Source organism: Bacillus sp. FSL R5-0416 (genome assembly GCF_037975425.1).
In the GTDB taxonomy this organism is placed as follows: domain Bacteria; phylum Bacillota; class Bacilli; order Bacillales; family Bacillaceae; genus Bacillus; species Bacillus subtilis.
On record NZ_CP150252.1, the window covers coordinates 2,586,574 to 2,643,701 of the forward strand.

The window sequence follows — 57,128 nt, forward strand, 5'->3', positions numbered from 1 at the left end:
TCCATTCCTCTTGTTGTTGACATACATTTCGATTATAAACTTGCGTTGAAAGCCATTGAAGGCGGCGCAGATAAAATCCGAATCAACCCCGGCAACATCGGCCGACGCGAAAAAGTTGAAGCGGTTGTTAAAGCGGCCAAAGACAAAGGCATTCCGATCAGAATCGGAGTAAACGCCGGTTCATTGGAAAAACGTATTTTAGAAAAATACGGTTATCCGACTGCCGATGGAATGGTAGAAAGCGCACTTCATCACATTAAAATTCTTGAGGATCTTGATTTTCACGATATTATTGTCAGCATGAAGGCCTCTGACGTGAACCTTGCAATCGAGGCTTATGAAAAAGCGGCGAAAGCGTTTGACTACCCGCTTCACCTCGGGATCACCGAGTCAGGAACGCTGTTTGCCGGCACAGTAAAGAGCGCAGCAGGACTCGGCGCCATTTTAAGCAAAGGCATCGGGAACACCATGCGCATTTCACTAAGCGCAGACCCTGTAGAAGAGGTAAAAGTAGCAAGGGAGCTTCTGAAATCTTTCGGCTTAGCCTCCAATGCTGCCACGCTCATCTCATGTCCGACTTGCGGCCGTATTGAGATTGATCTAATCAGCATTGCCAATGAAGTGGAAGAGTATATTTCTAAGATAAAAGCGCCGATTAAAGTTGCTGTTCTCGGCTGCGCTGTAAACGGACCTGGTGAAGCGAGAGAAGCTGATATCGGAATCGCCGGCGCACGCGGTGAAGGACTGCTGTTCCGGAAAGGGAAAATTGTCCGTAAGGTTCCAGAGGAAACGATGGTAGAAGAACTCAAAAAAGAAATTGACATTCTTGCTGAGGAACACTACGCAAAACTTGAAGCTGAAAAAGCAAAATTAAAAGAAGAAACACAAAAAGCTTGACGGGAACCCGTCAAGCTTTTTTGTGTTAGAAAAATGGAATAATAAATATTCCAAGCACTAATGAAACGACACCGATACCCATTGCCCAGGCTCCAAGGCCTTGAGCACCTCTTCTTCTTGCGATATAGCCGACAATAATACCGGCAGCTCCCAATAAAACAGGCAGTACAAACAATGAAATGATGGACAAGGCTAAAGCGATGTACCCTATTCCCCGTCCTTCATTGACATTGCCGCCGCTGCGATCATTGTCTTGGTCATTGCTGCGGTCAGCAGCACGATAAGGCTCTGCGATTTCAGCAGCTGTTTCCTCAAAAAAACCGTCATTGTCGCGGGTAATATTTGTCCCTTCAGATCCATGATCAACATAGTAACTGTTGTTATCACGCTTTTCGTAATCGTTTGCCACCTTCAATTCCCCCTTCTGTTTTATTAAAGGAGCTTTTATAGTTTGATCCATTTTGCCTGATTCATGTTTGCTAAACTTTTCTGTTAATGTCAATTGTTTATGTTACACTTGAAGGGATGAAACTGAAGGAGTGTGGGCATGTTACGCTTAGGAATAGATATTGACGGCACAATCACGGCTCAGGATACATTCGTCCCTTATTTGAACCGTTCGTTTAATCTTTCCATTTCATTAAACGATATGACGGATTATGATTTAACAAAGCTGTTAAACATTACCCAGGAAGAATTTTGGGATTGGATGAATCAAAATGAAGCGATCATATATAAGGAAGCATTGCTTGCACAGCATGCGAAACAGTCACTTGATCTTCTCAAAGAGGAGCACAAGCTTATTTATATTACAGCGAGACGGACTCATTTAACTGATATTACCTATGAATGGTTTGACAGACAAAACATTCATTATGACCACATCGAACTCGTTGGCGGTCATCACAAAGTTGAAGCGGTCAAGAATCATAACATCGACCTGTTTTTTGAGGATCATCACGGGAACGCCATGATGATTGCGAAAGAAGCCGGGATACCGGTGATTTTGTTCAATTCCCCTTATAATCAGCTTCCGATTGATTCAAACATCATCAGAGTAAACAACTGGCTAGAAGCCGTTCAATGGATGAACAACAACAAGCATCACTTAATACGCGTCAATAACTGAAAAAGGAGCCCAAACCGGGCCCCTTTTTCATATATACGCATTTTACGCAGTAGTGTTTTCTTGGTTTTCCGCTGTACAATCAGGGCATGTGCCATAAATCTCAAATTTATGCCCGCTGACCTGATAGCCATCCAAATCATCACAAAGCTTGTCCATCGGACATGATTCAATTTCCTTTGTTTTGCCGCAGGCAAGACAAATAAAATGATGGTGGTGATGGGTGAATGAACACTTAAATCGGAAGAGCTTTTCACCGGACAGCTCAGTTGTTTCCAAAATCCCAAGTTCTTCATATAAAGAAAGATTTCTGTAGATTGTATCAAAGCTTAAGCCTGGATAATCATTATTCAGTGCAGACAGTACGTTTTTAGCGGTAAGATATCTGTCTGAATCAGCAAAAAGCTGCAGCATATCCTCCCGTTTGTTTGTATATTTATATCCGTTTTCTTTTAGTAGGTTCAACGCTTCTTGTACGTTCATGAAGGGTCCCCCTTTTCGCTTTGCTTAAGAACGTATCACATGTATGAAAAAGAAAATGGCAGCTGTCTGTCCAGCAAGCCATTTTCTTTACTGCAGATAAAATTATACCCATAAAATGAATAAAAGTAAATGAAAGCCTAGTGGATTGCGTTTTTGAATTTTCCGCCTCTCGTTTCATGAGTATTCATAATTGTTATGAATGCATTTTGATCAACTTCAAACACGATCGATTTGAGCTTTGTCACTTCCAGCCTTGTGACAACCGCGTAAATTACGTCTTTTTCTTCGTCCGTATATCCGCCTTTCCCCTTCAGCTTCGTTGTGCCCCGACCGAGACGGTGCAAAATCGCGTCGGAAATCTCATCATACTGCTCAGACACAATAATGACAGCTTTTGTTTCATCAAGCCCTTGGATCACGGCATCAATCGTTTTCATCGCAATATAATAAGTCATGAATGAGTACATCGCTTGCTCAGGACCGAACACAAAAACTGCCCAAATGAAAATGAACACATTGATGAACATAACGAACTCACCTACTGAAAACGGGAGTTTTTTGGTCAGCAAAATACCGAGAATTTCTGTACCATCCATTGAACCTCCGTTTCGAATAACAAGCCCGACGCCAAAGCCGAGTAAAAGACCTCCGAACACAGTAGCCAAAATAGGCTGGGTTGTAATGGCTTCTACATTGTGAAGTGAGGATTCAATAACGGCAAGCCCGACAATCCCTATAAACGTAGAGACTAGAAAGGTCTTACCGATATATTTATATCCGAAGATCATAAAAGGAATATTTAATATGACAACGAAAAAAGCGAAATTCAGAAAGGGGTTTGACATAAAGAGGTGGTCTAAAATAAGTGATACACCGATAATCCCGCCATCAATAAAATCATTGGGGATTAAAAATAATTCAATACTTACAGCCGCAGATGCAGCTCCTACCAGAATCATAAAGACCCTGAAAATAAAATGGGTAAATGTTTCTTTCTTATGTTGTTTTGTTGGGGTCATAAAATCTCCTTTCCTGCAATAACTATTTTAAATACATTATAAATCTATTTTACCATTAAACACTGACACATTTTACTGATTTGCCCATACATTAAGTCTGGAGGTGGATTGACCGATGATTTTATTTCAAAGAATTATTTTACAGCGGCTTAATCAGGCTACTGCTGATGATTTGCTGAAGTACTCAAAACAATACGGAATCAGCTTAACAAGATCGCAGGCCGTTGAAGTAGCGAACCTGTTATACGGGAAAAATGTAAACATCTTTAATGAGAGTGAACGAATGCGGCTGCTGAAACAAGTAGAGACGATTACATCGAAAGAAACAGCTCAAACAGTTAATGAACTATTCAAACAATTTACAAGCTAAAAAATGGGGGTGTTATCCCCCATTTTTTATTGCTGTAAAATCTTTTCGAGCAATGTATCATCAAATTGTTTTTCTTTCAGCATTTCAATCTCAAAACGGTATGGCGGTTTTTTGTTCTTTTTATCTTCACCGACATATGGTGTTTCAAGAATTTTTGGAATGTCTTTTAACTGCTCATGGTGAACAACATATTGCAGTGCGTCAAAACCTATTTCACCAAAGCCAATATTTTCATGGCGGTCTTTTCTCGCACCTTTGACATTTTTGCTGTCATTGATATGAAGCACTTTAATACGGTCAATGCCAATGATTTTATCGAACTCATTTAGCACTCCGTCAAAGTCTTCGACAATGTTATATCCGGCATCATGTGTATGGCACGTGTCAAAGCACACTGACAGCTGCTCATTGTGTGTAACGCCTTCGATAATCTGCGCAAGCTCCTCAAAGCTTCTGCCGCATTCTGATCCTTTTCCAGCCATTGTTTCTAATGCAATCTGGACATTTTGATTCGGATCAATCACTTCATTTAAGCCTTCAATAATTTTTTTGATGCCGGCTTCAGCTCCTGCCCCTACGTGAGCGCCAGGATGAAGGACAATTTGCTTCGCTCCGATGGCCGCTGTCCGTTCAATTTCTGAACGAAGAAAATCAACACCCAGCTCAAAAGTGGACGGATTTGTCGTGTTGCCAATATTAATAATATAAGGCGCGTGTACGATAATCTCGTCAATGCCGTTTTCTTGCATATGTGCCCGGCCTGCTTCTATATTTAAGTCTTCAATTTTCTTTCGGCGCGTATTTTGCGGTGCGCCTGTATAGATCATAAACGTATTCGCCCCATAAGAGACTGCTTCCTGGCTTGCAGCCAGAAGCATATGTTTTCCGCTCATAGAGACGTGTGAGCCTATTCTCAGCAACAGGTTCCCCTACTTTCTTTTCTTAGATTGGTTTCTTCTCTGTTTTTTCTTGATTTTCTCCATCTCATAGCTCATTTTCTTTTTATACCCAGGCTTAACCTTCTTCGGCTTTTTCACGAGACGATGAGCAATTTCATCCGCTTCATTCGGCGTTTTTTTACGCTTTTTGCGGCGCTGACGGTCATCGCCTTTTTTCCATTCGCCCTTTTCAAGCTCTAAGTAATCAAATTCGATGCCTATTTTTTCAAGTCTTACTAATGCATCCTCATCAGTAAGCTCATAAATGGTCATCGCTTGTCCTGATGAGCCGGCACGAGCCGTTCTGCCCACACGGTGAACATAGAAATCGAGATCATCCGGCAGCTCATAGTTGATAACATGGCTGACACCTTTAATATCAATACCTCTTGCGGCAAGGTCAGTTGCAATGATATATGTGAATTCCAAATCATTGATCTGCTTCATGACTTTTTTCCGCTCACGTGGTGTTAATCCGCCGTGCAGCAAGCCGATTTTCATGCCTTTGCCAGTCAGATACTGGGCAATATGGTCAGCCGTATTTTTCGTGTTGGCAAACACAATCCCCAGGTATGGATTCAGATGCGACATGATGTCAAAAAGGAGCTTGTCCTTGTCACGATGTTTCGAAGGAATGAGGATATGCTCGATTTTCGCAGCAGTCACCTGTTTTGGCTCCACATGGGCGTATTTCGGATTTTCCATGTATTTCTTCAAGAATGGTTTCAGCTTTTCCGGTATGGTCGCTGAGAACACAAGCATTTGCAGATCCTCAGGCATGCGGGAACCGATGTAATCTACATCTGCAAGAAATCCCATGTCCAGCATTAAATCCGCTTCATCAATAACAAGAGATTCCGCTTTATGAACACTTAACGCCTGTTCTTTGATTAAGTCAGCAATCCGTCCGGGTGTACCGACAACTAGATGCGGCTGTATTTTCAATTTATCAATTGATTTTTGTTTATCAGTGCCTCCGATAAAACATTTCGAGCGAATCTGACTGCCTTCCTCACCCTGCGTGATTTTAAGCGCTTCCTGATAAATCTGGTTGGCTAGCTCTCTTGTCGGAGCCGTAATGACTACCTGAACGACATCCTTAGCAGGATCGATTTTGTTTAATAAAGGCAGTAAATAAGCGTGAGTCTTTCCGGTACCCGTCTGAGACTGGCCGATGACGCTTTCTTTTTTTAACACTGCAGGAATCAGCCTTTTCTGGATATCAGTCGGTTCGTAAAAACCAAGGCGATGTACTGCATCTATAATAAATGGTTTCAATTCATAAAGTTCAAATTTCGTTTCTTTCATTTTTCCCAGCTCCTTAAAGCGGCACATTATGTGTCCATCATCACATTATACCCGATTTTGCTTAAAAACACCACGTTTGCAAGGCGTTTGTTTTATTCAGTTATGTAAAGCAAATACCGCAGCCCATGCATATTCTAATAGCAGAGAGAGCTGAAAGGAGGTACAAGTATGTTTTCACCGCAGCAGCCAATGAGAAATTACCCACAGCCCGGACCGCCCCGCCCCATGCCAAATCAGCGAATGATGGGCAGAAGACCGCCTAATATGCGAGGACCTTCATTTGGAGCACAGCAGCAAGGTTTTCAGCAAGCCGGACAATTTCTTCCTCAGGCAAATGCCGGAGCGAGAAATGGTGCAGGTGCAGGCGGAGGCTTAAAAGGAATGCTGTCAAGGTTCCTACCCGGCGGAGGAGGCGCTGGCAGTGCCGGAGTTCCAGGAGTTCCAGGAGCAGGTGCCGCAGCGAGCGGAGGTGCTGGCCTGCAAGGCATTCAAAATATCGCCAATCCTGCATCATTATCCAGTATGCTTGGAAATGTGCAAAAAGTACTCGGCATGGCGCAGCAAGTCACCCCTATGATCCAGCAGTACGGCCCATTAGTCCGAAATCTGCCAGCAATGATGAAGCTGTACAGCCAATTAAGTAAAAGTGATGATACTGAAACAGAGGCCAATGAGGAAAGTGAAAAACAATCCGTTTCAGAAGAATCATCAGAAAAAGAAAAAGAGACTGAAACAAAAACCTCAGATGGGAACAAAAAATCAAAACCAAAAAGTTCTTCTCTCCCAAAAAAATCTAAAACAACTGACAATAAAGAACAAGAATCAAAAACATCTGCCCCGATGAAAAAGGAAGCTGCCTCTCCTGCTCCGAAAAGAACATCAGGCAGTTCAAAACCGAGATTATATATTTAACATTCTTTGATATCTGAAGTGAGATTGGCTATAATGAGATCAGAAGAATGCAAGAATAGAGCCGTTTGATTACGGCTTTTTATATTGCCTTTACTCACTTCAGTATTGGAGGACAACCGAAAATGGACGTAATTAAAATTTCACCGCGCGGCTATTGCTATGGTGTTGTTGATGCTATGGTCATTGCCAAAAATGCGTCACTAGATAAAAGCTTGCCAAGACCCATCTATATACTCGGGATGATTGTTCATAATAAACACGTCACTGATGCGTTTGAAGAGGAAGGGATTTTTACATTGGACGGCTCTAACCGTCTGGACATCTTAAAGCAGGTTGACAAAGGAACTGTCATTTTCACTGCGCACGGTGTTTCTCCCGAAGTCAGAAGAATCGCAGAAGAAAAAGGGTTAGTCGCAATTGATGCTACATGTCCGGATGTGACGAAAACTCATAATCTAATCTTAGAGATGAAAGAAAAAGGATATCACGTAATCTATATCGGCAAAAAAGGGCATCCAGAGCCTGAGGGAGCCGTTGGCGTAGCGCCGGAGATCGTTCACTTAGTTGAAACAGAAGAAGATGTAAAGAACCTTGATATCCAAGCAGAGAAGTTAATCGTGACGAATCAAACAACAATGTCTCAATGGGATGTCCACGACATTATGGAGCTTGTCAAAGAAAAATATCCTCATGTCGAATATCACCAAGAGATTTGCCTCGCTACTCAAGTGCGGCAGGAAGCTGTATCAGAGCAGGCAAAAAAAGCGGACTTAACAATCGTTGTCGGAGACCCGAAAAGCAACAATTCAAATAGGCTTGCTCAAGTGTCAGAGGAAATAGCCGGGACAAAAGCATACCGGATCGGCGACTTAAGCGAATTGAAGCTCGAATGGCTGAAAGGCGTTAATACCGTTGCAGTTACAGCGGGAGCTTCAACACCGACGCCGATCACAAAAGAAGTCATTCGCTTTTTAGAGCAGTTTGATCACGAAGATCCATCAACTTGGACAACTGAACATAATATACCGCTCAAAAAAATACTTCCAAAAGTAAAAGCAAAAAACTGAGGCTGTAAAAGCCTCAGTTTTTTTATAGAAATGTAAATGGATTTGTATCTGTTTCAGAAACAAAGATATTCACGTCAAACTTTTTATCATTACACATTGATGTCAGCTTTCTCGTGACGCCTTCTTTCATGATTTTTTCCGCATAGTGTCCCGGATCAACCACATTTAGGCCAAGCATCATCGCATCATGGGCCACATGGAAGTATAAATCTCCTGTGACGTAAACATCGGCTCCCTTTCGTTTTGCATGATGAATATACTTGTTTCCATCTCCACCAAGAACAGCTACCTTTTTCACCATGCTGTCAGCATCCCCCACCATTCTGACACCATTGACGTCAAGCTTGTCTTTCACAAATAAAGCGAATTCCTTAAGCGTCATCTCATTTTTAAGGGTTCCGACACGGCCGAGCCCTTTTTCGGCGGGAGTCTGTTCGACAGGATAGATATCGTAAGCGACTTCTTCATATGGATGGCTTTTTATCATTGCGTTGATAACAGCTTTTTCGATGCTGTTAGGAAATACAGTCTCAAGTCTTACTTCATGAACAAGCTCAAGCTCTCCCACTTCACCGATAAAAGGATTAGCTCCGTCCAATGGCTTAAAGCTGCCGATTCCTTCAGATGAAAACGCGCAATGGCTGTATTCACCGATATGGCCGGCCCCCGCATTTCCGACCGCGGCTCTGACCTGCTCTTCATATTCCTTCGGCACGTAAACTGCCAGCTTTTTCAGAGGATCCGTATAAGTAGGCGCCAGCACTTCCGTCTCACTCAGCTCTAATGCTTCAGCAAGCAAATCATTCACGCCGCCGTCCGCAACGTCTAAATTTGTATGAGCTGCATAAACAGCAATATCATGCTTCAAACACTTTTCAATTAACCTTCCGGCAGGCTGATCTGTTGAAATATGCTTTAGCGGCCGGAAAATAGGAGGATGGTGTGCAATAATCAAGTCAACCTCTTTTTCAATCGCTTCATCGATGACGCTCTCTAACACATCAAGTGTAACCATCACATTTTTAATTGGTTTGTTTAAAGTGCCGATTTGCAGGCCGATTTTATCTCCTTCAACCGCATAGGCTTTCGGAGAAAATTGTTCAAACAGCTGGATGATCTGCTGCCCATTTACACTTTTAGCCATGATCGATTACCTCCTTTAACAGCTCCATTCGATCGGAGAGCTCCTTTAATTTTTGTTTGTTTTGCTCTGTATCTGCCGCTTGGCTGATCTGTTCATAAATGCTTTGAGTGTGCTGAAGCTCTTGTGTCCACTTTTTCAAAAAGACTGCATTTTTTTCTTTTGCCAAGAAAGGGCCTACGAGCATCCCGGCTGATAAAGAAATACCGTCATAAGCCGCATCCCTGTCTCCCGCTTCTGCTACCAGCACCTCATAGCACTTTCCGTCCTCTGCAAGGATTACCTCATCTATCAGCGCATATCCTTCTTTATAAAGCCACTCCCTGATATGAACAGCATGAATATTCGGCTGTAAAATGAGCCGTTCCTTCCCCGTTAATTTGTCTTTGCCCGCTTCTAAAATGTGAGCGATCAAAGCCCCGCCCATTCCTGCAATCGTAATGGCATCAGCTTCACCTTTTTTAATCACTTCCAGTCCGTCTCCCTGCCTTACAGAAATGTGCGAGATTAAGCCTGATTTTTCAACCTGCCGCTTTGCAGACAAAAATGGGCCGTCTGTTATTTCTCCGGCAATCGCCCCGCTGGCTTTATGATTCAGCACCGCATAACAAGGAAGGTAGGCGTGGTCAGAGCCGATATCGGCCATCACCGCTCCATTCGGTATGTACTCCGCTACTGTTTGCAATCGTTTAGATAATTTTAATTCGTTCACTTGTCATCACAACTTTTCTCAATCATTTTTTCCTTTACTATCATATAAAAAATCAGCCCGGAATCCAAGCTGAAGCAAATGATTTTGAAATTATTTCTTTTGATGCGGGTCTGCACGCGGCAGTCAAAAATAAAAGGCTGTCGAGAACATCTCGGCGGCCTGTGAATGTATAAAGAGAAAAATAGTTCTTTTATTTAATTTTTGACACCCACTCTGCCATATCATCCAGCTTATCGGCCGGAACAAGACCGGAAGGCATTCCATTACCGCCTTTTTCGATCTTTGTTTTAATTTCAGCGACATCTTTCTTATCCCCTACACCTTTTAAGCTAGGACCCGAAACACCTTCATAATTTTCACCGTGGCATGCGATGCAGTTTGCCTTGTAAATTTCTTCTGGTGAAGCGTTCGCATCTTTCTTTTCAGCAGATTTGCTTTCTCCTCCGCTCGCAATCTCCCGAGAGTCATCAAGTCCTTTTACTGATAAAAAGAAAGTTAGACCAATTCCTAAAACAGCGATCAGCAAAAATGGAATAAGCGGGTTCCATTTCATTTCCCTTCCCCCTTTTTGATCCTTCCCCCTATGTAAACACTTCTAATTCTAACTTATTTTTACAAAAAGTAAATGGATTGCTATACAAAAGTTTTTTATTCACACTTTATACAAAATTGAATAGAAACATGCCTAAATCTCTAATATCCTTTTTATTCTATTGTATAATGTATTGTATACGCTTACAATAGAAAATATGGAATTAGATTTTGAAATTTTTCACCACAATGTTCATTTGCAAATGACATCATTTTTCAGTAAAATAAAGGCATATTATCCATATATCTTTTTAAAAAAAGAAGAACGGATCTTCAAGACCCGTTCCATCTTATTCGAGGAAATCTTTCAAACGTTTACTTCTGCTAGGATGTCTTAGTTTCCGCAACGCTTTGGCTTCGATTTGTCGAATACGCTCTCTCGTTACTCCAAATACTTTGCCGACCTCTTCTAATGTTCTTGTACGCCCGTCATCAAGACCGAATCGAAGACGCAATACATTTTCTTCACGATCAGTTAACGTATCAAGCACATCTTCCAGCTGCTCTTTCAATAGCTCGTATGCGGCGTGGTCAGAAGGTGAAGTTGCTTCTTGGTCTTCAATGAAATCACCAAGGTGCGAGTCATCCTCTTCACCGATCGGTGTTTCCAGAGATACCGGCTCTTGAGCAATCTTTAAGATTTCGCGTACTTTTTCAGGCGTTAAATCCATATCTTCCGCAATTTCTTCAGGTGTTGGTTCTCTGCCTAAGTCTTGCAGTAATTGACGCTGCACACGGATTAATTTATTAATGGTTTCAACCATATGAACGGGAATCCGGATCGTTCTCGCCTGATCGGCAATGGCGCGTGTAATCGCCTGTCTGATCCACCACGTAGCATACGTACTGAATTTATAACCTTTGCGATAATCAAATTTTTCAACGGCTTTCATCAGGCCCATGTTTCCTTCCTGGATCAGATCAAGGAACAGCATACCGCGTCCGACATAACGTTTTGCGATACTGACAACAAGCCGCAGGTTCGCTTCAGCCAATCTGCGTTTAGATTCTTCGTCACCTTCTTCAATCTTTTGAGCGTAGGCGATTTCTTCTTTTGCAGAAAGAAGGTTAACCCGACCGATTTCCTTTAAATACATACGAACTGGGTCATTGATTTTAACGCCAGGCGGTACACTTAGGTCATTAAGGTCAAATTCTTCTTCGGCTTTGGCAAGCTGCTGAATATTAGGATCTTCTGTTTCTTCATTCTCACTAATTAATTCAACACCTTGTTCACCTAAAAATTCATAATACTCATCCATTTGGTCTGATTCAATTTCAAAGCTGGACATACGCTCAGCAATTTCTTCATATGTCAAAACGCCACGTTTTTTACCAGACTCTGTTAATTGCTCTTTTACTTGGTCGAATGTTAATTCTGTCTCGTGGGTTTGTTTATCAGCCATTATGGATCCCTCCTTCCAAAGCTTGCAACGAATTCTATAAGCGGTATGATTCTTATTCGGTCCATTCAGGCGTTTTCTATGTGAACTGCCTTTAACAATGTGCGAATAATGAAATGACAATTCATGATGAGGTTAAGCGATCTATTTGCTCCTCCGCAAGGAATCATTGCCAATAAATGCTCCTCATCAGTTCTCCAGTTATTTTAAAGATCGGTTCAATGTAACGATTTCTTGAGCCAGAGAAGCAGCTCTTAAAAAATCTTTTTGCCTTTCGGCTTCGGCTCTTTCCGCCTCTTTTTCTTTTATCATTGACCAATTTCTTTGATTCAACACTTTTTTTACATAATCTGATAACTCGGCTTCGCTAAGCTCTTGATTAACCTGAAGCATTAATATATCAGACAAGAGCTGGCTTATATGATCATCCGTCACCCTGGCCATCAGATGCTGAGGCGTCAGCTCGGCTCCCTCTTCATAAAAAGCATAAAGATAGGCGGCTAATGCCCGGTGCTCATCAATATTAAATTGAAACCCTACCCGGTCAATCACTTTTTTGATGACGCTCCGATCTCGAAGCATGTGAGCGAGTAACAGCCTTTCTGCATTTTCATACGCCGGACGCAAACGTTTTTGCCTTGCTTTTGTCGTCAGATGCGCTCGCCGCGTTTTTGTTTCACCGCTATTGTCAGCAGGTTTGTTTTGCTTGCTGAAAACAGACAGCTGCTCAGTTAAAGACTCCTGTGAAAGCGAAAACTCTGAAGCAAGCTGCTTTACATAGACTTCCTGCTCTAGAGACCCTGAAAGCGTGCTGATTTCTTTCAGTACGTCTTTAATGTAAGCCAGGCGGTCGCCTTCATCGGACAGGTTCTTTCCTTTTCGGAAATATTGCATTTTGAACGCCATTACGGTGACACTGGCGTCAATAATGTCGTTTTTAAATTTTTCCCCGCCGAATTTTTTGATGTAATCATCAGGGTCCAATCCGTCAGGAATCATTGCAACTCTGACTTTGCAGCCTTTTTTTTGCAGAAGCTCCGAAGCTTTTAAGGTGGCTTCATAACCGGCTTTATCAGAGTCATAGCAAAGAATGATTTCTTCGACGTTTCTTCTCAGGATCTTGACATGATCATCTGTAAGAGACGTTCCCATCGTGGCTATGCTTTCTTTTACACCCGAGCTTACAGCCGATATGACATCAGCAAACCCTTCAAATAAGACTGCTCTTTCCTGCTTTCTGATATGAAGGCGGGCCTTATAAAAATTGTAAAGCAGTTTACTTTTATGAAAGAGCGGGGTTTCAGGACTGTTCATATACTTAGGCTGCTGACTGCCAAGAGCCCTGCCCGAGAAAGCAACAACAGCCCCGTGATGATCATGGATCGGAAACATGACACGGTTTCTGAAGCGGTCGAAATATCCGCTTCCGTCTTCGCGTCTGATCAGGAGACCCGCTTTTTCCATTTGTGCCTCACTAAATCCCCTCTTTACAAGGAATTTCGTGATAAAGTCCCAAGAATCAAGAGCATAGCCAATCTGAAATTCATCAATCAGCTCTTTCGTAAAGCCCCTAGAAAGCAGATAATCCAGTGCCTCTTGACCTTCTTTTGTATTTATTAACAAATGATGGTAAAATTTCTTCAGGAGCTCATGTGCCTCAGCCATTTTTTGTTCTCCAGAAGACTCTGGCCGGGCTCCGGAATGGACTGTTATATCATCTGGAAAATCAATTTGGTATTTGTCAGCAAGGTGAGAAACCGACTCGGCAAATGAGTAGCCTTCCATCTGCCTTAAAAAAGAGAAAACATTGCCGCCCGCTCCGCAGCCAAAGCAATGAAAAATCTGTTTGTCGGGCGATACGGAAAACGAAGGTGTGCTTTCTCCATGAAAAGGACAGAGTCCAAAGTAGTTTCGGCCTTGCTTCTTTAATTGAACATAATCACCTATGACTTCAACGATATCTGCCGACTTTTGCACCTGATCCACAATTTCATCTGGTATCCGATTTCCCATCTTATAACACTCCGTCGTACATTATTCGATGCTTTAGTGCAAAATCCCTTCATCGTTCGACAGGATTTTTTGCAGCAGTGTAATAAATCGTTCTCGATCTTCTTTATTCAATTTTTTAGGCCCTTTGGCATATACGCCTTTTCTTCTTTGTTTGCCGGAAAAATGACGGCCCTCTAGAGCAAAATCAATCGTGTCTTCTTTGTAAAGACGACCTCTTTCCGACATAACGGAGACATTTCTGTTCAACAGCAGAGATGCTAATCCGATGTCCTGCGTCACAACAATATCTCCCGGTTTCACGTGATTTGCGATATATAAATCAGCAGCTTCTTTATGAGGATCAACATACTTCCATTTTTCTTCATTGCTTCTGGAAAGCTGATAATGTTCAAATGAAGCGACAAAAAGAACTTGAACTTCATACTCGGATGCTGTTTGTAAAATTTCATCTTTTACCGGACAAGCATCAGCATCGACAAAAATCGTCTTTTCTTGTTCATTAAGAAGAGTAATTCTCCATCCCTCCATTAAACTCCTGCATAAAAGCAAGCAAAATCGCACATCCTTTATTATTGTGGATGTATATGAATTTGTCGAAAAATTTCCGGGAGAAATTCTTGACATCTTACCCATAATAGTTTATTCGTATCACACGATCCTTAAACCTAAAATTAATCATTTTATCACAATTTTTTATTATAATACAAACTTCACAAAGATGCTATTGTTTTTCATTATTCCCTTTTGGCACAGCCAAAAACCCAGGATAGAGCGTCCTGAGTTATATGTTTTTTGTTTTGAGATGATGGATAATATTTGCTGTTTCCTCAACCGCTTTATTTGAAACATCAACAACCTGGCAGCCGATCCGATCCACAATCTTTTCGAAATACTCGAGTTCCTCTTTGATTCTGTTGATATTTGCATAAATCGCTTTATCATTAAGCCCGAGTGATTTTAAACGTTCTTTTCTGATATGATTCAGTTTATCAGGGCTAATCTTTAAACCGATGCATTTTTTCGGATCAACGTTAAAGAGTTCTTCCGGCGGATCAACCTCCGGTACAATCGGAACATTGGCAACCTTCAGGCGTTTGTGTGCGAGATATTGAGACAGCGGTGTTTTAGACGTTCTTGACACGCCGATCAAAACGATATCAGCTTTTAAAATTCCTCTTGGATCACGTCCATCATCGTATTTAACTGCAAACTCGATGGCCTCCACTTTTTTGAAATAATCTTCATCAAGCTGGCGCACCCGCCCCGGTTCGTATTTCGCTGTTAAACCGTAGGCTGTTTCCATTTTATCAATCAACGGGCCGATAATATCATAATATAAAACATTTGCTTTTTCCGCTTCGGCTATCAAATATTCTCTGATTTCCGGCACCACGAGTGTAAAACAGATAATGCCGCCGTCTGCCTTTGCAAGTGAAATCACTTCATTGATAGTGCCTATATCTTCAACATAAGGAATTCTTCTTACATGAGTATCATCCGCTGATCCGTTAAATTGGCTGAGTGCTGCTTTTACTACCAATTCAGCCGTTTCACCGACGGAATCCGATACAACATAGATGATGCGGTTATTCATATTATCCCCCCGTTAGTTTGCAATCTTATAGGATTTCATTTTCAGATAAACTGACAAGTATTTTGGTCATATTTGTTTTTGTCACTCTGCCGATCACTTCAAAGCCTTTATCGGTGTCTTTGATGACAGGAAGTGCATCAATTTGTTTTTCTATTAAGTGCTTTGCAATGTCCATCACATAATCCTCGCGTCTGCACACCGTAATGTTCGGCATCCTTGTCATGATGATGTGAACAGGGACCGATGTAAGCTCCTGCTGGCCAATGCTCGCTCTGAGCAAGTCTTTTCGTGAAAGCACCCCGACTAAAACAGCATCGCGGTCCACCACAAACAGAGTACCTACATCTTCTAAAAACATGGTGCAAATCGCATCGTACACAGAAACGTTTTCGTGAATCACTACGGGGATAGATTGAAAGTCTTTCACCTGAAGCTTTTTGAGTTTATCCGCCAAAAGCTGCGTGCCGGTTTTTCCCGTATAGAAATAACCGACTCTCGGGCGCGCCTCGAGGAATCCTGACATGGTGAGTATGGCTAAATCCGGGCGCAATGTCGCCCTGGTTAGGTTCAGCTTTTCTGCAATATGCTCCCCTGTAATCGGCCCGTTTTCTTTTACAATCTGCAAAATATGTTCTTGCCGTTTATTTAGTTCGATCGTACTCACCACCTTTTCACTTCATAGCTATGTAAAGAAATAATAATCCATATTATAACGTAAATATCTTGTAATCAAACAAAAAACTTATAAATGGGGAAAAGACGATTACCGATCACACAGCAACCGCCTTTTCTCTCTTTATTTTACAATAAGGGCATTCATATTCGCAAAGGACTTGATCTCATCCGCCAAGCTTACCATTTGCGCTAAACGATTTGCCTTTAATGACTCATTATCCGCTATAACCATTGTATGATCGAAGTAAGCATCGATCGGTTCTTTTAAGGCTGCAAGTGAAGCAAGCGCCGCCTCATAATCTTTTTTGCTGAAGTTTTCCTGCAGATTTTTCTTCGCTGTTTGGTAGGCATCAAACAGTTTTGCTTCGTATTCATTTTCAAACAGATCAGGCTGAATGTCTCCGCGGACTCCTTTTTTGCTGATAGAGATCACTCGGCCTAACGCTTCGGCTGTTTCCTTAAAGCCAGGTGCACCAAGCTTTTGCTCCAGTACTTGTGCTTTATGCAGCGCAGAGTACGGCTCAAGCTCAGAGCTTTCCAGCACGGCGTCAATGACATCATGTCTGATTTGTTCAGCATTCAAGACATATTTCAAGCGCTGAGTGAAGAAATCCAGCAGTTCATTTTCTTTATTGGTTTGAACGAAAGTAAGCAGCTCTTCAAATGAAATTCCCCAGTTGCGGTCAAGAAGAATCGCAACAATACCGCTTGCTTGGCGGCGCAGTCCGTAAGGGTCCTGGGAACCGGTCGGAATTACGCCGATAGAGAAGAATGAAGCGATTGTGTCAAGCTTATCCGCCATTGCTACAACAGCTCCGGTGAAAGTAGAAGGCGTTTCTCCGCCCGCTGATCTAGGCATATAATGTTCATTAACTGCCGCCGCCACAGCTTCATCTTCGCCAAGCATTCTCGCATACTTTTCGCCCATAATTCCTTGAAGTTCAGGGAATTCATATATCATATGCGTCACAAGGTCGAATTTAGAAATTTCAGCAGCCCGCTTCACATGTTTTAATGTATCTTCATCAGCCTGAAGACGAACGGCAAGTTTCTCTGCGATTGATGTGACTCTTCTAACCTTATCAGCAAGAGAACCAAGCTCTTCATGGAAAACGATATTTTCAAGCTTCTTCACATTTGCATCAATGTTTAGTTTCTGATCTTCTTTGTAGAAGAATGAAGCATCAGATAAACGTGCGCGCAGCACTTTTTCATTACCTCGGGCCACATTTTCAATCGCGTGGCTGTTGCCGTTTCGGACTGTGATAAAGTGAGGCAGCAGGTCACCGTTTTTGTCTTTGACAGGGAAGTAGCGCTGATGCTCTTTCATTGTTGTGACAAGCACTTCTTCAGGAATTGACAGAAACTCGGATTCAAATGAACCGTAAAGAGCTGTCGGGTATTCTACTAAATGATTCACTTCATCAAGAAGGTCTTCGTCAACTGGAATGCTCCAATTGTTTTCAGCAGCCATTGCTTCCAGCTGAGATTGAATCATTTGCTTTCGGACGCTAGGATCAGCAATAACATGCTGTCCTTTGAGCTGCTCTTCATAAGCTGAAGGTGATTCAATTGACACTTCATGTCCGAGGAAACGATGTCCCTGTGTTGTCCGTCCAGACTCAACGTTTGTGATCGAAAATGGAATGACATCCTGTCCAAATAATGCGACAATCCATTTGATCGGTCGGATATAACGCAAATCTTCATTTCCCCAGCGCATGTTTTTCGGGAAATGCAAGCTTGTAATTAAACCACTCAATTCTGGCAGAAGCGACTTCGTTTCTTGGCCGGCTTGGAATTTTTGCACGAATACATACTCTATGCCTTTTACTTCTTTGATGTACAGGTCTTCCACATTCGCGCCTTGGCCTTTTGAAAAGCCGATTGCCGCTTTTGTCCAGTTCCCGTCCGCATCAAGGGCAATTTTTTTCGCAGGCCCTTTTGCTTCTTCTTTTATATCATCCTGCTTTTCTGCGACATCCTTAACGAACACAGCAAGACGTCTCGGTGTATTGAAGAGTTTCACTTCACCGTGCGTAATATTTTTTTCTTTAAGCCAGCCTGTCAGCTTGTCGCCAAGCTGAACCATGCTTTCATTCAAAAAGCGCGCCGGCATTTCCTCTAATCCGATCTCTAAAAGTAAATCCTGTTTACTCATGAGAAGAACCCTCCCCTTTAAGCATTGGGAACCCTAGTTTTTCTCGTTCCTCATAGTAGGTTTTTGCTACTTTTCTAGCTAAATTCCGCACTCTTGCGATATAGCCCGTCCGCTCGGTAACAGAGATCGCACCTTTGGCATCAAGCAGGTTGAAAGTGTGCGAGCATTTCAGCACATAGTCATATGCTGGATGAACAAGTCCGTTGTCCATTTGCTTGATCGCTTCTTTTTCATATGTGCTGAACAATTGGAACAGCATATCGACGTCTGATGTTTCAAACGTATAAACAGAATGCTCATATTCAGCCATCATGAATAAATCTTTTACTGTAAACCCTGACGTCCATTCCAAGTCAAACACGTTTTCTTTATCTTGGATATAAGACGCGAGACGCTCAATTCCATACGTAATCTCTACAGAAACGGGTTTACACTCTAATCCCCCGACCTGCTGGAAATACGTAAATTGAGTTATTTCCATTCCGTCAAGCCAAACTTCCCAGCCTAGACCCGCACAGCCTAAAGACGGATTCTCCCAGTTGTCTTCAACAAAGCGAATATCGTGCTCAAGCGGATCAATTCCAAGAGCACGCAAGGAATCTAAATACAGTTCTTGAATGTTATCAGGAGACGGTTTAATAATGACCTGGAACTGATGATGCTGATACAGTCTGTTCGGGTTCTCCCCGTAGCGGCCGTCTGCAGGACGTCTGGAAGGCTCTACATAAGCCACTTTCCACGGCTCAGGACCGATACTGCGCAAAAATGTATACGGGCTCATCGTGCCGGCTCCTTTTTCTACATCGTAAGCCTGCATAAGCACACAGCCCTGACTGGACCAATGCTTTTGCAAGGTTAGAATCATGTCTTGAATATTCATTTCAAGCACCTCCACTTTTCTTTCATAAGTTACTGCGGCAGCAACCAAAAAACTCCCGTCTCTATGCTTGCCAGCCGCAAACATAGGGACGAGAGTTCTCCCGCGGTTCCACCCTAGTTGCTGAGAACAAAATCCCAGCCTCTTTTTTTAAAATTGCTCAAGAATGCCTTTCGTTGCGTGCTCATCCTTAGCTTACACCGCCCTAAGGTCGCTTTCATGAGGTAAACGCAAGTACTTCTTTCTCTCACTGCAACATATTTTATAATAAATGATCATATAAAAAGATGGACCAAATGTCAACTTTTGTTTTCACCCATAAGATGTTTCATGCTTTCCATTTGATCTAAAAAGCGCTTTGATTTTAAATACAATCCCGAATATTCTTCGTAATATAAATCAATCACTTGCTTTAATTCAGCTTTTGTTTCCTCTTTTAAGGACACATTGCCGAGCCTCGACAGATCAAAATAGTAAAAGAGTCTTAACAGCCTTGCCGTTTGCGGTTTAATCGGTATCCTGTAAGGATCTTTTTCAAAACAGCGGTGGCATATAAAACCATTATCACGAACAGAGAAATGAAAGGTTCCGTCTTGGCTTTTACAATGAACACAATGATTTAGCTCAGGATACAGGCCCATGACACCGAGCATCTTCATTTGAACAATGAAGGTGATAACATCCGGATCTGTTCCTTCATTCAGCTGTTTTAATGATTCTAATATGAATTCAAATAAATAAGGATTTGGCTTTTTTTCTTCTGTGCCTCTGTCGACTAACTCAGCAATATAGGCAGCATATGCTGTTAAAAACAAATCTTCCCTGATGCCTCTCATGCTGAGGATCATTTCCCCCTGCTGAAGCGTTCCGAGGCCCGATGTTTTTTGCATTAAGAAAGCACCATACAAAAAGGGCTGGCTGACTGCTGATAAACGGCTGTTCGGTTTTTTGGCGCCTCGTGCCATAACACCTATTTTTCCGTGTTCTCTTGTCAGTAATGTTACGATTTTATTCGTCTCTCCGTAATCATTTGTGCGAAGAACGATTCCTTCACATTTTGTCAGCATTTCCGCACCTTCCTCAAGCAGGAGCGGCCAAGAGGTTTATAAAATTGGATAATCAAATCGGGCTAGCTCATCTTCTAGTTCTTCGGGTCTTTCCATGTTCTCTTTTTCCAGTTCTTTAAAAAGAAGATACGTATCAACATTTCCTGTTTGAGAAAATACGTTCCAGGTAAAATTCAACACAAGAAACCCACCTTTCTGTAGTTAAACTAGCTTACCTAAACTCCAAATTCTTACCTTTATCTTGACCAGATGTCCTCCATTTCATGTTAAACAAAATTTGCTAATGTATCCCTGTTCCTGTGAGATAATGACACACACGGGAAGAGATTAATATTCGTCCTCTTTAAAGCCAAAATCGCGAAGCTGGGACATTTTATTACGCCAGTCCTTCTGCACTTTCACCCACAATTCAAGGTAGACACGGGAGCCCAAAAGTGCTTCAATATCCGCTCTCGCTCTTTTTCCAACCTCTTTTAGAAGGCTTCCTTTTTTACCGATCACGATGCCTTTCTGAGAATCCCGCTCGACCACAATCGTTGCCGCTACGTGCACAGAACCGTTGTCCTGCCCTTTGATGGATTCGATGGCCACCGCAATGCTGTGCGGGATTTCTTCTCTCGTCAAATGCAGCACCTTTTCCCTGATTAATTCAGAAATGATAAATCGCTCAGGGTGGTCAGTTACCTGGTCACTCGGATAGAATTGCGGCCCTTCCGGCAAATACGCTTCAATCTGAGCGAGCAAGGTTTCGATGTTATTTCCTTCTAAAGCAGAAATCGGAACAATTTCCTTAAAAGGATAACGTTTGCGGTATTCGTCAATTAGCAGAAGCAATTGGTCGGGATGAATTTTATCGATTTTGTTTACGATTAAGAATACAGGCGTAGACATCGTCTGCAATTTCTCAATGATGAATTCGTCGCCCTTCCCGTAGCCTTCCTCAGCATTGATCATAAACAAGATCAAATCGACTTCTTTTAATGTATTTTGCGCCACTTTCATCATAAAGTCCCCAAGCTTATGCTTAGGTTTATGAATCCCTGGTGTGTCAATAAAAATGGTTTGTGATGTGCCTGTCGTCAGTACTCCTTGCACCTTGTTTCTCGTCGTTTGGGGCTTATCGCTCATGATCGCGATTTTTTGTCCAATGACTCTGTTCAAAAATGTAGATTTTCCTACGTTTGGTCTTCCAATAATGGATACAAATCCTGATTTAAAGCTTTCGTTCGTCATGTAAATCCTCCGATGAAAATGCGCCTGGCAATAATTCTTCCACAGTCATTTCTTTTATTTGTCCTTGTAAATTAGTCAGTACGACAATAACGTCTTTTGTGCAAAGCTCAGAAATCACCTGGCGGCAGGCTCCGCACGGAGATACTGGTCCAGGGGTGTCAGCCGCAACGGCCAGCATCTGAAACTCTGTATCCCCTTCAGAAACAGCTTTAAATAAAGCGGTACGCTCGGCGCAATTGCACATGCTGTATGCCGCGTTCTCAATATTGCAGCCTCTGTACACTTTTCCATCCTTGGTAAGAAGAGCGGCTCCTACTTGGAATTTGGAATACGGCGCATATGCCATATCACGCGCTTTTAAAGCTTCTGTTATTAATTCTTGTCTGTTCATGTGTACATTCCTCTCTTACCTATAATGGTACCGCTATCACTTTATATTTTACATAATCGCGCGCTTTTTTTCACGCCCATTTCTAAAAATGTAAAATAAATGTAAGAATTTTCAGCCATTACAGCTTTGGCAAAAAAATAAGTAAACCAATGATACACGAAATCACGGCAAAAACGCAAACAGCCCCGGCGGCAGCGTCCTTAGCCGCTTTAGCAAGAGGGTGATGTTTGTCAGTTATTAAATCAACCGTATGTTCAATGGCTGTATTTAAAAGCTCAAGCGAAAACATACCGCCAATCAAAAGGAATATAATCATCCACTCAATCATGCTGAGCTCTACAAGGAAGCCGCAAATGAGAACAGCGCAGGCGGCTGCGGCATGAAATTGGAAATTCCGCTCCGTCCGCGCTGTTTCCCATATGCCCCGGCCTGCATGCACGAAGCTTTTGAAGAATCGCTTCAGCTCATTTCTATGATCTTTTGAGTCCATAAGCGTCCAGCAATTCCTTTTGCTTAGTAAACATCTCCTCTTCTTCCTCTTTCGTCATATGGTCATATCCTAAAAGGTGCAGAAATCCGTGTACAGCTAGAAATCCGAGCTCTCTTTTAAAAGAATGATTATACTCCTCTGCCTGCTCTCTTGTGCGATCGGCACTGATGATAATATCACCTAAAACCGGAGGCATTTCGGCGCCCACGATTTCGATCTCGCCTTCTCCCTCTTCTTCAAGAGCAAATGAGATGACATCTGTCGGAGCATCCTTTCCCCGGTATTCTTTGTTAATCTGATGTATGTCATCATTGGAAACAATCGTGACAGAAACTTCAGCCTGATCCTGAACGCCTTCACGCTCAGCGGCAAATTGAAGCAGATTTTCTACTTCTTTGAGCATCTCTTCTGAGACGCTTCCTGTTTCATCAACGATATCAATCAGTAAACTCATCTATTTCACCTTCTTAGTAGCCTCCGGATATTCAATCCGGGAGTGGAAAATTCCTTTTAATGTTGCACAGAGCGTTTTTGCGATTGTATCCAGCTCTTTAAATGTCAAATCGCATTCACTGAACTGTCCGTCCTGAAGCTTATCGGATATAATACCCCGGACAAGCTTTTCAATTCGTTCAGGATTTGGATTGTGCATGGATCTGACGGCCGCTTCAACACTGTCGGCCACTGATATAATTGCGGCTTCCTTTGACTGCGGCTTCGGCCCCGGATAACGGAACTCTTCCTCTGTAATCTGGTCGCCTTTTTCCTTCGCTTTATAGTAAAAAAACTTTAAAAGCGAGGTTCCATGATGCTGCTCAGCAATATCGACAAGCTCTTTCGGAAATTTATAGCTTCTCAGCATATTCGCACCGTCTGTCGTATGCGAGATAATAATATTTTTACTCAACTGAGGTGACAGCTTGTCATGCGGATTGTCAATATTCATTTGGTTTTCAATAAAATATTGCGGGCGCTTTGTTTTTCCGAGATCGTGATAATATGCGCCGACTCTTGCAAGCAAACCATTAGCCCCAACCGCTTCACAGGCTGCCTCTGATAAATTGGCAACCATTACACTGTGATGATATGTACCTGGTGTTTCTGTCAGTATTTTGCGCAAAAGCGGATGGTTAGGATTAGACAGCTCAAGCAGCCTCATGGTGGATAAAATGCCAAAGCCCGTCTCAAAAAACGGCATCAAGCCGATGATCAGTACAGACGAAGCAAATCCTGACACAACCCCCATCAGCATTAATGTTCCGATTTCAAGACCCGACAGTGCAGTGTTTTGGATCAATAATAAAGAAAGAACGACAACCATATTGATAAACGCTACGAAAAGCCCGGTCTGCAAAATCTTTGATCTGGCATTGTGCTTTCCTAAAAATAATACACCTGAAATGCCGCTGATCAAATAATAAATCCCTATGACATAATTGAATGTTCCTGTCACACCCTGATTAAACATCATACTTCCGCAAATCGCAAGAATGATACTTCCCAAAATGGCAATGCGTTCATTCATCAGCAGTTTGATTAAGATGGCGCCGGCCGCAATGGGGACCAGATAGCCGATATTATTATACTCCATCTTCTGAAACAAACTGACAACCTCCATGATCACAAGCAAAAGTGTTGTGATAATCGAGAATAACAGAATGGATTGGTTTTTAAACTTCAGATTTTGTTTCTGTTTTTCAAAATAATATACAAGTGTTGCAATGAAAAGTCCGATCATAATCAATAGCCCGCTGATCGGTTTAAAGAGATTTGAGTTATTTAATAACCCGGTCAGCTCAAGTTTCCTGTACACTTCCCGATCAATGAGGTCATTTTCTTCCACGAGCACTTGCCCCTGTTTGATTTGAACCTGCTGGACATTATCTGAGGCTTCCTGCCGTTTTGCCTCTGTTGCTTTCGGATCGAAGACGTAATTCGGAATAATAGCAAAACGTCCGATTTCTGTCGCGGCTCCCAAGTATTTAGACGGAATAGAATTGCTCTTTAGCTCTTTTTCTACCTTATCCTTTGCATCAGATAGTTTATCCGAAGGGATTTCACTGCTCATCACCGTATTTACTGCGGTAATGACCGTATCTCTGACAAAAGAAAAGTCTTCACTGTCTGCTTTCAGCAATGTCTTGATGGAATCCTCCGATATAGAATCATTCACATCTGATGTCAATTTGTCCTTTACAGATTTGACCATTGATTTTTCCGATGGTGATTTACTGCCTTCTTCCGATGATTTTTTCACTTCACTAATACTGTCGAATATTGATGACACTAGGTCTATCCGATTATCTGTGTATTCTTTTTTTAATGTATATTGATCTTCAACCGCGTCTTCAGCGGCTTGCTTTTTTTCCTCTGTGGCTTTTTGATCTTCCACGGTTGCCGGAGCGTAAATGGTCTTGTCGCTGACTGAAAACAGGTCTAAATCAAGTGTTTCCGGCTTAACATGTACAAAGAGCAAAGCAAACATAATGGCAGCCAGCAGAAGATACAGCAGTACATGCATGGAGCGGGCATTTTTAAAATTGCTCCATTTTTTTGAGCTGCTTTTGGTCTTAGCCTTCTTTTTCAACACAAGAACCTCCTCTTGAAACATCAAGCCCACAAGCAATCATAAAAATGACCCGATAACGCGCGATCGGGTCATTCAGCATTAATTTTGCTTATCGTATGCTTCAATAATTTTCGCAACAAGCGGATGTCTGACCACGTCTGTCTGGTCCAGCTCAATCATAGAAATGCCGTCTATTCCTTTTAGCATCTCCTTCGCTACTGCAAGTCCCGATTTGACGCCTTTCGGCAGATCAATTTGGCTAACGTCACCTGTAATGATCATTTTAGAGCCAAAACCCAGTCTCGTCAAAAACATTTTCATTTGAGCAGGCGTGGTATTCTGTGCTTCATCAAGTATAACATAAGCATCATCGAGCGTCCGTCCCCTCATATATGCGAGCGGAGCAATTTCAATGATGCCTCTTTCCATCAGACGTTCTGTATGATCTGCCCCAAGCACATCATGGAGAGCGTCATACAGCGGGCGCAAATAAGGATCTACTTTTTCTTTTAGGTCACCTGGGAGAAAACCGAGGCTTTCACCGGCTTCCACGGCAGGTCTTGTTAAAATGATTTTTTTGATATGTCCGTTTTTTAAAGCATGGACTGCTTTTACGACAGCCAGGTACGTTTTCCCGGTTCCCGCCGGACCAATGCCGAATACAAGGTCATTCCGCTTCATAGCGGCCACGTATTCCCGCTGTCCCATTGTTTTTACACGGATTGATTTGCCTTTTGCGTTTTTTGTAATTTCTTCTTCATACATGCTTTCAAAGTATTCAAGTTCATTCTTCTTTGCCATTTTGATGGCGTAAATCACATCACGTTCAGAGATCTCTATCCCCTTGCGAATTAAAGCGAGGAGCGATCCCAGCAGCCTGTCTGCAATCTGAAACGATTCATCATCGCCTGAAACATAAATCGTCTCGCCGCGCGTAATGATATTTACATTCAGATCTTTCTCCATCAATTTCAAAAAAGAATCTTGGTTCCCGAAGAGTGAAAGCGCCTCGTCCGGGTTTTTCAGTTTTTGATTCATCGCAAGTAAATGTTCTGTCATTCTTCAGTCTCCCTGACAATAGGTGTGGTTTGAACGATATCTTCTATAACTTGGTAGAGAATAATCAACTTTACTTTACCATTCTCAACAGTCTGGTGCAAAACTTTTTCACTTTTCACCTCGCCGTTTTCGCCTATTTTATCCTCTACATCCTGTTTACCCAATTTAATGCCTTCTTGAACTGCTTCTTCTTTCGTATATTCTCGCAAAGCCTCTTCACTTTCTCTCGTTTGCTCTTTGACATAGGATACAGGGAGCTTAAATCCGAGAAAATGAAGCGAATGCTTTTCTTGTTCTGTTTTTGGATGCTTCAATTCCTCTTTTTTAAACGTCATCCCCCAGATCGGGATTGCCAAAGAACCAAAAGAAAGCTTGTGCTTTGTCCTTACTTTGCCCGTATAAACGTTAAATAATGTTTCAAGCGGGACTGTCACTTCTGATCTATACCAGGTTTCTCCGTAAATTTCTGCTTTTGAGGCGACTTCCTGCTGATGGTCTTCGCTGCCGATCAGTCCCGAAACAAGCAGCTGCCCCTTTTCAACATGATCGTGTATGGCGGCCATGGGCTGTCCTTTTTGCACAAACATTCTCGTAATGGTTGCTTTCTTTTTGGCGACAATATTGCGCGGGCTAACATACTTTTCTTTTTCGGGCTCATTTTTCTCCACAACTTTCATGTGAATGGTCGTCCCCTTCAGATCAACTCCGACCCAAGTGATATTGTCTATTCCATTGGTTAATGATTTCTGTATTTTTTCGGGCGACATCATTAAAAACTGCAGACGGCCCTTTTTGACGCCGATTTCATTAAGATGCTGCCTCATTTGATGTTCTGTTTCAGGCTTAGCGCCTGTCACATCAATTTTCCACACCATATTGGACAGCAAAAACAAAAGGATGAAAAAAATCGCAAAACCGATCGTAAACCCTATATTCAGCTTTGATTTCAGCAACAGGAAGGGAAATCCCTTCCGATTGATAAATCGGGCTTTACATTTAAATTTACTTCTCACCCGCCGAAAGGCATGTACATCCTGAAGCTGTATATATAACGATACGGCTTCTTTCTTTTTTTTGACATGAAAGACCGGAATCCCCTGTCTTGTGCATTCATTAAGGAGCCGCTCAATCCCTCTTCCCGTCAATTCAAGCTGGACCTTACCCGAAAAAAAAGACAGCCATTTATTTTTCACAACATTTCCCCCTCGGCTTTATGACTCAACATATCGAACGACATCAATCGTACCCTCCAAAAGTATCTCTTCCGGAAGAATCGCCTTGATGACAAAATTTTTACCAGATATGATGCACTGGCCCTGCTTCAGCATCAGCCTCACTTCATTCTCACTGAAAAGCAAAAGGCCTCTGTGGTTTTCTATGTAGATATGAAGTCTGCCAACCATTGTAATCCTCGGCAGATCCATCATAACGTCCGGGGGAATTTCCAATGCTCTTGTCAGCCAAGCTTTCATACGATTCTTTCTTTGCCCCATACAAAAAGAACCCCCTTTCATCTCATATGTATGATTTGAAAGGAGGTTCTAACACTTTAATTTTTACGGGCTGAGCGCATCGTACGGTGAGGTTTTTTCGCCCGTGGAGGCCCGAACACCTCTCCTAGAACGATCCCCTGTACGACGGTGTCCTTATTCACCTGAAGCATTTTTTGTTTTGTGTATACTGTTTTTTGTTTGGCAGCAGCAAGATCTCGTTCCAGCCCTTTCAGGTTTCTTGCTGTTTCCCTGCGTCTTTCTTCCGCTTCCCGTCTTGCCTGTTCCATACGGTTAGGGATAGGTGCAGGGGCATCTTCTTTTGACTGCTTCTTTTGAGGAGAAGCAGATTGCACGTGTTGAGGTTTTTTTCTTTTTTGGCTGTTTTGCTTTTCTTCTTTGCTCTTTTTGCCGAAAATCGCAGAAATGATTCCGATGATCGCTGCAATAATAAGCGGATTGGTCAGTAAATCTTCCATCAGCGTTCTCCCTTCTTAGAGAGATTATGATTTGCGGTCTTCATCCGAAGGGTCTTTCGTCAGCTTGCCGAATGAATCACGCATTTCTGTGTCAGCATCGATGTTCTTGATATTCATGTAATCCATGACGCCAATATTCCCTTCACGCAAAGCTTCTGCCATCGCAAGCGGCACTTCCGCCTCGGCTTCTACCACTTTCGCGCGCATTTCTTCTACGCGGGCACGCATTTCCTGTTCTTGAGCGACAGCCATCGCACGTCGTTCTTCCGCTTTTGCCTGCGCGATGTTTTTATCAGCCTCGGCCTGATCGGTTTGTAAAATTGCACCGATGTTTTTGCCGATATCTACATCTGCAATATCAATTGAGAGAATTTCAAACGCAGTTCCTGAGTCCAATCCTTTTCCAAGGACTGTCTGAGAAATCATGTCAGGGTTTTCAAGCACTTTTTTATGATTATCAGATGAACCGATTGTAGAAACGATCCCCTCACCTACACGAGCTACAATGGTTTCTTCCCCTGCTCCCCCAACGAGGCGCTCGATATTCGCTCTTACTGTGATTCTCGCTTTCGCTTTGACTTCAATCCCGTCCATTGCGACACCGGCTATGAACGGTGTTTCAATCACCTTAGGATTAACGCTCATTTGAACAGCTTCCAACACGTCCCGGCCTGCAAGATCAATGGCAGCACAGCGCTCGAATGTGAGTTCAATGTTAGCTCGCTGAGCGGCGATAAGCGCGTTGACGACTCTGTCAACATTACCTCCAGCCAGATAATGGCTTTCAAGCTGGTTTGTTCCAACATTAAGTCCCGCTTTATGCGCTTTAATCAGCGGGTTAACAACCCGATTCGGAATGACGCGGCGAAGCCTCATCCCAACTAGAGTGAAAATGCTGATTTTCACTCCGGCTGCCAAAGCTGAAATCCAAAGCATTACAGGCACAAATGTAAAAAATACTGCCAAAACAATGATCGCTACTGCGACAATTGCCAGAATCATAAGTGTTGACGGATCCATATAACTTCTCCTCGTTTCTATTTAAATTTCTCTCACGACAATGCGTGAGCCTTCTACTTTAATCACTTTTACTTTTTTATCTTTTTCTGTAAACGATCCCTCCGAAACAACGTCAAGGCGTTCATCATCAATAATCACGGTACCGGAAGGACGCAGTGGTGTAAAGGTTATACCCACTTTTCCCATTAAGTCCGTGCGCGTTTGATTTGAAACGTAGCCGCTCTCCGTGTTTGTAGAATCATTTAATATCAATTTCTTAAAGAATTTCATACGCTTTCCCAACACCCTTGTCAGTAAAATAAAAGCTGTAATCGAAACAGCTGAGGCGATCAAGAGAGAAACCGCCATGACAGTGAAGCTCCCCGCGGCTAAAAACAGGCTCGCAATAATCGCTCCCAAGCCCAGTAATCCAATGATTCCTCCGGGAAGAAAAATCTCAAGCAGGATGAGGATCACCCCTGCTATAAAGAGGAGAACCGTCTCATACCCGGCAAGGCCGGCTGCAAGATGCCCGTAAAAGAACAGCAATAACGCAATGAGTCCAGCCGTTCCAGGGAGGCCGACACCCGGTGAAAAAAGCTCCACCGTCAGACCTAAAAAAGCGATTGTCAGCAGAATAGGGACAATGACCGGATTCGTCAGCCACCTTGCTGTCTTTTCCGCAAAGCTCTCCTTTGCGTAGCTGATCTGCGCTTTTTCGAACCCAAGCTTCTTTACGAGCGTGGACAAATTGTCAGCAGTGCCTTCTGAATAGCCTACCTCAGTTGCCTTGTCTGCGTTAAGTGTCAGCAGATCTCCCTTAGGCGCGCCGACTTCCTTGGCATCTATATCTGGGTCAGCCATTGCGAGCGCATATTTTGGATCGCGGTTATTTTTCACTGCGGCATCTTCCATCTCTGCCAGCCAAAGTGATTGAGCTTTTTGGTCAGCGGCATTGCCTTGGCCATCAACAATCGCGGCGGCTCCCATTTTTCCGCCAGGCGCCATATAAATGTGATCTGCTTGAAGTGCAATATATGCACCAGCAGACAACGCGCGTTTGTTGACATATGCAGTTACGGGGATCTCGCTATCGGTTATCAAATCGGCCATATCAATAGCAGATTTGACCAATCCCCCCGGGGTATTGATATCAAGAATAATATGGTCTGCATGTGCATCCTTTGCGTCTTGTAACGAACGGGACAAAAACGAGACGAGACCCTGTTCGACATTTTTTTCAACCGGAATCACATAAACAGTTTGCTTTTCTGCTTTTGCGTTCAGCTGAACGCCTAATAAAGAAAGCAAAAATATACCCAAAAGAGCAGCACGGAATCCTTTGATTTGAAGCAAGGGCGGTGTATCCCTCCTTCCTTTTATAATAAGTGCCTTCTCTTCATACGTAACAAATGTATCAAAGGTTTCATTTTTTTATGTATAAAAAAAGACATCTCTCTTAGAAAGATGTCCTTTTCTTTGCCATTTAAGACAGTTGACTGCTCACAAGCTTATTAATTAAACTTCCGTCAGCTTTACCTTTTACTTTAGGCATAATTGCCCCCATCACTTTGCCCATGTCCGCTTTTGAGCTCGCACCGACCTCCGCGATGGTTTCATTTACGATTGTACGCAGCTCTTCTTCTGACAGCTGCTCAGGTAAATAAACTTCTAAAATGTCCAGCTCTTTTTGAACTTTATCTACTAAATCTAAACGATTAGCGTTTGAAAATTCCTGGAGGGAGTCTTTACGTTGCTTAAGTTCACGAGAAAGGACAGTGAGTTCCTCATCCTCGGTCAAACTGTCTTTCTTAAGCTTAATTGCTTCATTTTGAAGTGAAGCCTTAACCATTCGAACGACAGTCAGTTTGTCTTTCTCACGGTTTTTCATATACAGCTTCATATCCTGGTTGAGACGCTCAAGAAGACTCATAAATCCACCCTCTTTTAGAATTTGCGTTTTCTAGCAGCTTCAGACTTTTTCTTGCGCTTTACGCTAGGTTTTTCATAAAATTCACGCTTTCTTGCTTCTTGCAAAGTACCTGTCTTTGATACACTGCGTTTGAAGCGACGAAGAGCATCTTCAAGCGATTCGTTTTTTCTAACGACCGTTTTTGACATTCTCTTTCCCTCCCTCCGAATACACCAATCGACTACCTTTAAGTTACACATATAAACATGTACTTTGACATTATAATATAAGCCATCAGTCAGGTCAACTAAGTGAGTTCACTTTTCCGTCATGAGTGCGACTGCCTGTCTATATAATGATAGAAAGGGGTTGGTGAATAGGATGTTAATTCTGATTAGCTTTACTGCTCTTATATTATTCTTTCTCACAGGCATGAACATGCTTCGAAAAGGCTTAATTTCTATGGCGTACTCAAAAATTGAAGATCGTTTGCTTTTATTTACAGACCATCCGTTAAAAGCGTTTCTTATCAGCATTGTATTTACGGGGATACTTCAGAGCAGTTCAGCCTTTATGGTCATTGTCATCGGCTTTGTAAGTGCGGGCGTTCTTTCTTTTAAGCGGACGATACCGATGATTCTGGGGACAAATGTTGGCTCTACTTTTACAACTGAATTTATTGCTATCAAAATGGATATTTTGATTTGGGTTCTTTTAATAGGAGGTTTATTGTTTTTTCTGACTGGCAGGTATCCTTTGAAACAGCTGGGAACAAGCTTCCTCGGACTGGGCATCATCTTCTTTTGCATCAGCGGATTCAGCCACCTTGCCGGGCCGCTGACGAAGCTGAAAACGGGAGCCGACGTTCTATACCATGTTAACGATTCAAACTGGTCCGCTTTGCTCATCGGGATGGTGTTAACTGCCATCATTCACTCCAGTTCTGTCTGTATCGGCATTTTGATGAGTTTTATGAATGAAGGGATTATCGGACTGACACAGGCGATGAGCGTCGTACTCGGATCCAATATCGGGACATGCATTACAGCTGTCATGGCTGCTGTATCCGGCGGATATGCGGCGAAACAGACAGCGTATGCGCATGTGGTATTTAACGTGCTAGGGGTGGCTCTAGTATTGCCTTTTCTGACCGCAGCGACCGGCTTTGTAGAGCAGTTATCACCCGATCCTGCCCAAAGGATTGCTCATTTCAGCCTTTTATTTAATGTGGTGACAGCTCTTTTGTTTCTTCCGCTTACAAACTTGTTTTACCGATTGATTCACCTTCTTATCCCGGCTAAATAAAAAACCGGTACATTTTAATGCACCGATTTTTTAGGTTAAGAAGACAAACGCATGTGTTCAGTTATTTCATCCTCAACCACACGGACAAACTGTCCTTCGTTGTAAGGATAACCTGCTTTTAGGATTTTGACTTTTACGATTTTGCCGATCATATCTTCCGTACCTTTGAAAACAACCTTCATATAATTGTCTGTGTAACCGACAAACATATTTTCTTCTTCTGTTTCCTTAAACGCTTCCTCAGGGATAATCTCAAGCACTTCATTTTCATACTGAGAAGCGTATTCTTTTGCAAGCTGGTCAGAAAGAGCAATCAGGCGGTGCACACGTTCGTTTTTCACGTTTTCATCCACTTGGTCTTCCATTCGCGCAGCTGGTGTTCCTGTACGTTTACTGTAAGGGAAAACATGCAGTTCAGAGAATTTATGTTCTTTAATAAAGTTATAGGTTTCCATAAATTCTTCTTCTGTTTCTCCAGGGAATCCGACGATGACATCAGAAGTAACAGCTAAGCCTGGCAGTGCTTTTTTCAATTTATTTAAACGGTCTGCAAAGAATTCCATTGTATATTTGCGTCTCATTCGTTTAAGCACTGTGTTTGATCCGGATTGGATAGGAATATGCAAATGATTCACTATCTTATCTGAGCGGTCTAAGACCTCGATCACTTCGTCAGTGATTTGGCTGGCTTCGATTGAAGAAATTCTGATCCGTTTCACGCCTTCCACACGCGTGTCTAATTCGCTCAAAAGCTTCGCGAAGTTGTAATCTTTCATATCTTCGCCATAGCCGCCTGTATGAATACCCGTAAGAACAATTTCCTTATATCCGGCATCAACAAGCTGCTGCGCTTGTTTAATGACTTCTTCAGGATCGCGGGAGCGGAGCAGGCCGCGCGCCCACGGAATGATACAGAATGTGCAGAAATTATTGCAGCCCTCCTGTATTTTTAATGACGCTCTTGTGCGGTCCGTGAAAGCAGGCACATCAAGCTCTTCATATACTCTTGCTTTCATGATGTTGCTGACGCCATTAATCGGCTGGCGTTCTTCTCGGTATTGGTCAATGTAGCCAAGCATTTTTTCACGGTCCTGTGTTCCAACTACAATGTCGACACCGGGGATCGCCATAATCTCAGCAGGTGAGGTTTGCGCGTAGCAGCCTGTGACACAGATGACACCGTCAGGATTTTGACGAATGGCGCGTCTGATCACTTGGCGGCTTTTTTTATCTCCCGTATTTGTAACCGTACATGTATTAATGACATATACATCAGCTGTTTGTTCAAAGTCTCTTCTTTCATAGCCCGCTTCTTTGAAAAGCTGCCAGATTGCTTCTGTTTCATAATGGTTGACTTTACAGCCAAGCGTATGGAAAGCAACAGTTGCCATTACTGATCACCTCTTAATAACTCTGTTTGATAAGAAATCGCGCTCAACGCGTATAGCGGAGCGGTTTCTGTCCTTAAAATTCTCGGTCCAAGGCCGCACGTCACACCGTCTTGCTTTGTGAGCCGTTCAACCTCCGCTTCTGTTAAACCGCCTTCTGGACCAAATACGATCAATAGAGATGATCCTTTCGGAAGGCTGCTTACAATCGCGCTGAATGCGCTTATTTCCCCTTGCTTCGATGACTCCTCGTATGCAACGACACATTTATCGAAATCCTGCATCCTTTGAAGAAGCTGCTGAAAAGAATGGACATCCATCACTCGCGGCACTTCGTTACGGTACGATTGCTCAGCCGCTTCCTTTGCGATTTTCGTCCATCTTTCCCGCTTTTTCTTTGCCTTTTTGTCATCCAGCTTGACAACAGAACGCGCGGCTTGGAAAGGAATAAAGGCATGAGCTCCGAGCTCAGTCCCCTTTTGGATAATCCATTCAAGCTTATCTCCTTTCGGAAGGCCGCTCGCAATATAGACCTTTATCGGAAGCTCTCTGTTTTCATTCGTCCATTCTATCACAAGGCAGGACACTTTATCTTTGGAAACAGATTGAAGTTCACATTTTGCCTCGAAGCCGTCTTGAGAGCAGCAGATAATCTGATCTCCCTCATTCATTCTCATCACGTTCACAATATGATGAACATCTTCGCCGGTAATCGAAAAAGCCGGCGCTTCCTCTATTTGCTGCTTCGTGAGCTCGATAAAATATCGTTGCATACGCTGTGACACCTACTAACTGTTATTTTTTCGCAATAATGCTGACCCAATCTTCCATTGAAAGGATTTCTACAATGGTAAAGCCAGCTTGTTCCAGTGCTTCTTTTACTTCTTGTTTTTTATGACCGATGATTCCTGACGTAATAAAGTGGCCGCCTTCTTTTAACAGGCTGTACGCTTGTGAAGTAAAGCGAAGAATGACTTCAGCCAAAATGTTGGCCACAATCACATCATGTTCCCCTTCAATCCCGTCTAACAAATTGTTTTGCTTCACTTGAGCAATATCGCTGACTTTGTTCAGCTTGAGATTGAGGCGTGCACTTTCTACAGCCACGGGATCAAGATCGTAGGCATGAACCGATTCAGCCTCAAGCATTGCAGCCGCAATACTTAAAATTCCCGAACCAGTGCCGACATCAATCACCTTATCACCCTTTTGCACAAAGCGTTCAAGCGCCTGAATGCAGAGTACGGTTGTCGGATGTGTCCCTGTGCCGAAAGCCATTCCCGGGTCCATTTCAATAATCAGTTCATCAGTATGGACCGGCGTATATTCCTCCCACGTCGGCACAATTGTAAACTTTTCAGAAATTTTCACAGGATGATAATACTTTTTCCAGGCAGTCGCCCACTCTTCTTCATTTACTTCAGAAATAGTGATGTGGTTTCTGCCCAAATCAATATTGTAAAGAAGGAGATTATTAATCGTTTCTTTAATGCCGTCTACAGTTTCGCCCAGAAAACTGTTAACCGGCAGATATGCTTTGACAATGACACCCTCATCTGGGTAATCATTGGGGTCGAGCTGGTAGATTTCCCCGTACACATTCTCACGTTCTTTAATTAAATCAAGCGGGTCCTCTATCACAACCCCACTTGCACCAGCTTCATGCAATATATTTGAGATAGGTTCGACCGCTTCATGTGTTGTGTGAATGCTTAATTCGGACCATTTCAAAACTACCAACTCCTCATCCAATAATTAATCGCCTTTAAACGCGCGTTTTACCTTGTCAAAGAAACTCATTTCCTGTTCGTCAGGCAGGTTTCCGCTGACTTCGGCAAATTCACGGATAATGTCTTTTTGTTTATCAGTCAGATTTGTCGGCGTAACGACGCGGACGACGATATGCTGGTCACCCTGTCCATAGCCTCTGACATTTTGAACGCCTTTGCCTCTTAGTCTGAATTTCGTTCCTGTTTGTGTACCGGCCGGAATTTTCAATTTCACTTTTCCATGCAGCGTCGGCACTTCTACCTCATCTCCAAGAGCAGCCTGAGCAAACGTTAACGGCATTTCACAGTAAATATCATCGCCGTCACGCTCGAAGAACTCGTGTGCGCGTACATGGAACACGACAAATAAATCCCCGGCAGGGCCGCCGTTTATTCCTGGTTCACCCTGTCCCGAGAGACGAAGCTGCTGCCCGTCATCTACACCGGCTGGAATTGTCACATTGATTTTCTTGCGTTTTTTGATTTTTCCTTTGCCGCCGCAGTCCGCACATTTGTTTTTAATGATTTTGCCTGTACCTTCACAGTGGTGGCAGACCCGTCTGTTAACGACTTTTCCAAACGGTGTATTTTGCTCCACGTTTAACTGGCCGGAGCCTCCGCAGTGGGAGCATGTTTCTGGATTTGTTCCAGGTTTCGCACCTGAGCCTTTACATGTCTCGCACGTTTCCTCGCGGGGAATTTCGATGGTTGTTTCTTTACCAAAAGCCGCATCCTCAAACGACAGGGTCATCGTATACTGTAAATCAGCACCCTGGCGCGGAGCATTTGGATCTCTCCGTCTTGTGCCTCCGCCGAAAATACTTGAGAAAATATCATCGAAACCAAAACCGCCGAAATCGCCGCCTCCAAAACCTCCGCCGCCGAAGCCTTGGTTAGGGTCAGTGTGACCAAATTGATCGTAATGCGCACGTTTTTGGTCATCTGACAGCGTTTCGTACGCTTCTTTTACCTCTTTAAATTTTTCATCTGATCCGGCTTCTTTGTTAATATCAGGATGATATTTTTTTGACAGCTTCCGATAAGCTTTTTTAATTTCATCCTTTGAAGCGCTCTTACTTACTCCCAGCACTTCATAGTAATCACGCTTACTCATCTCGCTTCACTCTCCCGAATTTCTCACATAAATTAGATTGTATCATTTTGAATTATGATTTTTCAATTCCTTTTATCCCGGGCAAGAAAAAAAGTCAAAGCCAAGAGATGCCTGACTTTGACTTTCTAATCATTGAATCAGATTATGAAATGTGTTCTTTTCGGTCAGCTCCGGAAGCGGGGCTGACACTAAAAAGAACTTATTTTTTGTTTTGGTCGTCGTTTACTTCTTCGTATTCAGCGTCGACAACGTTGTCATCCGCTTTGCCTTCAGCGTTTGCTCCGCCTTGAGCTTGCTGTGCTTTAGCAGCTTCTTCATAAAGCTTCATAGAAAGCTCTTGAACGATTGTTTGAAGCTCATCTTTTTTCGCTTTGATCTCTTCAAATTCGTTTTTCTCAATTGCTGCTTTTAAAGCGTCTTTGGCATCGTTGGCTTTTTTCACTTGTTCTTCATCCACTTTGCCTTCAAGATCTTTTAATGTTTTCTCAGTTTGGAAAACAAGCTGATCTGCTTCGTTGCGGACTTCGATTTCTTCTTTTTTCTTCGCATCAGCGTCAGCATTTTCTTCCGCTTCTTTAACCATGCGTTCGATCTCTTCATCTGAAAGACCTGAAGAAGATTTAATTGTAATGTTTTGTTCTTTCCCTGTGCCTAAGTCTTTTGCTCTTACGTTTACGATACCGTTTTTGTCAATATCGAAAGAAACTTCGATTTGAGGCACGCCGCGCGGTGCTGGCGGGATATCAGTAAGCTGGAAGCGGCCGAGTGTTTTGTTGTCGGCAGACATTGGGCGCTCACCTTGAAGAACATGGATATCAACAGCTGTTTGGTTATCAGCAGCAGTTGAGAACACTTGAGATTTGCTTGTCGGGATCGTCGTGTTGCGGTCGATCAGTTTTGTAAACACGCCGCCCATTGTTTCGATACCGAGAGAAAGCGGTGTAACGTCAAGAAGAACAACATCTTTTACGTCACCTGTGATAACGCCGCCCTGAATCGCAGCACCAAGCGCTACAACTTCATCCGGGTTTACGCCTTTATGCGCTTCTTTTCCAGTTTCTTTTTTGATTGCTTCTTGTACGGCAGGGATACGAGTTGATCCGCCGACAAGGATGACTTTGTCGATTTCGCTTGCAGAAAGTCCTGCATCTTGAAGCGCTTGACGGACAGGACCCATTGTGCGCTCTACTAAATGAGAAGAAAGCTCTTCGAATTTAGCGCGAGTTAATGTAAGTTCAAGGTGAAGCGGTCCTGCTTCTCCAGCTGTGATAAACGGTAAAGAAATTTGCGTAGAAGATACGCCGGAAAGATCTTTTTTCGCTTTTTCAGCTGCGTCTTTCAAACGCTGAAGCGCCATTTTGTCTTTTGATAAATCAATGCCGTTTTCTTTTTTGAATTCAGAAACAAGATGATCGATGATAACTTGGTCAAAATCGTCCCCGCCCAGACGGTTGTCGCCGGCAGTTGAACGAACTTCGAATACACCGTCGCCAAGCTCAAGGATGGAAACGTCGAATGTACCGCCGCCAAGGTCGTATACTAGGATCGTTTGATCTTCATCTGTTTTATCAAGTCCGTATGCAAGCGCTGCTGCAGTTGGCTCGTTGATGATACGTTCTACTTCAAGACCGGCAATTTTACCAGCGTCTTTTGTTGCTTGACGCTCAGCATCGTTAAAGTATGCAGGAACTGTGATAACTGCTTTTGATACTGTTTCGCCAAGATAGCTTTCAGCGTATGATTTAAGGTGTTGAAGGATGATAGCAGACACTTCTTGTGGAGTGTAATCCTTTCCTTCAATTTCAACTTTATAATCAGTACCCATATGACGTTTGACTGACATAATTGTGTTAGGGTTTGTAATAGATTGGCGTTTAGCCACTTCCCCTACTTGACGTTCGCCGTTTTTAAACGCAACAACTGATGGCGTTGTGCGGTTTCCTTCAGCGTTAGCAATAACTTTAGGCTCGCCACCTTCAAGCACTGCCACACATGAGTTTGTTGTTCCTAAGTCGATTCCGATAACTTTACTCACTTGAATAACCTCCTGCTATGTAATTATTGATTCACTTTGACCATGGAAGGGCGAATGACGCGATCCTTCAGCTTATAGCCTTTTTGCATTTCCTCCACAACAATGTTGGAGCCGTAGTTTTCGTCTTCAGCCTGCATAACAGCTTGGTGCAGATTAGGATCAAATTCCTGCCCTACAGCTTCGATGGCTTCGACGCCTTCTTTTTTCAAGGCTTCTATGAGCTGACGGTGGACCATTTCCATTCCCTGGAGCAAACTTTTCGTCTGTTCATTGTCGGCTTCAACCTGAAGCGCTCGTTCAAAGCTGTCAAGAGCCGGCAGCAAATCAGTCACGATATTTTGAGAACGGTATTTTTGGGACGCTTCCATCTCTAAACGGCTGCGTCGTTTATAGTTTTCAAAGTCTGCTTGAACACGCAAAAGTTTGTTTTCTTTTTCCTCAAGCAAACCTTGCAATTCGTTAATTTGGTTTTGAAGAAGTTCGCTTTCATTTGTTTCTTCCTGCTGTTCATCAGCGGCAGCTTGTTCTTCAATGATTTCTTGCTCTTCTGTTTCGTTTTGTTCAACGGTTTGTTTTTCTTCTGACATTGTGTTCACCTCCCTCAAAGTGTAAGGAGAAGGACAGGTGCTGCCCTTCGATAAAATTTGCCAAAATTCCCTTATTCATCATACAGACTTGTTAATGCTTTTGACAAGTCCGAAGTCACATGCTGGAGCAGGCTGACAACCCTGGAATAATTCATGCGGGTCGGGCCGATAATCGCAATTGAGCCGATCTGCTTCTGGTCTACGGAATAAGAAGCCGTAATCAGACTGCAATTTTCCATCTCTTCATAGTCGTTTTCTTTTCCGATTTTAATCGAAATTCCCGTGTGCGGGGATTGAACCAGCTTTAAAACATCCTGTTCTTTCTCAATTAATGAAAGGAGCGACCGAACTCGGGTGATATCATGGAACTCAGGCTGGTTCAGCATATTGATTTTCCCGCCAAAAAACAACTTTTCAACATGATTTGTGGAATGAAAGGTTGAACGAAGCGCGTCGAGTATATTGTCATAGTTCTTAATGTGCTGTCTTAGGTACATGACAACTTCCTTAAATATGCGCTCATTCAGTTCATCCATTGGAACACCGCTTAAACGGTCATTCAGTATATTTACCAGTTTTTCAATATCAGACAGATCCATTTTGGTCGGAAAGTTAATCGTTTTGTTTTCCACATGCCCCGTATTGGTAACGAGAATCGCTACCGCCATATCAGGCTGAATCGGAATGATTTGAATCTGTTTAAGGTAATTCTCACTCAGCTTCGGCCCGAGTACGATGGATGTGTAATTCGTCAGATCGGACAAAATTTGCGCTGATTTTTGAACTGTCTTCTCCAGCTCGAAAATTTTCTCTTTGAAGATCGAGTGGATTTGGTCCAGGTCGCTTTTCGTCAGTTTGACGGGTGACAGCAAATGGTCAACATAGTACCGATACCCTTTTTCTGACGGAACACGTCCTGAGGATGAATGGGTTTTTTCAATAAAGCCCAATTCCTCCAAGTCAGCCATCTCGTTTCTTATTGTTGCAGAGCTAAATGTGATTTCATCTTTTTTCGAAAGAGTTCTTGATCCCACCGGCTGTGCCGATTTAATAAAATCGTTGATTATAACCTGAAGGATCAGCAGCTGACGATTTGTTAACATCATCATCACCTCTGTTAGCACTCTCAATAAGCGAGTGCTAATTCTATAACAAAAGTATCAAACCACAAGAAAAATGTCAATTATAACTCACCCAAAAAAGCGCCAAAAACTTCATTGCCTAATAATTTCCCTTGATGAGTCAAATAAACGGCAGACTCCGAATTGTGAATCAGCCCTTTTTCAGCGAGGTCTTTTAACACGCTTGGGAAAAGTTCATCTAGGGAACGGCCGTATTTTTCTGCGAATCGTTTTTTGCTGACACCGGCTGTTTTTCTCAAACCTAAAAACATTTCTTCCTCAATCTGTTCTTCTGTTGTCACTTCATGTGTATCTCTGTACGGAAAACCCTTTTCAGCTATCAGGTCAATGTAATGCTTAACAGGTCCGACGTTCACTGTTCGTGTGCCGCCAATATATCCGTGAGCGCCAGCTCCGAAACCGAAATATTGTTCGTTGCTCCAATACGTTAGATTGTGCTTAGATTCCATGCCTGCCTTAGCAAAGTTGCTGATTTCATATTGATGAATGCCGTGAGCTTCCATCTGGCTCATCACCATTTCATACATTTCAGCTTCCTGCTCCTGCGGCGGAAGATGAAGCCGCCCTTTTTGCATCAAATTATAAAATACCGTTTTCGGTTCTACAATAAGGGAGTAAACGGAATAATGCTCGGCGTCCAATGATAAAGCAGTGTTTATGGAATGTTCCAGATGCTTGAGGGTTTGCCCCGGAAGCCCGAACATTAGATCAAGACTGATATTCTCAAAACCGATTTCCCGCGCTCTTTCAAAAGAGGTGAATACATCTTTTTGCTTGTGCACTCGGCCGATTTTTTCTAACAGATCGTCTTCGAACGTTTGCACACCAAAGCTGAGGCGATTTACGCCTGCTTCTTTTAATATTTTTAATTTCTCTGCGGACAAGTCGTCCGGATTCGCTTCAACCGCAAATTCCGATAAGTCGCTTGAGGGCTTCAGCACACGGTTGATCATATCCATCAGCTTTTTGAGCTGTTCCTCAGACAGGGAGGTTGGCGTGCCTCCTCCGATAAAGATTGTTTTGAGATCAGGCTGCCCAGTTTTTGCTATTGTATTTATCATTTCCTGTTCGAGTGCGTTTAAATACCCGTCGACTGGCTGACTTTGAATAAAATATTTATTGAAATCGCAGTAGTGGCAAATATGCTCACAAAATGGGATATGGATATAAGCTGATTTCAAATGGATTCACCTTCTTTACAGAAAGAAGCCGCAGTACAAGACTGCGGCGGCTTCTATTGTTTTTTCGGACTGTCGTCCATTTTCAGAACTGCCATAAATGCTTCTTGCGGCACTTCAACTGAGCCGACCTGCTTCATACGGCGTTTTCCTTCTTTTTGTTTTTCAAGAAGTTTCCGTTTACGCGAGATGTCCCCTCCGTAACATTTAGCCAATACGTTTTTACGCATTGCTTTTATGGTGGAGCGGGCCACGATTTTCTGGCCGATTGCGGCTTGTACCGGAACTTCAAACTGCTGGCGCGGAATGAGTTCTTTCAGTTTTTCAACGATCACTTTTCCGCGTTCATATGCGTAATCACGATGCACGATAAAGGAAAGGGCATCGATTTTTTCACCATTCAGCATAATGTCCATTTTCACAAGCTTGGACGGTTTGTAGCCGATCAGTTCATAATCAAAGGACGCATAGCCTTTAGTGCTTGATTTCAGCTGATCAAAAAACTCATATACGATTTCCGCTAATGGCATATCATAAATGATGCTGACACGGTTTGCGTCTAAATACTGCATATCAATAAAATTGCCGCGTTTTCCTTGGCAAAGCTCCATTACAGCGCCGACATAGTCATTCGGCACCATCATCGTCGCTTTTACGTATGGCTCCTCAACCCTTTCGATCTTTTGAGGATCCGGCATGTTGGACGGGTTGTCGACAACGACCTTTTCGCCGTCTGTCATATACACGTCATAGATAACGCTTGGCGCTGTTGTAATCAGGTCGATGTTGAACTCACGCTCAATTCGCTCCTGAATGATCTCCATGTGAAGCATGCCTAAAAATCCACAGCGGAACCCGAATCCAAGCGCTTGCGAAGTTTCCGCTTCATATTGAAGGGAGGAATCATTCAGCTCAAGCTTTTCAAGAGCTTCCCTTAAATCATTATACTTCGCTGTATCAATCGGATACAAACCACAGTACACCATCGGGTTTAGCTTGCGGTATCCCGGCAGCGCTTCTTCTGCAGGATTGGCAGCGCTCGTTATTGTATCACCGACACGTGTGTCACCGACATTTTTGATTGAGGCAGTCAGGAAGCCTACATCACCGACCGTCAGTTCATTTGTCGGAGTTGCTTTCGGCGTGAACACGCCCACCTCTGTTACTTCGAATTCTTTGCCGGTTGCCATCATTTTGATTTTTTGTCCCGGCTTTACCGTTCCTTCAACGACTCTGATATAAGCCACGACACCGCGGTAGGCGTCATAAAGCGAGTCGAAGATCAGCGCTTTGAGCGGCGCCTCCGGATCTCCGGTCGGAGCTGGCACCTTTTCTACGATTTGTTCTAAAATCTCCTCAATCCCGATACCGGCTTTTGCTGAAGCAAGCACGGCTTCTGATGCGTCAAGGCCGATAACGTCTTCTACCTCTTGGCGCACACGTTCGGGCTCGGCGCTCGGAAGGTCGATTTTATTGATGACCGGAAGGATTTCAAGATCGTTGTCAAGCGCTAAGTAGACATTGGCGAGCGTCTGCGCTTCAATCCCCTGGGCTGCATCCACGACAAGAATCGCTCCCTCGCAGGCAGCAAGGCTTCGGGATACTTCATACGTGAAGTCGACGTGTCCCGGCGTATCGATTAGATGAAAGATATATTCTTCTCCGTCTTTTGCTTTATATTTAAGCTGAACAGAGTTTAATTTAATGGTTATGCCCCGCTCACGTTCAAGATCCATAGAATCGAGCAATTGTTCTTTCATTTCTCGTTGAGTGATTGCCGACGTTTTTTCTAAAATACGATCCGCTAAGGTCGATTTTCCGTGGTCAATATGGGCAATGATAGAGAAATTCCGTATTCTCGATTGCCTCTCTAAACGCTTTTCTTTATCTGTCACAATCTATCACTCCTACTATTAAACGCAAAATACACTAGCTTAGATTATATCAATAGGATTGTAAAGATTCAATGTAAAACAAGAAAGAGAAAAGTTCCCTATCATATCTGGGCTGCTTTTCTCTTTCACGTACTTATTGATTCATATCCCGTATCCATTCATACATTGACTGGGCAGTATTGGTTACGGTGTTCGAAAGCGCTTGTCCGGCTTTTGAAAACATATTGAATGTCTCCACCTTTTCCAGCTCTTTTTGTTTTTCTTCTAAATCTTTTGCCGTGACTGTTTCTCCTAGGATTGAGGCTTCTTTTTCATTATCTTTTCCGTCGGTGAGCGTAAACGCCCCCTTCAGTGAAGGGTCATGATAGCCTTTCATACTCAGCATCCCGTTGTTTGCCTGCTGCATGCCGAACAGAACGCCTAAAAACATGATCGTGACAAGCAGTAAGCATTTTCCAAAGTATGCAATCAAATCAACCACCTATTTCTTATTGTTTTTTCGTCTCCCCGCTCGCTGCGTTGACCTTTTCAGCATCCCAGTACATTTCGCTGAATACGTCCGCGGCCGCGTTAGCCGCACGCTGCAGCTCTTCGAGATTATTATCTACTCCGCCAAACTCGAGCAAAAGCGCTCTATCTGTTAAATCCTGATTGTAAACACCATTATCGCCTGGCGAGCCTTTGGAAAAGACACCTGTGCTAAGTCCGGGGTATTTTTTCTCCATCAGTTTATGAAGCTCACTCGCAATTTTATAGTTTTCTTCGAAGTTTTTGCTTTTTTTCCCGACGACAAAGGCTACCCTGGCATAGCTTTTTCCTTTAATCGTTGCGGTTGTGTCTTTTTTGCGCCGTGAGTCTCTGTGGATGTCAATGATATATTGCAGATTTTTGTTTGAAGCGAGGGCGTCTTTCACGACCGGCCTTGATTCATCATAGGACCTGGCATAGTTTAAGCCTTTTTTATTCAATTTTGACTGTATATCGGTTTTATTCACTGTGGCTCCGATTCCCTGGGATTCAAGCGCTTGTCCGAACATATCTCCTACAAGCGTGACGTTGGCTTTAGAATGGCGCGCCATGTCAGGATCGGTCTCGCCTTTTAATAGAGGGAGATATGATTCGGTATTGTGCGTGTGATAGATAAACACGACCTTTTTATCACCTGTTGTTTGTTTGGGCGGATCTTTTTGTGCATTATCTGATTGCGTTTGCTGTTTTTCAATCTCTGCCAAATTCGCTTCCCTTTCTTCCTCCATCACCTTAGACGGCGGCGGCGATTCCGCAGGCATATTCGTATAATCGGTTCCTTGTCCAGCTAACAAAATCTCGGTATCAAATTGTGCAAACCCTGGCAGCTCCCGACCGAGAAAGCTCCGCGGATCTTCGAGGTTAATGCTCGTCGCCAGCTTTAAAGAAAGACGAGAAAGATGAAATGAGCTGTCGGTTTGAGAGAGGTCAGAAGCGAAATAATGGTTTTCCATCCGCAGCAAATGTGCAAATACGTCACCCGGCAATTCTTCAGCAATCCCATAAAAAGAGTCAGACGACGGCCTAAGTTCCGGCCGGAGAGACGTCAGCACACCGGATAGAACAAAAATCACGATAAGGCTTACGATAAATAGAAAGATGGCTTTTACCGCTTTCCCTCCATTTACCGCAACAACAATCTGTCTGTTTCTGCGTTTATTTCTCATTGAATCCCTCCAGCGCTTGTCTAGTAATTACTCTATGAACAAGCTAGAGGAAGTAGAACTGTTTAGTGATTGTAGGAGCCTTTGTTTTCTTGTGACACTTTTTCATGAAGCGCTGTGTTTAGTCCGTTCGCTAAAACATTTGCCATATCGTCGATAAATGAATCGACTTCCTTCGGCGTAACCATTAAGTTGTGCCCTAAAGGCGAAAGCACCTCGTGAATGAGCTGCCGTTTTTCATCTTCTTGAAGGATTCCGACAATCCCTAGGAACGATTGGCGCTGCTTTTGATCGGGAAGATCTTCTTCAGTGAGCACTTTCTTTTTCCCAAACGTCATGCCTGCCGGAACAAGCGATCTTGATGGCCTGTTATCCTTCATTTCTCTGCCAAAATGTTTTAATATGTAGTCCACCGTGTCGCTGGCAATTGTCACGGCATCAACTACTGTCGGAACACCGATAGCAATCACCGGAACACCAAGCGTGTCTTTGCTTAAATCTTTTCGTTTATTCCCCACTCCAGATCCCGGGTGAATGCCTGTATCCGATATTTGAATGGTTGTGTTGACCCTTTCCACCGCCCGCGCCGCCAACGCATCAATGGCTATGACAAAATCAGGCTTCGATTCATCAATCACACCTTTAATAATGTCACTTGTTTCGATTCCTGTTATCCCCATTACACCCGGTGCAAATGCACTGACAGGCCTGTAACCCTCCTGTACGTTTTCCGGCTGAAGCTTAAACAAGTGCCTTGTTACCAACAGATTTTCTACTGCCATCGGTCCAAGCGCATCAGGTGTCACGTTCCAGTTGCCGAGCCCAACGATCAAACAGCTCGCATCTTTTGAGATATTAAGGTTTTCAAGAAAAGCTGAGAATTCCTCCGCAAAGACAGCAGAGACCTTCTCCTGCATTTCCGAATCATTCTCCCTGATTCCCTGTGCTTCAAGCGTTAAATAGCGCCCTTCTTTTTTTCCCGAAAGCTCTGCGCCTTCCTTTGTAACATCAACTGTGCGGATTTTAATGCCGCCGTGATCACGCTCTTTTTCAATAAAGCCTTTAATTTCTTTTGTCGGCACAGCCTGCTGATTGGCCATTGCTTCCTTCGTTTCCACTGCCAAATCGGTCCGTATCAAATACTGATTCACATCCAGCTCACTCTTTTTCATACAGGGGCCTCCTTCACATTAAGTACCTATATTGTTGCCATTTGCTGAATGAATCATGCTAAAAAGAGAACCTTCAATGAAAAATACTTTACATTTATATTGCAATCTAAAGGTGTGTTTGATAGAATACAATTTGTTCTATTGTGAAGAAGATTTAACCTTAAGACACTGTGCTACAGGTTGTATCTTAGGAGGTGAAACACATGCCAAACATTAAATCAGCGATTAAACGTACAAAAACAAACAACGAACGCCGCGTTCATAACGCGACAATCAAATCTGCTATGCGTACTGCAATCAAACAAGTTGAAGCTTCTGTTGCCAACAACGAAGCTGACAAAGCGAAAACTGCTCTTACTGAAGCAGCTAAACGTATTGATAAAGCAGTGAAAACAGGTCTTGTACACAAAAATACCGCAGCTCGATACAAATCAAGACTAGCGAAAAAAGTGAACGGACTTTCTGCATAATATAAAAACGATCCTCAATAATGGGGATCGTTTTTTTCATTTCTTTTTAACAGCTGTAAAAGGAACAGTTCGAGCAGGAGCTGCTTGTCCTTTTTCCCGGTTTTCATCTCATAGTCCATGACGGCAAGCTGTTCAATAATTGAACGGAGCTCCTCCTCTGTAAAAAGCCTTGCTTGATCCATCGCCAGCTTTACCCGAAATGGGTGAACTTTTAGATTAGAAGCGATTTGTTTTTGTCCGTATCCCTGTTCCGCGAAGTACTTTGTCTGCAGAATCAGCCGGAACTGGTTCGAAATAAGCGCCATAATTTTGATCGGTTCTTCATTTTGTTTAAGCAAATCATAAAAAATTTGCAGACTCTCAGTTCGTTTTCGGTTGACGATTTTATTGATCAGCTCAAAAATATTTTGTTCAAGGCTTCTAGCAACAAGCATTTTCACATCATCCAGCGTAATTTCTTCACGATCTCCAATAAACGTGCAGAGCTTTTGAATCTCCTGAAAAATCGATGACAGATGTCCATTCACAAGCAGAACCAAATGCTCCGCCGCTTCCGTGCCGATTGTTTTCTGCTCTGTTTTTGCAAGGTTGACAGTAAAGTCCGTCGTTTCCTTTGCGTTTAATTCCTTCGCCTCCATCATAAACGCGTGCTTCTTTAACGCTTTCGTCAGCTTTTTCCGCTCATCAAGCTTTTCATACGGAGCAAGCAGGACAAAGACTGTGTAAGGCGCAGGTGATTGTATATATGATTCAAGCGCACTGACGTTGTGCTCAATTTTTTCTTTTTTCTTTTCACCTGTTAAAAAATATGGATTTTTCACAATGACAAGACGCCGCTCTCCCATAAACGGAAACGTTTCAGCATCTGCAATCGCTTGATCCAGCGGGTCCTCTTCCAGATCAAAAACGGATAGATTGAAATCCTTTGTCTCCTGATCAACGACCGTCTGTCTGATCCTGCTGACGGTTTCTTGCAGCAGATATGTCTCTTTTCCGTATAAACAATAAACTGGATGGACATCTCCTTTTTTCAGGCTTTTCCACACATCAAATACCATTGTTGTACGACTTCCTCTCTTTCATCATCCCCTTCTATCCTAAATTGAGTTTGCAAAATAGTAAAGAGGAAGCCTGACTGCTGCTTCCCCATTTATATTAAACGCCTGTTCGCAAGCCCCCGGGACAGCTTGTAAAAAGGCGATAATCACCAGAACAGAAAACGTTACCTTAGCTTCTAGATTTTTCAAAACAATTCCATTATACTTAAGTCAGTCAGGAGGGATAAAGTTGAATGATTTTGAAAAAAACGTTCAAAGCAAACGAAATGATGCTGTAGATTCAGCTGTTGGTTTTGTTGTGTCCTTCGGATTTTTCGCCTTCTTGTTTGTCATGGCAACGGTTATTCACCTAGTTGGTTCATAACAGCGACTGCCCGGGCTGCTGATTTCTCGGCAGTCTTTTTTAGTTCGTCTCTGTTATATCTGATGTATCATATGGAGGATAGACAGAAAAGGTTCCAACTCTGTTTTTGTATCTATATTGGATCGTTCCGTTTTGATCTGTTCGCAGCACGCGGATAGAATGTCTCTGTAATAGTTGCAGAACTTCTTGATGAGGATGATGGTACCGATTGTTTTTCCCGGCTGAGATAATGGCCGTTTTCGGCTGAAGCTGTTTGATGAATTCTTCACCGGTAGAGCCTTTGCTCCCATGGTGCCCCACCTTTAACACATCTGCTTTTATATTCGGAAACACGTTCATCACCTCTTGTTCCCCTTCTTTCTCCAGATCACCCGTCAAGATCCAGCTCATATCGCCCGTCTCCATCCAAAGAACGAGAGATGAATTATTTTGGCTTGCCGGATCAGGTGCTTCAGGTGACAGTACATGGAACTGCAAATCCTTTATTTGCAATACATCGCCTCGCTTCACCTCTTCAATTGTCACTCCCTCTTCTCTGGCTGTCTGCAGCACTTTCTCATCTTTAGGTTCAGAAACGAACCCTTTCGGAATCACGAGGCGCTTTACTTTATGATGCTTCAGCAGAATCTCCGCCTCTCCGATATGATCTTGGTCAGCGTGCGTCAGAATTAAAGCGTCAAGCTGTTTGATTCCCTTAGCAGTTAAAAACGGAATCAGCACCTTTTCCCCCAGTGAAAACGGATGCTGTTTTTCGCGCCAAGGCTCTGACGAGTAAGACAAAGTGCCGCCGGTATCAATTAAGACACGACCCCGCTGATGCGGAGCACCTACAAACATGCTGTCACCCTGTCCAATATCTATCATATCCACTTCTCCTTCGGAACTAAGACACGGATATATAAAGAGCAGAAACAGCACCGTGCAGCAAATGCCTCCGGTTACCATCAACTGCGACAAGGAGCGTTTTTCAATCGCCATAAGCAATAGGATGATCGTGACCGTGAATAAAAAAAGCAAAACAGGTGCAGGATGTGCGATCATAATCGTGAACACTTCAACATCTGCAATGTTTGTGATTAGCCTATTGGTCCAGCTTATCAATAAATCAAACCAGCTGAAAAACAATCTCCCAAACGAAACGGAAAGACTTAATAGAAGAACACCTGCTACAGCTCCCGGCAAAATACAGAAGGTATAAAATGGTACCATCAACATATTCATCGGTACGCTGATGATAGAAAACTGATGAAAATGATATAGGAGAATCGGAAGCGAGCCCAGCTGAGCGATGAGTGATACAATTGTCAGCTGCCCCAAGGAGGTTTTAACCTGATGAAAAATAGAAGAGGATAGAATTAAAGAAAAACTGACGGCGAACGATAGCTGAAAACCGGCTTCAAAGAGATGATAAGGATTGAAGAGCAGAAGGACGATGTATGAAAGACAAATTGCAGTTGCAGAGTGGACACGCCATTTGACAAGGCTTCCAGCTAAGTAAACACCCGCCATGAGAGCGGCGCGTAGCACTGAAGGAGCAGCGCCGGTCAACATCACATAGAGCGGCAGAAATAACAGCAACAGAATTGACGCCTTTTCTCTAGTTATACCAAGGCGAATCATGATATAAAACAAACCTGCTGTCAAAATCCCCACGTGGAGTCCTGATATTGCCAAGAGATGGACAACACCAAGATTTTGATACGCGGTAAGCACTTCATCCTCCACATAAAATCTGTCACCAACTGTAAGTGCCTGTACAATCCCTGCCGAATCAGGAGGCAAAAGGCTGTTTGTGAATGATATGATATGTTTTCTCAAGCTGAGCACCTTGTACTTAAAATTTTCAGGTTCGCTGCAGTTTTGGATAGACGTGACAGAGTAGTTCCAATGAATATGCTGCCGATAAAGATACTCGTTATAATCAAATGCACCCGGCACAGTTGCGTGATTCGGTTCTTCCAATGTACCAGTCAACTCACATGACATTCCTGGTTCTATGTATAACAGCTGTTCTTTTTCACCAGCAGACTGAATGCGATACGCAGCAGCCCATTTTTCCTTATCAGGTGTCTTAACCATCATAGACATACGGTCGCCGTCAATTTTGGGAACAGTGTCAATCACCGCCTTGAACTGATAGGTTCCCTGCCGATAGGAAGAGACATTCTGAGAATCTGTGACTGCATACAGTACAAAAAACAATATAAAAGAGAAGAAACAAACAATAATAAGAAAAGCGTGCCTCGTTTTGATTAACATGATGAGGAGAAAGAGGATGAAAAGAAAAATAGCGGGGAAATAAGCGGCGGCAGTAATTCCAGCCGTTGCCGAAGCTGCCGCCATAGGCAATAACAAACGCGAATTACGCATTCATCACACGTAGCTCGTGAAAAGTGTATTCGCCTGTTCATGTATCTTTTTCAATTCTTCCTCCGCTAAACCGGCATCGGCCAATTTCCCTATAAGACCCGCTACAAATGAAAGCTTTTCTCTGTTTTTCAGATCAACGATCATTTCATCGAGTTCAACCTGTTCAACAGTTACACCCGCCTGTTCAAATAATTCCTGCGCATACGGATGTGTTTTGTAATCCTCAGCATAATAAACCGTTTTGATACCAGCTTGAATAATAGATTTGCAGCATTGAATGCACGGATAATGCGTCACATAAATCTCAGCTCCATCAGTCGGCACCCCAAACTTAGAGCATTGAAGAATCGCATTCATTTCAGCGTGAATCGTTCTTGCGCAATGATCATCTATCATTAAGCATCCTTCATCTGCACAATGTACACCGCCCGCGATTGACCCGTTGTAGCCTCCTGCTATCATGCGTTTGTCTCTGACTATAGTAGCGCCGACAGATAATCTCGGACATGTGCTGCGCAGCGCCAATAAATGGCTTTGAGCCATAAAGTATTGATTCCATGAAATTCGTTCCACGTTGTTCCCTCCAAATGTTGTGTTGCCTGACCTATAGTTTACCTATCATAATGCATGACCGTCAAATCACTTTACTGTAATGGAAGACTTTATTTTCTCAAATGACTTTTCACCTATTCCTGAAACCTTAGTGATTTCTTCAATTGTTTGGAAACGCCCGTTTTCTTCCCGGTATGCAATAATAGCTTCAGCTTTGGATGGCCCCACCCCTGAGATGCCTTGTAACTCCTCTAAGGTTGCTGTATTGATATTCACCAGCGCTCCCTTCCCTCCATCGCTTTGGACAGACCCTCCGTCGCCTTGCTGTACTGCTGTTTCCTCTCCCTTTTTCGGGATGTACACCACTGTCCCGTCCTGCAGAATCTCCGCCAAATTTACTTGCGCTTCGTCTGCTTGTTCTTTGGTCCCGCCTGCTTTCTCAATTGCCTGAGATACTCTGTCCCCTGTACGCATTTCATAAACGCCTGGATGCTGAACAGCACCTTTGATGTCTATCACAATTGTTTCGCTTGACTCGTCGTTGTTTGCTTCCTGCTTTACCACTGTATTTTCTGCCTCTGTTGGTACAGCTTGCTTCACCGGCTCTTTATTTTTCCCTGTGGCCAGAAAGATCATAATCGCTGTGAAAACAGCCGCAGAAGCCGCTAAAACAATTGCTTTCTTATGCTGATTCAACCAATTCATCGTGCATGTTCCCCGCTTTCGTCATATTTTATTTTCATAACACATATGGTTTAGAGGATAATAGCTCAAAGGAGGGGAAACCATTGAAGATAGGCTTTATCGGCACAGGAAATATGGGTACGATCCTTATCGAATCATTTATTGAATCAAAAGCGGCCGATCCCTCAAACATGACAATCACAAACCGCACAATTGAAAAAGCGTTGCACATAAAAAACCGCTACAACAGCATCAACGTTACCGAAAGTCTCGAAAAGCTCGTTTCTGAAAATGAGATGATTTTTATTTGTGTTAAGCCGCTTGATATATATCCTTTACTGGCAAGAGCGCTACCTTATTTAAGAAAAGATCATATTCTCATTTCAATTACAAGCCCCGTTCAAACCGAACAGCTCGAACAATATGTGCCGTGTCAAGTGGCGCGAGTGATCCCAAGTATTACGAACAGAGCGCTGGCAGGTGTTTCTCTCGTCACGTTCGGCACAAGCTGCGGCGAATCTGCAAAAGCGAAAATCAATGAGCTGATGCAGCATATCTCTCATCCGCTGCAAATTGAAAGTGACATCACAAGGGTTGCATCAGACATCGTAAGCTGCGGCCCCGCTTTTATGAGCTATCTGATTCAGCGGTTTATAGATGCAGCTGTCACGGAAACATCAGTATCTAAACAGGACGCGATTTTGATGTGTAAGGAAATGCTTGTCGGAATGGGAAAACTGTTAGAAACCGAATTGTATACCCTGCCTGCATTACAGGAAAAGGTTTGCGTTAAAGGCGGTGTAACAGGAGAAGGCATTAAAGCGCTGGAAAGCGGTGTGCAGGATATGTTTCACCGGGTATTTCAAAATACTCATATGAAGTACGAGGAGGATATTTCTGCAGTGAAAAAGCAGTTTCATGTGTAGACGAGTATGTCATACTTTCGTCTGTACTGCAAAAGCATAAAAAAGCATTTTAAAAAACCATCGTTTTAAGAAACGATGGTTTTTGATTTCTGCGCCTTGAAAAAGAGACGTTCTGATTGTGCTGATGGCTCGGTATCCGTAAAATCAGCTGTCACGCGATGGAGCTGAAAGCCGCAGTTCTTAAGCATTTCTTCGTATTCTTCCACAGGGAACGTTCTTTGCTCGTGTGTCTCATCAAAACGATCATACGCTTCTCCGTTCCACACAAAAAACGACATATCATGAATGACAGAAAGCTCGTCACTTCCGGCAAAGCTCTGCCAAATATAGCTGATATCTTCGTCCTGGTCAGCAAATGTGCTATCCGGAAAGACTTCCGCAATTTTAAAAGATGAATGAACATCAAACAGCAAAATGCCTTCAGGCTTTAATACCCGAAATACACTTTTAAAGGTTTCGATCACATCATTTTTTGTTTTTAAATAATTTAATGAGTCACAGCATATCACAACAGCGTCAAACTGATCGTCAAAGCCGGTAATCTCTCTCATATCCTGCTGAAGAAATAAAATAGGCTGGCTACTCGATACCTTTTGCTGGGCGAAAGAAAGCATCTCTTCGCTGAGATCGATGCCTGTAACCTCGAAGCCTTTTTCGGCAAGCCGGATGGAGATTTCCCCCGTGCCGCATGCCAGATCGAGAATACGGCCTTTTTCCGGGAGAGATGCTTCAATCCATTTTGTCCATTGATCGTAAGGCGCGTGTGACATTAACTCGTCATACACGCTTGCAAAGCCTTGATAAATCATTGATTCATTCCAAAGTCAAGATCTGCGAGCGGAGCGTCTCCCCACAGCTTTTCAAGGTTGTAGTAGCTTCTTTCATCCTTGTGGAAGACATGGACAATTACATCGCCTAGATCAACGAGAACCCATCTTGCTTCATCAAAGCCTTCCATCTTTTTGACTTGAATGCCGTTTTCATCAGCTTGATCCTTGATTTCACGGGCAATCGCCTGTACCTGTTTATCTGAATTTCCGTGGCAGATCAGAAAATAATCAGCAACCAGAGAAATACCTTCCATATCCAGTGCTAAAATATCCTCTGCCCGTTTATCATCGCAAGCCGCAGCTGCGATCTTTAAAATGGACTTTTGGTTCATTCACAAATTCCTCCTGTTCAGCTGCCAGACACAAGCCAGTTATACGTTAAAAATGTGTCTGGAAAAACCGGTTGATTTTTTTTCATAAGAAAAACCATTGTATTTTTAATGGACTGAATCAGCGCTTGATTCAAATCTGTCTCAGCAAGCTTACGCACCTCACCGACACCGGGAAATGCCCGGTTTGGCTCAATGTAATCGGCAACGTAAATGACTTTTTCTAAAAGTGTCATACCGGGGCGCCCTGAGGTATGATACCTAATGGCGTCAAGAATGTCTTCATCTTGAACCCCTGCCTCTCTTTGGACCAAATAAGCGCCGACCGGAGCGTGCCAGAGCTCCGGATTATGATCCAATAAATGCGCAGGCATTTTTTCACGTGCAATAATTTGTTTCATTTCTTCTTTCGGGCGGAATTTGGCGTAATCATGAAAGATTGCCGCTGTTTCCGCTTTTTTAGAATCGGCTCCAAAACGCTCCGCAAGTTCGATCGCCGTGTTCATCACGCCAACCGTATGGATATATCGGTGTTCGGTCAATTGCTGCTTCACGCATGCAAGTGCCTCCTCACGATTCATATAAACCATTCTCCTCTACATACTTCTTCACTTTATCAGGGATTAAGTAGTCAGTGGGCTTCTTGCTTTTAAACCGTTCCCTTATCATAGTTGATGATACCTCAAATTCCGGAACGTCTGCAAAGAGAAGCGGATAAGGGGTTTCAACATGAAAACCGGGGCGCTTTACTCCAATAAATTGAATGAGGTTCAGCAGCTCGTCCAGCTTATACCATTTCGGCAAATATTCAACCATATCAGCGCCGATAATAAAGAACAGCTGATCATTTGGATAACGCTGCTTCAGTAAAGAAACGGTATCAAAGGTATATGATGGCCCTTCTCTTTCCATTTCAACAAGCTCCAGCTTAAAGGACGGATTAGATTGAATTGCAAGCTTTAGCATTTCCACGCGATGAAAGCTGTCGGTATAGTCTTCGTTCTGTTTATGCGGCGGAATTTGATTAGGCATAAACCAAATTTCATCAAGCCCCGCCTGGTACAGCACCTCATTCGCCATTAAGAGGTGACCATTATGCGGAGGGTCAAACGTGCCTCCGAAAATTCCGATTTTCTTCATTTCAACCACCTTTAAGGAAGCTCGATTTGTTTATTTTCCTTTGATTCCTTATATAACACAATCGTATTGCCGATTGTCTGCACCAATTGAGAGCGGCTTCCTTTTACAAGAGCTTCCGCTACATCGTTTTTATCCTCTTCGCAATTCTGAAGCACGCTGACTTTAATCAGCTCTCTCGCTTCAAGCGCCTCAGCAATTTGTTTAATCATGTTGTCGTTTACTCCGCCTTTACCTACTTGAAAAATCGGCGTTAAATGATGCGCTTTAGAACGCAAAAAACGTTTTTGTTTACCTGTTAACATTCTGTTCCTCCTAATTTTCCTATTACAATGGATCTCATTTTTTCAATATCAGGCTCTTGTCCAGTCCACAATTGGAAAGACAATGCTGCCTGTTCAACAAACATGCCCACACCGTCGAGTGTTTTCAAGCCTTTTTGGCTTGCTTCCTTTAAAAGGGCCGTCTGTATTGGATTATACACGATATCACATACGACGGCACTGCTCGCGGCACGCTGTAATGAAAGCGGCACATCGTCCACGTTCGGATACATGCCCACAGACGTTGTATGGATGATAACATCATACTGCTCAAGACGTTCTTCAGCTTCTTTTATGCTTAATACTTCTTTATTGTGAAACGAGGGAGTAGCTTCTGTAAGCCGCTTTGCTTTTTCTAACGTCCGGTTGCAAATGTCAAATTTTTTCGGGGTATTTCGGACAATTGTTGTAAAAATGGCTCTCGCCGCTCCGCCAGCGCCGATCATTAAGAATGACAGTTCAGAGATGGGCTTGTCTAATACCTTCATTAATGACTTCACGAAGCCTTCCCCATCGGTATTGTATCCGACAAGCTTATCTCCCTCTCTTCTGACCGTGTTTACGGCACCGATCACTTTTGCACTCTCATCAATATGATCCAGATAATCCATAATGGAAACCTTGTGCGGAACAGTCACATTGATTCCTTGTACGCCTAGAGCTCTTATTCCTTTTACCGCATCCTCCAGATCATCCTCTTCTACCTTGAAGGCATGATAATGTCCGTCAAGCCCGAGGTCTTTCAATGATGCGTTATGAATATCAGGTGACATAGAATGGCCAATCGGATTTCCGATAACCCCATACAGCTTTTTCATACTCCTCTCCCCTTTTCTTAAATTAATGAACGCCGAACAAATACATGAACGCCTTTTGGCGCGTATGCAGTTACCTTTTTATCGGCGTCATGGACAGTAACCCAGCCTAACCCAGAGAAAACGATATCTGTCTTTTTGTCTTTTATCGTAAACGTATGGGCGACCAATTCCGGAAACTCATCCATTTCATCTTTACCCGGAGGTGTGAGCAATTCCCCTGCATGCTTTTCATATAGCGCGTCTGCATTTTCAAGTTTTGTTCTATGAATCATCAGCTCATTCGGCATATAGCAAATAAAAGGAGATCTTTCCCCAGACACATAATCAAACCTTGCAAGTCCGCCAAAATACAGTGTTTGCTGATCATTAAGCTGGAATGTGCGAGGCTTCAGCTCCTTTTTAGGAGATAATATTTTCAGATCCTTTTTATTGACATAATGCGCCATTTGATGGTTGTTGATAATTCCCGGTGTATCATAAAGCGATGAACCGTCATCCAGCGGGATTTCAATCGCATCAAGGGTTGTGCCAGGAAATTGGGATGTTGTAATAATATCTTCTTCACCTGACACTTCTTTAATAATCCGGTTAATAAAGGTTGACTTTCCTACATTTGTACATCCGACAACATAGACGTCTTTTCCGTTGCGGTAATGCTCAATCGCGTCAATTACTTCTCTTATTCCCTGGCCGCGTCCCGCACTGACCAAAAATACGTCAACCGGTTTTAAGCCAAGCTCTTTCGCTTCACGCTTCATCCATTGGATCAGACGCTCTCTTTTCAGTGACTTAGGCAAAATATCCGCTTTATTGCCAACTAATAAGATAGGGTTTCCCCCCACCAAGCGCTGCAGCCCATTAATCCAGCTGCCGTTAAAATCAAAAATATCAACAATTTTTACGACAAGAGAGTCCGTTTCTCCAATACCGTGAAGAATGTTCAAAAAATCATCATCAGTTAAGGAGACATCTTGTATTTCATTATAGTTTTTCAGTCTGAAGCAACGCTGGCAAA

At 43.1% G+C, this 57,128-nt stretch carries 63 protein-coding genes (2 of these 63 only partly in view); 9 read left to right on the forward strand and 54 right to left on the reverse strand.

Features of this window, described 5'->3' with window-relative positions:
- Positions 1-897: the 3' portion of a flavodoxin-dependent (E)-4-hydroxy-3-methylbut-2-enyl-diphosphate synthase gene (gene ispG / locus NYE20_RS13745; RefSeq protein ID WP_010886567.1), read on the forward strand. 237 nt of this gene lie to the left of the window's left edge; 897 of the gene's 1,134 nt are visible here — the last part of the coding sequence; the start codon falls outside the window, past its left edge; the stop codon is at positions 895-897.
- 25 nt (positions 898-922) lie between these two features.
- Here the strand turns inward: ispG and NYE20_RS13750 are convergent, their stop codons facing one another.
- A complete protein-coding gene (locus NYE20_RS13750; RefSeq protein WP_010886568.1) occupies positions 923-1,312 on the reverse strand; it encodes a DUF308 domain-containing protein in 390 nt (129 codons plus the stop codon).
- Between the two features lie 132 nt (positions 1,313-1,444).
- On the opposite strand from NYE20_RS13750, the gene NYE20_RS13755 reads away from it, so the two are divergent.
- Positions 1,445-2,026 (forward strand): nucleotidase, encoded by a 582-nt coding sequence (locus NYE20_RS13755; RefSeq protein WP_003246215.1) that lies wholly within the window; start codon positions 1,445-1,447, stop codon positions 2,024-2,026.
- 42 nt (positions 2,027-2,068) lie between these two features.
- On the opposite strand, the gene zur is transcribed toward NYE20_RS13755, so the two are convergent.
- Positions 2,069-2,506, reverse strand: a complete 438-nt coding sequence (zur, locus tag NYE20_RS13760; RefSeq protein ID WP_021480043.1) for a zinc uptake transcriptional repressor Zur — start codon at positions 2,504-2,506, stop codon at positions 2,069-2,071.
- A 137-nt stretch (positions 2,507-2,643) separates the two neighbouring features.
- Positions 2,644-3,525 (reverse strand): YitT family protein, encoded by an 882-nt coding sequence (locus NYE20_RS13765; protein WP_161621670.1) that lies wholly within the window; start codon positions 3,523-3,525, stop codon positions 2,644-2,646.
- Positions 3,526-3,640: 115 nt separating this feature from the next.
- Here NYE20_RS13765 and NYE20_RS13770 point away from each other — a divergent pair, with 115 nt between their 5' ends.
- Positions 3,641-3,895, forward strand: a complete 255-nt coding sequence (locus NYE20_RS13770; RefSeq protein WP_003230076.1) for a DUF2624 domain-containing protein — start codon at positions 3,641-3,643, stop codon at positions 3,893-3,895.
- A 26-nt stretch (positions 3,896-3,921) separates the two neighbouring features.
- On the opposite strand, the gene NYE20_RS13775 is transcribed toward NYE20_RS13770, so the two are convergent.
- Entirely contained in the window at positions 3,922-4,815 is an 894-nt protein-coding gene (locus tag NYE20_RS13775) for a deoxyribonuclease IV (RefSeq protein WP_009967756.1), read from the reverse strand.
- Positions 4,816-4,824: 9 nt separating this feature from the next.
- Positions 4,825-6,141 carry a DEAD-box ATP-dependent RNA helicase CshB gene (gene cshB, locus NYE20_RS13780; protein ID WP_163136239.1) on the reverse strand — a complete coding sequence of 439 codons (1,317 nt, stop codon included), beginning with the start codon at positions 6,139-6,141 and terminating at the stop codon, positions 4,825-4,827.
- A gap of 168 nt (positions 6,142-6,309) precedes the next feature.
- On the opposite strand from cshB, the gene vrrA reads away from it, so the two are divergent.
- Both vrrA and NYE20_RS13790 read left to right on the forward strand, forming a co-directional pair.
- Positions 6,310-7,053, forward strand: coding sequence for a VrrA/YqfQ family protein (gene vrrA / locus NYE20_RS13785; protein ID WP_077671445.1), 744 nt, complete (start codon positions 6,310-6,312; stop codon positions 7,051-7,053).
- A gap of 122 nt (positions 7,054-7,175) precedes the next feature.
- Positions 7,176-8,120: a 4-hydroxy-3-methylbut-2-enyl diphosphate reductase gene (locus NYE20_RS13790; RefSeq protein WP_014477361.1), complete on the forward strand. Its 945-nt coding sequence runs from the start codon at positions 7,176-7,178 to the stop codon at positions 8,118-8,120.
- 22 nt (positions 8,121-8,142) lie between these two features.
- Here NYE20_RS13790 and NYE20_RS13795 read toward each other — a convergent pair whose 3' ends face one another.
- From NYE20_RS13795 to rpsU, 25 genes are all read right to left on the reverse strand, one after another.
- Entirely contained in the window at positions 8,143-9,264 is a 1,122-nt protein-coding gene (locus tag NYE20_RS13795; RefSeq protein WP_128740577.1) for a Nif3-like dinuclear metal center hexameric protein, read from the reverse strand.
- Positions 9,257-9,907, reverse strand: a complete 651-nt coding sequence (trmK, locus tag NYE20_RS13800) for a tRNA (adenine(22)-N(1))-methyltransferase TrmK (protein WP_250622380.1) — start codon at positions 9,905-9,907, stop codon at positions 9,257-9,259. The genes NYE20_RS13795 and trmK overlap by 8 nt, the downstream gene beginning before the upstream one ends.
- A gap of 256 nt (positions 9,908-10,163) precedes the next feature.
- Complete coding sequence (gene cccA / locus NYE20_RS13805) at positions 10,164-10,526, reverse strand: cytochrome c550 (protein WP_003230068.1); 363 nt, start codon at positions 10,524-10,526, stop codon at positions 10,164-10,166.
- A 328-nt stretch (positions 10,527-10,854) separates the two neighbouring features.
- Positions 10,855-11,970 (reverse strand): RNA polymerase sigma factor RpoD, encoded by a 1,116-nt coding sequence (rpoD, locus tag NYE20_RS13810; RefSeq protein WP_003226225.1) that lies wholly within the window; start codon positions 11,968-11,970, stop codon positions 10,855-10,857.
- 198 nt (positions 11,971-12,168) lie between these two features.
- Positions 12,169-13,980, reverse strand: a complete 1,812-nt coding sequence (gene dnaG, locus NYE20_RS13815; RefSeq protein ID WP_014480290.1) for a DNA primase — start codon at positions 13,978-13,980, stop codon at positions 12,169-12,171.
- Positions 13,981-14,013: 33 nt separating this feature from the next.
- On the reverse strand, positions 14,014-14,508 hold the full coding sequence (locus NYE20_RS13820; RefSeq protein WP_003230065.1) for a YaiI/YqxD family protein: 495 nt from the start codon (positions 14,506-14,508) through the stop codon (positions 14,014-14,016).
- A gap of 253 nt (positions 14,509-14,761) precedes the next feature.
- A complete protein-coding gene (locus tag NYE20_RS13825; protein ID WP_003230064.1) occupies positions 14,762-15,574 on the reverse strand; it encodes a pyruvate, water dikinase regulatory protein in 813 nt (270 codons plus the stop codon).
- A gap of 25 nt (positions 15,575-15,599) precedes the next feature.
- Entirely contained in the window at positions 15,600-16,238 is a 639-nt protein-coding gene (gene ccpN / locus NYE20_RS13830) for a transcriptional regulator CcpN (protein ID WP_003237058.1), read from the reverse strand.
- A gap of 132 nt (positions 16,239-16,370) precedes the next feature.
- Entirely contained in the window at positions 16,371-18,410 is a 2,040-nt protein-coding gene (gene glyS / locus NYE20_RS13835) for a glycine--tRNA ligase subunit beta (RefSeq protein ID WP_049141201.1), read from the reverse strand.
- A complete protein-coding gene (gene glyQ, locus NYE20_RS13840; RefSeq protein ID WP_003226213.1) occupies positions 18,403-19,290 on the reverse strand; it encodes a glycine--tRNA ligase subunit alpha in 888 nt (295 codons plus the stop codon). Before glyQ ends, glyS begins: the two co-directional genes overlap by 8 nt.
- 296 nt (positions 19,291-19,586) lie before the next feature.
- Entirely contained in the window at positions 19,587-20,354 is a 768-nt protein-coding gene (gene recO, locus NYE20_RS13845; protein ID WP_049141200.1) for a DNA repair protein RecO, read from the reverse strand.
- 36 nt (positions 20,355-20,390) lie between these two features.
- Complete coding sequence (locus tag NYE20_RS13850) at positions 20,391-20,534, reverse strand: YqzL family protein (RefSeq protein WP_003230053.1); 144 nt, start codon at positions 20,532-20,534, stop codon at positions 20,391-20,393.
- A gap of 147 nt (positions 20,535-20,681) precedes the next feature.
- Entirely contained in the window at positions 20,682-21,587 is a 906-nt protein-coding gene (gene era / locus NYE20_RS13855) for a GTPase Era (RefSeq protein WP_003230051.1), read from the reverse strand.
- Positions 21,568-21,978 (reverse strand): cytidine deaminase, encoded by a 411-nt coding sequence (locus NYE20_RS13860; RefSeq protein WP_003230049.1) that lies wholly within the window; start codon positions 21,976-21,978, stop codon positions 21,568-21,570. The genes era and NYE20_RS13860 overlap by 20 nt, the downstream gene beginning before the upstream one ends.
- Positions 21,979-22,096: 118 nt before the next feature.
- Positions 22,097-22,468, reverse strand: coding sequence for a diacylglycerol kinase family protein (locus NYE20_RS13865; protein ID WP_015384119.1), 372 nt, complete (start codon positions 22,466-22,468; stop codon positions 22,097-22,099).
- Positions 22,449-22,922 carry an rRNA maturation RNase YbeY gene (gene ybeY / locus NYE20_RS13870; RefSeq protein ID WP_003230039.1) on the reverse strand — a complete coding sequence of 158 codons (474 nt, stop codon included), beginning with the start codon at positions 22,920-22,922 and terminating at the stop codon, positions 22,449-22,451. Before ybeY ends, NYE20_RS13865 begins: the two co-directional genes overlap by 20 nt.
- Positions 22,923-25,058, reverse strand: a complete 2,136-nt coding sequence (pgpH, locus tag NYE20_RS13875; RefSeq protein ID WP_014664649.1) for a cyclic-di-AMP phosphodiesterase PgpH — start codon at positions 25,056-25,058, stop codon at positions 22,923-22,925. It abuts the gene before it with no gap.
- 78 nt (positions 25,059-25,136) lie between these two features.
- Positions 25,137-26,096 carry a PhoH family protein gene (locus tag NYE20_RS13880; protein ID WP_014477373.1) on the reverse strand — a complete coding sequence of 320 codons (960 nt, stop codon included), beginning with the start codon at positions 26,094-26,096 and terminating at the stop codon, positions 25,137-25,139.
- Entirely contained in the window at positions 26,093-27,289 is a 1,197-nt protein-coding gene (yqfD, locus tag NYE20_RS13885) for a sporulation protein YqfD (RefSeq protein WP_103804091.1), read from the reverse strand. The genes NYE20_RS13880 and yqfD overlap by 4 nt, the downstream gene beginning before the upstream one ends.
- Before the next feature lie 18 nt (positions 27,290-27,307).
- Positions 27,308-27,589 (reverse strand): sporulation protein YqfC, encoded by a 282-nt coding sequence (gene yqfC / locus NYE20_RS13890; RefSeq protein WP_003226191.1) that lies wholly within the window; start codon positions 27,587-27,589, stop codon positions 27,308-27,310.
- A 56-nt stretch (positions 27,590-27,645) separates the two neighbouring features.
- Positions 27,646-28,065, reverse strand: a complete 420-nt coding sequence (locus NYE20_RS13895) for a hypothetical protein (RefSeq protein ID WP_024573276.1) — start codon at positions 28,063-28,065, stop codon at positions 27,646-27,648.
- A 24-nt stretch (positions 28,066-28,089) separates the two neighbouring features.
- Positions 28,090-29,085 carry a flotillin-like protein FloA gene (gene floA / locus NYE20_RS13900; RefSeq protein WP_003230026.1) on the reverse strand — a complete coding sequence of 332 codons (996 nt, stop codon included), beginning with the start codon at positions 29,083-29,085 and terminating at the stop codon, positions 28,090-28,092.
- 21 nt (positions 29,086-29,106) lie between these two features.
- Positions 29,107-30,420, reverse strand: coding sequence for a nodulation protein NfeD (locus tag NYE20_RS13905; RefSeq protein WP_014480299.1), 1,314 nt, complete (start codon positions 30,418-30,420; stop codon positions 29,107-29,109).
- A gap of 130 nt (positions 30,421-30,550) precedes the next feature.
- Complete coding sequence (locus NYE20_RS13910) at positions 30,551-30,997, reverse strand: GatB/YqeY domain-containing protein (protein ID WP_003230022.1); 447 nt, start codon at positions 30,995-30,997, stop codon at positions 30,551-30,553.
- Between the two features lie 14 nt (positions 30,998-31,011).
- Positions 31,012-31,185: a 30S ribosomal protein S21 gene (gene rpsU, locus NYE20_RS13915; RefSeq protein WP_003152957.1), complete on the reverse strand. Its 174-nt coding sequence runs from the start codon at positions 31,183-31,185 to the stop codon at positions 31,012-31,014.
- 172 nt (positions 31,186-31,357) lie between these two features.
- Here rpsU and NYE20_RS13920 point away from each other — a divergent pair, with 172 nt between their 5' ends.
- Complete coding sequence (locus NYE20_RS13920; RefSeq protein WP_014480301.1) at positions 31,358-32,281, forward strand: Na/Pi symporter; 924 nt, start codon at positions 31,358-31,360, stop codon at positions 32,279-32,281.
- A gap of 35 nt (positions 32,282-32,316) precedes the next feature.
- Here NYE20_RS13920 and mtaB read toward each other — a convergent pair whose 3' ends face one another.
- The 12 genes from mtaB to gpr all read right to left on the reverse strand — a co-directional run bounded on the left by mtaB (position 32,317) and on the right by gpr (position 46,252).
- Positions 32,317-33,672, reverse strand: a complete 1,356-nt coding sequence (gene mtaB, locus NYE20_RS13925; RefSeq protein WP_003230017.1) for a tRNA (N(6)-L-threonylcarbamoyladenosine(37)-C(2))-methylthiotransferase MtaB — start codon at positions 33,670-33,672, stop codon at positions 32,317-32,319.
- The gene (locus NYE20_RS13930; RefSeq protein WP_038829708.1) at positions 33,672-34,442 is read right to left on the reverse strand and encodes a 16S rRNA (uracil(1498)-N(3))-methyltransferase; all 771 of its coding nucleotides are present in this window, start codon (positions 34,440-34,442) and stop codon (positions 33,672-33,674) included. Before NYE20_RS13930 ends, mtaB begins: the two co-directional genes overlap by 1 nt.
- 22 nt (positions 34,443-34,464) lie before the next feature.
- A complete protein-coding gene (gene prmA / locus NYE20_RS13935) occupies positions 34,465-35,400 on the reverse strand; it encodes a 50S ribosomal protein L11 methyltransferase (RefSeq protein WP_004398884.1) in 936 nt (311 codons plus the stop codon).
- 24 nt (positions 35,401-35,424) lie between these two features.
- Positions 35,425-36,552 (reverse strand): molecular chaperone DnaJ, encoded by a 1,128-nt coding sequence (gene dnaJ, locus NYE20_RS13940; protein ID WP_003230010.1) that lies wholly within the window; start codon positions 36,550-36,552, stop codon positions 35,425-35,427.
- A 199-nt stretch (positions 36,553-36,751) separates the two neighbouring features.
- Positions 36,752-38,587, reverse strand: a complete 1,836-nt coding sequence (gene dnaK, locus NYE20_RS13945; RefSeq protein ID WP_014477380.1) for a molecular chaperone DnaK — start codon at positions 38,585-38,587, stop codon at positions 36,752-36,754.
- 23 nt (positions 38,588-38,610) lie between these two features.
- Positions 38,611-39,174, reverse strand: a complete 564-nt coding sequence (gene grpE / locus NYE20_RS13950; RefSeq protein WP_049141197.1) for a nucleotide exchange factor GrpE — start codon at positions 39,172-39,174, stop codon at positions 38,611-38,613.
- Between the two features lie 71 nt (positions 39,175-39,245).
- On the reverse strand, positions 39,246-40,277 hold the full coding sequence (hrcA, locus tag NYE20_RS13955) for a heat-inducible transcriptional repressor HrcA (protein ID WP_003246126.1): 1,032 nt from the start codon (positions 40,275-40,277) through the stop codon (positions 39,246-39,248).
- A gap of 80 nt (positions 40,278-40,357) precedes the next feature.
- Positions 40,358-41,497: a radical SAM family heme chaperone HemW gene (gene hemW, locus NYE20_RS13960; RefSeq protein WP_120028371.1), complete on the reverse strand. Its 1,140-nt coding sequence runs from the start codon at positions 41,495-41,497 to the stop codon at positions 40,358-40,360.
- A gap of 53 nt (positions 41,498-41,550) precedes the next feature.
- Entirely contained in the window at positions 41,551-43,389 is a 1,839-nt protein-coding gene (gene lepA / locus NYE20_RS13965) for a translation elongation factor 4 (protein ID WP_003229999.1), read from the reverse strand.
- A 133-nt stretch (positions 43,390-43,522) separates the two neighbouring features.
- The gene (locus NYE20_RS13970; RefSeq protein WP_032726189.1) at positions 43,523-43,861 is read right to left on the reverse strand and encodes a YqxA family protein; all 339 of its coding nucleotides are present in this window, start codon (positions 43,859-43,861) and stop codon (positions 43,523-43,525) included.
- Positions 43,862-43,877: 16 nt separating this feature from the next.
- Positions 43,878-45,083 (reverse strand): spore autolysin SpoIIP, encoded by a 1,206-nt coding sequence (gene spoIIP, locus NYE20_RS13975; protein WP_014477383.1) that lies wholly within the window; start codon positions 45,081-45,083, stop codon positions 43,878-43,880.
- A gap of 62 nt (positions 45,084-45,145) precedes the next feature.
- Positions 45,146-46,252, reverse strand: a complete 1,107-nt coding sequence (gene gpr, locus NYE20_RS13980) for a GPR endopeptidase (protein WP_161621675.1) — start codon at positions 46,250-46,252, stop codon at positions 45,146-45,148.
- A gap of 203 nt (positions 46,253-46,455) precedes the next feature.
- On the opposite strand from gpr, the gene rpsT reads away from it, so the two are divergent.
- A complete protein-coding gene (rpsT, locus tag NYE20_RS13985; RefSeq protein WP_003229989.1) occupies positions 46,456-46,722 on the forward strand; it encodes a 30S ribosomal protein S20 in 267 nt (88 codons plus the stop codon).
- 14 nt (positions 46,723-46,736) lie between these two features.
- Here rpsT and holA read toward each other — a convergent pair whose 3' ends face one another.
- Together holA and NYE20_RS13995 are read right to left on the reverse strand one after the other, a co-directional pair.
- Positions 46,737-47,780 (reverse strand): DNA polymerase III subunit delta, encoded by a 1,044-nt coding sequence (gene holA / locus NYE20_RS13990; RefSeq protein WP_161621676.1) that lies wholly within the window; start codon positions 47,778-47,780, stop codon positions 46,737-46,739.
- 39 nt (positions 47,781-47,819) lie between these two features.
- The gene (locus NYE20_RS13995) at positions 47,820-47,969 is read right to left on the reverse strand and encodes a hypothetical protein (protein ID WP_003229985.1); all 150 of its coding nucleotides are present in this window, start codon (positions 47,967-47,969) and stop codon (positions 47,820-47,822) included.
- A 40-nt stretch (positions 47,970-48,009) separates the two neighbouring features.
- On the opposite strand from NYE20_RS13995, the gene NYE20_RS14000 reads away from it, so the two are divergent.
- Positions 48,010-48,144: a YqzM family protein gene (locus NYE20_RS14000; protein WP_003229983.1), complete on the forward strand. Its 135-nt coding sequence runs from the start codon at positions 48,010-48,012 to the stop codon at positions 48,142-48,144.
- A gap of 39 nt (positions 48,145-48,183) precedes the next feature.
- On the opposite strand, the gene NYE20_RS14005 is transcribed toward NYE20_RS14000, so the two are convergent.
- From NYE20_RS14005 to comEA, 3 genes are all read right to left on the reverse strand, one after another.
- Positions 48,184-50,514, reverse strand: a complete 2,331-nt coding sequence (locus tag NYE20_RS14005) for a DNA internalization-related competence protein ComEC/Rec2 (protein ID WP_161621677.1) — start codon at positions 50,512-50,514, stop codon at positions 48,184-48,186.
- 3 nt (positions 50,515-50,517) lie between these two features.
- The gene (locus tag NYE20_RS14010; protein ID WP_003229978.1) at positions 50,518-51,087 is read right to left on the reverse strand and encodes a ComE operon protein 2; all 570 of its coding nucleotides are present in this window, start codon (positions 51,085-51,087) and stop codon (positions 50,518-50,520) included.
- 66 nt (positions 51,088-51,153) lie between these two features.
- Positions 51,154-51,771, reverse strand: a complete 618-nt coding sequence (gene comEA / locus NYE20_RS14015) for a competence protein ComEA (RefSeq protein ID WP_141949657.1) — start codon at positions 51,769-51,771, stop codon at positions 51,154-51,156.
- An 83-nt stretch (positions 51,772-51,854) separates the two neighbouring features.
- Between comEA and comER the strand changes: the two genes are divergently transcribed.
- Positions 51,855-52,676 (forward strand): late competence protein ComER, encoded by an 822-nt coding sequence (gene comER, locus NYE20_RS14020; protein WP_014477389.1) that lies wholly within the window; start codon positions 51,855-51,857, stop codon positions 52,674-52,676.
- A gap of 65 nt (positions 52,677-52,741) precedes the next feature.
- Here comER and NYE20_RS14025 read toward each other — a convergent pair whose 3' ends face one another.
- The 7 genes in view from NYE20_RS14025 to yqeH are tightly spaced (at most 17 nt apart) and all read right to left on the reverse strand, a layout consistent with a single transcriptional unit that may run on beyond the window.
- The gene (locus NYE20_RS14025; RefSeq protein WP_021480065.1) at positions 52,742-53,485 is read right to left on the reverse strand and encodes a class I SAM-dependent methyltransferase; all 744 of its coding nucleotides are present in this window, start codon (positions 53,483-53,485) and stop codon (positions 52,742-52,744) included.
- Positions 53,482-53,838 (reverse strand): ribosome silencing factor, encoded by a 357-nt coding sequence (rsfS, locus tag NYE20_RS14030; RefSeq protein ID WP_014477391.1) that lies wholly within the window; start codon positions 53,836-53,838, stop codon positions 53,482-53,484. Before rsfS ends, NYE20_RS14025 begins: the two co-directional genes overlap by 4 nt.
- A 17-nt stretch (positions 53,839-53,855) precedes the next feature.
- Entirely contained in the window at positions 53,856-54,416 is a 561-nt protein-coding gene (gene yqeK, locus NYE20_RS14035) for a bis(5'-nucleosyl)-tetraphosphatase (symmetrical) YqeK (RefSeq protein ID WP_161621678.1), read from the reverse strand.
- Complete coding sequence (locus tag NYE20_RS14040; RefSeq protein WP_021480066.1) at positions 54,406-54,975, reverse strand: nicotinate-nucleotide adenylyltransferase; 570 nt, start codon at positions 54,973-54,975, stop codon at positions 54,406-54,408. The genes yqeK and NYE20_RS14040 overlap by 11 nt, the downstream gene beginning before the upstream one ends.
- Before the next feature lie 11 nt (positions 54,976-54,986).
- Positions 54,987-55,277, reverse strand: a complete 291-nt coding sequence (yhbY, locus tag NYE20_RS14045) for a ribosome assembly RNA-binding protein YhbY (RefSeq protein ID WP_003226133.1) — start codon at positions 55,275-55,277, stop codon at positions 54,987-54,989.
- A complete protein-coding gene (gene aroE, locus NYE20_RS14050; RefSeq protein WP_014480317.1) occupies positions 55,271-56,113 on the reverse strand; it encodes a shikimate dehydrogenase in 843 nt (280 codons plus the stop codon). Before aroE ends, yhbY begins: the two co-directional genes overlap by 7 nt.
- Before the next feature lie 17 nt (positions 56,114-56,130).
- Positions 56,131-57,128, reverse strand: the 3' portion of a protein-coding gene (gene yqeH, locus NYE20_RS14055; protein WP_003229966.1) for a ribosome biogenesis GTPase YqeH. Its footprint extends 103 nt past the window's final position; 998 of the gene's 1,101 nt are visible here — the last part of the coding sequence; the start codon falls outside the window, past its right edge — the gene reads right to left on this strand; its stop codon occupies positions 56,131-56,133.

Excerpts from the sequence above, each read along its gene's own strand:
- NYE20_RS13770 (WP_003230076.1), top strand. The coding sequence starts at position 3,641 with ATGATTTTATTTCAAAGAATTATTTTACAGCGGCTTAATCAGGCTACT.
- rpsU (WP_003152957.1), bottom strand. The coding sequence starts at position 31,185 with ATGTCAAAAACGGTCGTTAGAAAAAACGAATCGCTTGAAGATGCTCTT.
- NYE20_RS13795 (WP_128740577.1), bottom strand. The coding sequence starts at position 9,264 with ATGGCTAAAAGTGTAAATGGGCAGCAGATCATCCAGCTGTTTGAACAA.
- NYE20_RS13930 (WP_038829708.1), bottom strand. The coding sequence starts at position 34,442 with ATGCAACGATATTTTATCGAGCTCACGAAGCAGCAAATAGAGGAAGCG.
- ybeY (WP_003230039.1), bottom strand. The coding sequence starts at position 22,922 with ATGAGTTTACTGATTGATATCGTTGATGAAACAGGAAGCGTCTCAGAA.
- trmK (WP_250622380.1), bottom strand. The coding sequence starts at position 9,907 with ATGGCCGATATCGGCTCTGACCACGCCTACCTTCCTTGTTATGCGGTG.
- glyQ (WP_003226213.1), bottom strand. The coding sequence starts at position 19,290 with ATGAATATTCAAGACATGATTCTAACCTTGCAAAAGCATTGGTCCAGT.
- NYE20_RS13790 (WP_014477361.1), top strand. The coding sequence starts at position 7,176 with ATGGACGTAATTAAAATTTCACCGCGCGGCTATTGCTATGGTGTTGTT.
- NYE20_RS13755 (WP_003246215.1), top strand. The coding sequence starts at position 1,445 with ATGTTACGCTTAGGAATAGATATTGACGGCACAATCACGGCTCAGGAT.
- hrcA (WP_003246126.1), bottom strand. The coding sequence starts at position 40,277 with ATGTTAACAAATCGTCAGCTGCTGATCCTTCAGGTTATAATCAACGAT.
- rpoD (WP_003226225.1), bottom strand. The coding sequence starts at position 11,970 with ATGGCTGATAAACAAACCCACGAGACAGAATTAACATTCGACCAAGTA.
- NYE20_RS13765 (WP_161621670.1), bottom strand. The coding sequence starts at position 3,525 with ATGACCCCAACAAAACAACATAAGAAAGAAACATTTACCCATTTTATT.
- cccA (WP_003230068.1), bottom strand. The coding sequence starts at position 10,526 with ATGAAATGGAACCCGCTTATTCCATTTTTGCTGATCGCTGTTTTAGGA.
- rpsT (WP_003229989.1), top strand. The coding sequence starts at position 46,456 with ATGCCAAACATTAAATCAGCGATTAAACGTACAAAAACAAACAACGAA.
- NYE20_RS13820 (WP_003230065.1), bottom strand. The coding sequence starts at position 14,508 with ATGGAGGGATGGAGAATTACTCTTCTTAATGAACAAGAAAAGACGATT.
- NYE20_RS13880 (WP_014477373.1), bottom strand. The coding sequence starts at position 26,096 with ATGACAGAACATTTACTTGCGATGAATCAAAAACTGAAAAACCCGGAC.
- NYE20_RS13825 (WP_003230064.1), bottom strand. The coding sequence starts at position 15,574 with ATGAATAACCGCATCATCTATGTTGTATCGGATTCCGTCGGTGAAACG.
- NYE20_RS13920 (WP_014480301.1), top strand. The coding sequence starts at position 31,358 with ATGTTAATTCTGATTAGCTTTACTGCTCTTATATTATTCTTTCTCACA.
- dnaJ (WP_003230010.1), bottom strand. The coding sequence starts at position 36,552 with ATGAGTAAGCGTGATTACTATGAAGTGCTGGGAGTAAGTAAGAGCGCT.
- vrrA (WP_077671445.1), top strand. The coding sequence starts at position 6,310 with ATGTTTTCACCGCAGCAGCCAATGAGAAATTACCCACAGCCCGGACCG.
- spoIIP (WP_014477383.1), bottom strand. The coding sequence starts at position 45,083 with ATGAGAAATAAACGCAGAAACAGACAGATTGTTGTTGCGGTAAATGGA.
- mtaB (WP_003230017.1), bottom strand. The coding sequence starts at position 33,672 with ATGGCAACTGTTGCTTTCCATACGCTTGGCTGTAAAGTCAACCATTAT.
- yhbY (WP_003226133.1), bottom strand. The coding sequence starts at position 55,277 with ATGTTAACAGGTAAACAAAAACGTTTTTTGCGTTCTAAAGCGCATCAT.
- NYE20_RS14040 (WP_021480066.1), bottom strand. The coding sequence starts at position 54,975 with ATGAAGAAAATCGGAATTTTCGGAGGCACGTTTGACCCTCCGCATAAT.
- NYE20_RS13860 (WP_003230049.1), bottom strand. The coding sequence starts at position 21,978 with ATGAACAGACAAGAATTAATAACAGAAGCTTTAAAAGCGCGTGATATG.
- cshB (WP_163136239.1), bottom strand. The coding sequence starts at position 6,141 with ATGAAAGAAACGAAATTTGAACTTTATGAATTGAAACCATTTATTATA.
- NYE20_RS14025 (WP_021480065.1), bottom strand. The coding sequence starts at position 53,485 with ATGATTTATCAAGGCTTTGCAAGCGTGTATGACGAGTTAATGTCACAC.
- comEA (WP_141949657.1), bottom strand. The coding sequence starts at position 51,771 with ATGAATTGGTTGAATCAGCATAAGAAAGCAATTGTTTTAGCGGCTTCT.
- rsfS (WP_014477391.1), bottom strand. The coding sequence starts at position 53,838 with ATGAACCAAAAGTCCATTTTAAAGATCGCAGCTGCGGCTTGCGATGAT.
- NYE20_RS14005 (WP_161621677.1), bottom strand. The coding sequence starts at position 50,514 with ATGCGTAATTCGCGTTTGTTATTGCCTATGGCGGCAGCTTCGGCAACG.
- aroE (WP_014480317.1), bottom strand. The coding sequence starts at position 56,113 with ATGAAAAAGCTGTATGGGGTTATCGGAAATCCGATTGGCCATTCTATG.
- holA (WP_161621676.1), bottom strand. The coding sequence starts at position 47,780 with ATGGTATTTGATGTGTGGAAAAGCCTGAAAAAAGGAGATGTCCATCCA.
- recO (WP_049141200.1), bottom strand. The coding sequence starts at position 20,354 with ATGCTGACAAAATGTGAAGGAATCGTTCTTCGCACAAATGATTACGGA.
- yqfC (WP_003226191.1), bottom strand. The coding sequence starts at position 27,589 with ATGGGGCAAAGAAAGAATCGTATGAAAGCTTGGCTGACAAGAGCATTG.
- glyS (WP_049141201.1), bottom strand. The coding sequence starts at position 18,410 with ATGAGTAAACAGGATTTACTTTTAGAGATCGGATTAGAGGAAATGCCG.
- grpE (WP_049141197.1), bottom strand. The coding sequence starts at position 39,174 with ATGTCAGAAGAAAAACAAACCGTTGAACAAAACGAAACAGAAGAGCAA.
- gpr (WP_161621675.1), bottom strand. The coding sequence starts at position 46,252 with ATGAAAAAGAGTGAGCTGGATGTGAATCAGTATTTGATACGGACCGAT.
- yqeK (WP_161621678.1), bottom strand. The coding sequence starts at position 54,416 with ATGAATCGTGAGGAGGCACTTGCATGCGTGAAGCAGCAATTGACCGAA.
- NYE20_RS13910 (WP_003230022.1), bottom strand. The coding sequence starts at position 30,997 with ATGAGTCTTCTTGAGCGTCTCAACCAGGATATGAAGCTGTATATGAAA.
- floA (WP_003230026.1), bottom strand. The coding sequence starts at position 29,085 with ATGGATCCGTCAACACTTATGATTCTGGCAATTGTCGCAGTAGCGATC.
- era (WP_003230051.1), bottom strand. The coding sequence starts at position 21,587 with ATGACGAACGAAAGCTTTAAATCAGGATTTGTATCCATTATTGGAAGA.
- zur (WP_021480043.1), bottom strand. The coding sequence starts at position 2,506 with ATGAACGTACAAGAAGCGTTGAACCTACTAAAAGAAAACGGATATAAA.
- dnaG (WP_014480290.1), bottom strand. The coding sequence starts at position 13,980 with ATGGGAAATCGGATACCAGATGAAATTGTGGATCAGGTGCAAAAGTCG.
- NYE20_RS13895 (WP_024573276.1), bottom strand. The coding sequence starts at position 28,065 with ATGGAAGATTTACTGACCAATCCGCTTATTATTGCAGCGATCATCGGA.
- NYE20_RS13865 (WP_015384119.1), bottom strand. The coding sequence starts at position 22,468 with ATGGACTCAAAAGATCATAGAAATGAGCTGAAGCGATTCTTCAAAAGC.